The sequence below is a fragment of the Streptomyces sp. NPDC043878 genome (assembly GCF_056435735.1).
In genome coordinates this window covers 5,800-62,910 of record NZ_JBWKDW010000011.1, presented here as the reverse complement: position 1 = coordinate 62,910, position 57,111 = coordinate 5,800, and the positions used below count along the sequence as shown (strand labels likewise).

The 57,111-nt window shown below is 72.1% G+C and carries 45 protein-coding genes and 1 riboswitch (1 of these 46 only partly in view); of the genes, 20 read left to right on the top strand and 25 right to left on the bottom strand.

What is annotated here, in order from left to right; all coding sequences use genetic code 11:
* The 4 genes in view from AC07AZ_RS17060 to AC07AZ_RS17045 are tightly spaced (each overlapping or abutting the next) and all read left to right on the top strand, a layout consistent with a single transcriptional unit that may run on beyond the window.
* A protein-coding gene (locus AC07AZ_RS17060) for a class I SAM-dependent methyltransferase (RefSeq protein WP_478848386.1) crosses the window boundary here: on the top strand, positions 1-84 show its 3' end. It extends 663 nt beyond the left edge of the window; the window shows 84 of its 747 coding nt (coding positions 664-747); its start codon lies beyond the left edge, outside the window; it ends in the stop codon at positions 82-84.
* Entirely contained in the window at positions 81-1,346 is a 1,266-nt protein-coding gene (locus AC07AZ_RS17055; RefSeq protein WP_478848384.1) for a preATP grasp domain-containing protein, read from the top strand. The genes AC07AZ_RS17060 and AC07AZ_RS17055 overlap by 4 nt, the downstream gene beginning before the upstream one ends.
* A complete protein-coding gene (locus tag AC07AZ_RS17050) occupies positions 1,347-1,910 on the top strand; it encodes an SET domain-containing protein-lysine N-methyltransferase (RefSeq protein WP_478848382.1) in 564 nt (187 codons plus the stop codon). It abuts the gene before it with no gap.
* Positions 1,900-3,750, top strand: coding sequence for a hypothetical protein (locus AC07AZ_RS17045; protein ID WP_478848380.1), 1,851 nt, complete (start codon positions 1,900-1,902; stop codon positions 3,748-3,750). The genes AC07AZ_RS17050 and AC07AZ_RS17045 overlap by 11 nt, the downstream gene beginning before the upstream one ends.
* Here AC07AZ_RS17045 and AC07AZ_RS17040 read toward each other — a convergent pair.
* Positions 3,734-4,501: an alpha/beta fold hydrolase gene (locus tag AC07AZ_RS17040; protein ID WP_478848378.1), complete on the bottom strand. Its 768-nt coding sequence runs from the start codon at positions 4,499-4,501 to the stop codon at positions 3,734-3,736. The genes AC07AZ_RS17045 and AC07AZ_RS17040 overlap by 17 nt on opposite strands.
* A gap of 114 nt (positions 4,502-4,615) precedes the next feature.
* Between AC07AZ_RS17040 and AC07AZ_RS17035 the strand changes: the two genes are divergently transcribed.
* A complete protein-coding gene (locus AC07AZ_RS17035) occupies positions 4,616-5,080 on the top strand; it encodes a hypothetical protein (protein WP_478848376.1) in 465 nt (154 codons plus the stop codon).
* Positions 5,081-5,094: 14 nt separating this feature from the next.
* On the opposite strand, the gene AC07AZ_RS17030 is transcribed toward AC07AZ_RS17035, so the two are convergent.
* The 4 genes from AC07AZ_RS17030 to AC07AZ_RS17015 form a co-directional block, all read right to left on the bottom strand.
* The gene (locus AC07AZ_RS17030; RefSeq protein WP_478848374.1) at positions 5,095-6,243 is read right to left on the bottom strand and encodes an HTTM domain-containing protein; all 1,149 of its coding nucleotides are present in this window, start codon (positions 6,241-6,243) and stop codon (positions 5,095-5,097) included.
* Complete coding sequence (locus AC07AZ_RS17025) at positions 6,233-6,874, bottom strand: DUF5819 family protein (RefSeq protein WP_478848372.1); 642 nt, start codon at positions 6,872-6,874, stop codon at positions 6,233-6,235. Before AC07AZ_RS17025 ends, AC07AZ_RS17030 begins: the two co-directional genes overlap by 11 nt.
* Before the next feature lie 218 nt (positions 6,875-7,092).
* The gene (locus AC07AZ_RS17020; RefSeq protein WP_478848370.1) at positions 7,093-8,523 is read right to left on the bottom strand and encodes an ice-binding family protein; all 1,431 of its coding nucleotides are present in this window, start codon (positions 8,521-8,523) and stop codon (positions 7,093-7,095) included.
* Between the two features lie 1,004 nt (positions 8,524-9,527).
* Complete coding sequence (locus AC07AZ_RS17015) at positions 9,528-10,400, bottom strand: helix-turn-helix domain-containing protein (RefSeq protein WP_478848368.1); 873 nt, start codon at positions 10,398-10,400, stop codon at positions 9,528-9,530.
* 298 nt (positions 10,401-10,698) lie between these two features.
* On the opposite strand from AC07AZ_RS17015, the gene nhaA reads away from it, so the two are divergent.
* The 3 genes from nhaA to AC07AZ_RS17000 all read left to right on the top strand — a co-directional run bounded on the left by nhaA (position 10,699) and on the right by AC07AZ_RS17000 (position 14,554).
* A complete protein-coding gene (gene nhaA, locus AC07AZ_RS17010; protein ID WP_478848366.1) occupies positions 10,699-12,582 on the top strand; it encodes a Na+/H+ antiporter NhaA in 1,884 nt (627 codons plus the stop codon).
* A gap of 135 nt (positions 12,583-12,717) precedes the next feature.
* Positions 12,718-13,479: a class I SAM-dependent methyltransferase gene (locus AC07AZ_RS17005; RefSeq protein WP_478848364.1), complete on the top strand. Its 762-nt coding sequence runs from the start codon at positions 12,718-12,720 to the stop codon at positions 13,477-13,479.
* A gap of 229 nt (positions 13,480-13,708) precedes the next feature.
* Positions 13,709-14,554 (top strand): LLM class flavin-dependent oxidoreductase, encoded by an 846-nt coding sequence (locus AC07AZ_RS17000; RefSeq protein ID WP_478848362.1) that lies wholly within the window; start codon positions 13,709-13,711, stop codon positions 14,552-14,554.
* 46 nt (positions 14,555-14,600) lie between these two features.
* Here AC07AZ_RS17000 and AC07AZ_RS16995 read toward each other — a convergent pair whose 3' ends face one another.
* Positions 14,601-15,191, bottom strand: a complete 591-nt coding sequence (locus tag AC07AZ_RS16995; RefSeq protein ID WP_478848360.1) for a TetR/AcrR family transcriptional regulator — start codon at positions 15,189-15,191, stop codon at positions 14,601-14,603.
* A gap of 152 nt (positions 15,192-15,343) precedes the next feature.
* On the opposite strand from AC07AZ_RS16995, the gene AC07AZ_RS16990 reads away from it, so the two are divergent.
* The 4 genes from AC07AZ_RS16990 to AC07AZ_RS16975 all read left to right on the top strand — a co-directional run bounded on the left by AC07AZ_RS16990 (position 15,344) and on the right by AC07AZ_RS16975 (position 20,365).
* A complete protein-coding gene (locus AC07AZ_RS16990; RefSeq protein WP_478848358.1) occupies positions 15,344-16,363 on the top strand; it encodes an aldo/keto reductase in 1,020 nt (339 codons plus the stop codon).
* A gap of 120 nt (positions 16,364-16,483) precedes the next feature.
* Positions 16,484-17,359, top strand: a complete 876-nt coding sequence (locus tag AC07AZ_RS16985) for an LLM class flavin-dependent oxidoreductase (RefSeq protein ID WP_478848356.1) — start codon at positions 16,484-16,486, stop codon at positions 17,357-17,359.
* 82 nt (positions 17,360-17,441) lie between these two features.
* A complete protein-coding gene (locus AC07AZ_RS16980; protein WP_478848354.1) occupies positions 17,442-17,990 on the top strand; it encodes an N-acetyltransferase family protein in 549 nt (182 codons plus the stop codon).
* Between the two features lie 182 nt (positions 17,991-18,172).
* The gene (locus AC07AZ_RS16975; RefSeq protein ID WP_478848352.1) at positions 18,173-20,365 is read left to right on the top strand and encodes an MMPL family transporter; all 2,193 of its coding nucleotides are present in this window, start codon (positions 18,173-18,175) and stop codon (positions 20,363-20,365) included.
* A 184-nt stretch (positions 20,366-20,549) separates the two neighbouring features.
* On the opposite strand, the gene AC07AZ_RS16970 is transcribed toward AC07AZ_RS16975, so the two are convergent.
* Both AC07AZ_RS16970 and AC07AZ_RS16965 read right to left on the bottom strand, forming a co-directional pair.
* Positions 20,550-20,780 carry a hypervirulence associated TUDOR domain-containing protein gene (locus tag AC07AZ_RS16970; RefSeq protein WP_478848350.1) on the bottom strand — a complete coding sequence of 77 codons (231 nt, stop codon included), beginning with the start codon at positions 20,778-20,780 and terminating at the stop codon, positions 20,550-20,552.
* 122 nt (positions 20,781-20,902) lie between these two features.
* A complete protein-coding gene (locus AC07AZ_RS16965) occupies positions 20,903-21,826 on the bottom strand; it encodes an SDR family oxidoreductase (RefSeq protein ID WP_478848348.1) in 924 nt (307 codons plus the stop codon).
* 84 nt (positions 21,827-21,910) lie between these two features.
* Between AC07AZ_RS16965 and AC07AZ_RS16960 the strand changes: the two genes are divergently transcribed.
* The gene (locus tag AC07AZ_RS16960; protein WP_478848346.1) at positions 21,911-22,516 is read left to right on the top strand and encodes a TetR/AcrR family transcriptional regulator; all 606 of its coding nucleotides are present in this window, start codon (positions 21,911-21,913) and stop codon (positions 22,514-22,516) included.
* Between the two features lie 108 nt (positions 22,517-22,624).
* Here AC07AZ_RS16960 and AC07AZ_RS16955 read toward each other — a convergent pair whose 3' ends face one another.
* On the bottom strand, positions 22,625-22,855 hold the full coding sequence (locus AC07AZ_RS16955; RefSeq protein WP_478848344.1) for a hypothetical protein: 231 nt from the start codon (positions 22,853-22,855) through the stop codon (positions 22,625-22,627).
* 562 nt (positions 22,856-23,417) lie between these two features.
* Between AC07AZ_RS16955 and AC07AZ_RS16950 the strand changes: the two genes are divergently transcribed.
* A complete protein-coding gene (locus tag AC07AZ_RS16950) occupies positions 23,418-26,012 on the top strand; it encodes a YfhO family protein (protein WP_478848692.1) in 2,595 nt (864 codons plus the stop codon).
* A 188-nt stretch (positions 26,013-26,200) separates the two neighbouring features.
* Here AC07AZ_RS16950 and AC07AZ_RS16945 read toward each other — a convergent pair whose 3' ends face one another.
* The 5 genes from AC07AZ_RS16945 to AC07AZ_RS16925 are packed head-to-tail and all read right to left on the bottom strand — an operon-like array spanning position 26,201 to position 33,704.
* Positions 26,201-28,852, bottom strand: coding sequence for a discoidin domain-containing protein (locus tag AC07AZ_RS16945; RefSeq protein ID WP_478848342.1), 2,652 nt, complete (start codon positions 28,850-28,852; stop codon positions 26,201-26,203).
* Entirely contained in the window at positions 28,849-30,591 is a 1,743-nt protein-coding gene (locus AC07AZ_RS16940; protein WP_478848340.1) for a DUF2264 domain-containing protein, read from the bottom strand. Before AC07AZ_RS16940 ends, AC07AZ_RS16945 begins: the two co-directional genes overlap by 4 nt.
* Entirely contained in the window at positions 30,591-31,457 is an 867-nt protein-coding gene (locus AC07AZ_RS16935; protein ID WP_478848338.1) for a carbohydrate ABC transporter permease, read from the bottom strand. Before AC07AZ_RS16935 ends, AC07AZ_RS16940 begins: the two co-directional genes overlap by 1 nt.
* A gap of 4 nt (positions 31,458-31,461) precedes the next feature.
* Positions 31,462-32,406, bottom strand: coding sequence for a carbohydrate ABC transporter permease (locus tag AC07AZ_RS16930; RefSeq protein ID WP_478848336.1), 945 nt, complete (start codon positions 32,404-32,406; stop codon positions 31,462-31,464).
* Complete coding sequence (locus AC07AZ_RS16925; RefSeq protein WP_478848334.1) at positions 32,403-33,704, bottom strand: ABC transporter substrate-binding protein; 1,302 nt, start codon at positions 33,702-33,704, stop codon at positions 32,403-32,405. The genes AC07AZ_RS16930 and AC07AZ_RS16925 overlap by 4 nt, the downstream gene beginning before the upstream one ends.
* A 99-nt stretch (positions 33,705-33,803) precedes the next feature.
* Between AC07AZ_RS16925 and AC07AZ_RS16920 the strand changes: the two genes are divergently transcribed.
* The gene (locus tag AC07AZ_RS16920; RefSeq protein WP_478848332.1) at positions 33,804-34,853 is read left to right on the top strand and encodes a LacI family DNA-binding transcriptional regulator; all 1,050 of its coding nucleotides are present in this window, start codon (positions 33,804-33,806) and stop codon (positions 34,851-34,853) included.
* Between the two features lie 283 nt (positions 34,854-35,136).
* Here the strand turns inward: AC07AZ_RS16920 and AC07AZ_RS16915 are convergent, their stop codons facing one another.
* Both AC07AZ_RS16915 and AC07AZ_RS16910 read right to left on the bottom strand, forming a co-directional pair.
* Positions 35,137-37,491, bottom strand: coding sequence for a glycosyl hydrolase family 95 catalytic domain-containing protein (locus tag AC07AZ_RS16915; RefSeq protein WP_478848330.1), 2,355 nt, complete (start codon positions 37,489-37,491; stop codon positions 35,137-35,139).
* 306 nt (positions 37,492-37,797) lie between these two features.
* Positions 37,798-38,763 carry a Rieske (2Fe-2S) protein gene (locus AC07AZ_RS16910; protein ID WP_478848328.1) on the bottom strand — a complete coding sequence of 322 codons (966 nt, stop codon included), beginning with the start codon at positions 38,761-38,763 and terminating at the stop codon, positions 37,798-37,800.
* 512 nt (positions 38,764-39,275) lie between these two features.
* Here AC07AZ_RS16910 and AC07AZ_RS16905 point away from each other — a divergent pair.
* A complete protein-coding gene (locus tag AC07AZ_RS16905; protein ID WP_478848326.1) occupies positions 39,276-40,118 on the top strand; it encodes a hypothetical protein in 843 nt (280 codons plus the stop codon).
* Positions 40,119-40,182: 64 nt separating this feature from the next.
* On the opposite strand, the gene AC07AZ_RS16900 is transcribed toward AC07AZ_RS16905, so the two are convergent.
* The 6 genes from AC07AZ_RS16900 to AC07AZ_RS16875 form a co-directional block, all read right to left on the bottom strand.
* Complete coding sequence (locus tag AC07AZ_RS16900; protein WP_478848324.1) at positions 40,183-42,393, bottom strand: bifunctional serine/threonine-protein kinase/ABC transporter substrate-binding protein; 2,211 nt, start codon at positions 42,391-42,393, stop codon at positions 40,183-40,185.
* 111 nt (positions 42,394-42,504) lie between these two features.
* A complete protein-coding gene (locus AC07AZ_RS16895) occupies positions 42,505-45,060 on the bottom strand; it encodes a bifunctional serine/threonine-protein kinase/ABC transporter substrate-binding protein (RefSeq protein ID WP_478848322.1) in 2,556 nt (851 codons plus the stop codon).
* Entirely contained in the window at positions 45,060-45,896 is an 837-nt protein-coding gene (locus AC07AZ_RS16890; protein ID WP_478848320.1) for a hypothetical protein, read from the bottom strand. Before AC07AZ_RS16890 ends, AC07AZ_RS16895 begins: the two co-directional genes overlap by 1 nt.
* A gap of 715 nt (positions 45,897-46,611) precedes the next feature.
* Positions 46,612-49,488, bottom strand: coding sequence for a helix-turn-helix transcriptional regulator (locus AC07AZ_RS16885; protein WP_478848318.1), 2,877 nt, complete (start codon positions 49,486-49,488; stop codon positions 46,612-46,614).
* A 519-nt stretch (positions 49,489-50,007) separates the two neighbouring features.
* Positions 50,008-50,286 carry an SHOCT domain-containing protein gene (locus AC07AZ_RS16880; protein ID WP_478848316.1) on the bottom strand — a complete coding sequence of 93 codons (279 nt, stop codon included), beginning with the start codon at positions 50,284-50,286 and terminating at the stop codon, positions 50,008-50,010.
* A 53-nt stretch (positions 50,287-50,339) separates the two neighbouring features.
* Complete coding sequence (locus AC07AZ_RS16875) at positions 50,340-50,792, bottom strand: DUF6325 family protein (protein ID WP_478848314.1); 453 nt, start codon at positions 50,790-50,792, stop codon at positions 50,340-50,342.
* Positions 50,793-51,000: 208 nt separating this feature from the next.
* Between AC07AZ_RS16875 and ku the strand changes: the two genes are divergently transcribed.
* The gene (gene ku, locus AC07AZ_RS16870) at positions 51,001-52,020 is read left to right on the top strand and encodes a non-homologous end joining protein Ku (RefSeq protein ID WP_478848312.1); all 1,020 of its coding nucleotides are present in this window, start codon (positions 51,001-51,003) and stop codon (positions 52,018-52,020) included.
* A gap of 261 nt (positions 52,021-52,281) precedes the next feature.
* Here ku and AC07AZ_RS16865 read toward each other — a convergent pair whose 3' ends face one another.
* Both AC07AZ_RS16865 and AC07AZ_RS16860 read right to left on the bottom strand, forming a co-directional pair.
* Positions 52,282-53,268 carry an AraC family transcriptional regulator gene (locus AC07AZ_RS16865; RefSeq protein WP_478848310.1) on the bottom strand — a complete coding sequence of 329 codons (987 nt, stop codon included), beginning with the start codon at positions 53,266-53,268 and terminating at the stop codon, positions 52,282-52,284.
* A gap of 137 nt (positions 53,269-53,405) precedes the next feature.
* Complete coding sequence (locus AC07AZ_RS16860) at positions 53,406-54,479, bottom strand: alkene reductase (protein WP_478848308.1); 1,074 nt, start codon at positions 54,477-54,479, stop codon at positions 53,406-53,408.
* Positions 54,480-54,597: 118 nt separating this feature from the next.
* On the opposite strand from AC07AZ_RS16860, the gene AC07AZ_RS16855 reads away from it, so the two are divergent.
* Positions 54,598-54,966: a MerR family transcriptional regulator gene (locus AC07AZ_RS16855; RefSeq protein WP_478848306.1), complete on the top strand. Its 369-nt coding sequence runs from the start codon at positions 54,598-54,600 to the stop codon at positions 54,964-54,966.
* Positions 54,967-55,062: 96 nt separating this feature from the next.
* Here AC07AZ_RS16855 and AC07AZ_RS16850 read toward each other — a convergent pair whose 3' ends face one another.
* The gene (locus AC07AZ_RS16850) at positions 55,063-55,668 is read right to left on the bottom strand and encodes a histidine phosphatase family protein (protein ID WP_478848304.1); all 606 of its coding nucleotides are present in this window, start codon (positions 55,666-55,668) and stop codon (positions 55,063-55,065) included.
* Between the two features lie 121 nt (positions 55,669-55,789).
* Positions 55,790-55,931: riboswitch (cobalamin riboswitch) on the top strand.
* Positions 55,932-55,966: 35 nt separating this feature from the next.
* Between AC07AZ_RS16850 and AC07AZ_RS16845 the strand changes: the two genes are divergently transcribed.
* Complete coding sequence (locus tag AC07AZ_RS16845) at positions 55,967-56,188, top strand: CbtB domain-containing protein (RefSeq protein ID WP_356035503.1); 222 nt, start codon at positions 55,967-55,969, stop codon at positions 56,186-56,188.
* 25 nt (positions 56,189-56,213) lie between these two features.
* Positions 56,214-56,978, top strand: coding sequence for a CbtA family protein (locus tag AC07AZ_RS16840; protein ID WP_478848301.1), 765 nt, complete (start codon positions 56,214-56,216; stop codon positions 56,976-56,978).
* Positions 56,979-57,111 lie beyond the last annotated feature (133 nt).

Here is a 57,111-nt window from a genome sequence, read left to right as displayed (position 1 = left end):
GAGGGCACCGACGTGTGCTGGGCACTCGCGGGGCACATGGTGATCGCCGCGACCGGCAGGCATCGGGACGGGGGCGCCCGATGACGCCGCCGCCCGGCCGGACCCTTCTCGCCAACGTCGTCAACGACGTCATGATCGACGCCGCACCACCCGCCTACGCACGGGCGATGGCTGCCGTCACCCCACGCAAGCTGTGGCTGGCGTGCCCTGGCGACTGCGTCGTGGCCCTGGCGCCCTGCGCGCCGCACTTCCGCGACTACGTCGCCCGCACCCTCGGCGTCGACGCCGGCCGGGTGGACGTCGTCGCTCCGGACACGATCCGCGGCGTCCACGCCCTCGACGTCGTCGCGGAACTCGGCGCGACCGCCCGGGTCACCGCGTCTCCGGTCCTCGCGCCCTTCGTCGCGGACGCACGAACGACCCGCTTCGCCCGCGCCACCGGCATGCGTCTGGAGCCGTACGACACCGTCCCGAACGACGTGACGCTGGCGGCCGTGCGCCGCGTCAACACCAAGCACGGCTTCCGGCAGATCGCCGCCGGTCTCGGCCTGCCCATCGCCGACGGCGGCCACGCGGACAGCCCGCGGGCGCTGGTGGCCGCCCTCACAGGCTTCCTCGACGGCCACCGGGCCGCGATCGTCAAGGTCGACCGCTCGTCCAACGGCCACGGCACCTTCATCGTGCGCGCCGACGGGGACCGGACGCCGGTGGAGCAGCAGGTACGGCGGCAGGTCACGGCTCACGGGACACCGCGCTGCGGTTGGACGTACGAGGAGTTCCTGCCGTTCACCGGGATGCCCAGCGTGGAGATGAGCGTCGGGGAGAGCGGGGTCGCCGAGTTCTACAGCTGCGACCAGCGCAGTGTGGACAACGCCTGGAGGGGCATGAGCACACCGGCCGTCCCCGGCCCGCTGCTGGGCACGCTGACCGAGGCCGCCCGGCGGATCGGCGGATGGCTGCACGCCCGCGGCTACCGAGGCGTCTTCGACGTCGACTGCGGTGTCTTCGACGGCGGTTACGTCGTCACCGAGGCCAACGTCCGCAGGACCGGGGGAACCTACCTCGAAGAACTCGCCCGCCGCCTGCGGCCATCACCCGCACCGGACCACCGCCCGACGCACTGGCGCGCAGACGTCCGGCGCGGCACCCGGAGCCTGGACTTCGCCGGCGCGGTCGCCGCCCTCGAACGGACCGGCCTCGCCGACCCGGCCGCCGACGCCAGGGCCGTGCTCCCGGTGGACACCCTCCAGACGGACGGCAAGTGGCGCTACCTCGTCCTGGGCACCGACGCCCAATCCGTCGCCGACGCCGAGCGAGAGCTCACCGGACTGCTGGAGCTGGTCTGAGTGCTCCACTCCGCCCTGCACCCCGGTTTCAGCACGATCGACGGCGCCGGCGTCTTCGCACTGCGCGACATCCCCAGGGGCACCGCCCTGTGGTGGCCCTGCCCCAAGTGCCCGGTCCTCTCCTTCGGCCGGCAACGGGAGACACCTGCCCCCGTGACCGAATGGCTCGCGGAGTACGGCTACCGGCGGGCCGACGGCAGCCTCATCGCGCCCTGCCGCGGCGCGTACCTGCTCAACCACTCCTGCGAGGCATCGGTGCTCGACCTGGACCTCGCGGTGGGCATCGCCGTGCGGGACCTCCGGCGCGGTGAGGAAGTGACATGCGACTACCGGACGTTCCGGTACGACGACGCGTGGAGCTTCCCGTGCCGCTGCGCCGCCGACTGCTGCGTCGGCACGGTGGAATCCGGCGCCGAAGCGCCCTCGGCCGAAGTGAGCCGGACCTGGAGTGCCCGGATACGGCCGGCCCTGGATGCGGCGGCGCTGGTCCCGCAGGAGACGACGGTACGGGCCGGCGACGTCAACGGCCGCCCGCGGACGGCGGGGAGGACACGTGTGCGCTGACTCCTCCTTCCGCGCGGCCGGCTGCCCCGGCACGTCGGCACGCCCCGGCACGTCAGCCCGCGACCTCCTCGCCCGCGCGCGGCTGGGAGTGCTCGCCGACCGGCCGGCCTATGTGACGCTGATCGGGCTGCTCACGCTGGGCGGGCGGGTGCCGTACGGCGACGCCGTCGAGAGCCTCACCGTCATGGAACGCTCCGTCCTGGAGCAGATCATCGGCGACGAGGCCCTGCGGTTGCACCCACCGGCCGCGGACGAGTACGCCCGCCCCGACGACCCGTACCGGCGGGAACTGCTCGTCACCTACTCGTCGCAGGGCCGGCTCTCGCTGCTCGACCTGCGCGAGGAGTCCCCGGGCAGCGGCGACGTGATCGCCCGACTGCCGGTGCGCGCGCCCGTGTGGGAGCGCGCGGAGGAGGCGTACGTCGCCTGGCGCATCGCCGAGGACCACCAGCAGGCGCAACTGGACACCGTCCTGCACCGCTGGGAGGCGGCGGGCAGCCTCCCAGCCCGGGTGCGTCAGGCCGCCGACTGGACCGACCACGTCGAAACCGTGCTGGTGTATGTCGGGCGGCAGGTCTTCTCCCGCTCCGACGCCGGCACCAGCACTCTGCTCCGCGACCGCCCGCTGGGTGCCCTCGCCGACCGGCCGCTGTCGGGCTGGAGCCCCGAGGAACGACTGTTCGTCATGGCCGTGCACGTACTGTTCGCCACCGGCCGCTCGATCCGCTTCGAGGAGTTCAACGGCCGCCGGCTCAGCGCGACCGCGCTGCGGGCCTGGCTGGTGTCCACCTGGTGCGGATACGCCCACGCCCTGGGCCGGGAGATCCCCGCGGACCTGCCCGCACGGGCCTTCCTGGCGCTGGCGGGAGAAGTCGGCGACCTCGCCGCGGCGGTCGACGGCTCCGACTGGATACGTTTCCGCCGCGTCATCGGGGCGACCTTCGCCAAACGGGAGGTGGTCGTCGCGCTGCCCCGCCGCGAGCGTCGCCACGACGTGGCACCGCCGGCGCTCGCCGCGCTCGCCGAACGCCTGACGGACGCGGTAGGTCCCGGCCCGCACGGCGGCCCGCTGCCGGGGGAGGAGCTGGTCACGCGGACCGTCGACGCTGTCATGGCCGGCCCGCCCGGAGGGCGCGTCCGGCTGCTGGAGGAGCTGCTGGCCACCCTCGTGCACAGCGCCGTCCGCGACCTTGACGCCGACTACGGGATGACCAGCGCCGTGCGGGACCTGCGGCGGCTGGGCGGAGCGGTGGCCGACCACACCACAGGGCCGCTCGCCCTGCGTAAGCCGGACTTCTTCTGCTGCGTGCTGCCCCACCCCCAACGGCTGCACGCGATGCCGGACGTGGATCTGCGCCGGCTGCTGTGGCGGGTGGCCCAGCGCATGCAGTACAACCGCTGGCACTTCGTACCGGGCAACTTCGACCGTGCCGAAGTGCCCCCAAAGCGCCACTACTTCTTCCCGCCCACCCTCCCCGACCTGGCGGAGTCGGCCGACCTGTGGCACGGCGGCCATGTCGCGGCCGGCGTCCGCCACTCGCTGCGGGCCCCCGCGGCGCACCTGTGGCAGGGGCCGCTGACAGTGGGGGGCAACGGCTACCGCGGCAGCCACGACCTGCGCGTGGTCCGGATGAGGGGCGAACCGTTCCTCCGTGCCGACCTGTGGCGGGCGGTCCGCTACAGCGCCCTGATAGACGCCTTCTGGCGGGCGATCGCCGCCGGCGCGGCCCGGGAGCCCGCTGCCCCGTATCCGGTGATCACCGCGTTCGACCGTCGGTGGTACGAGGAAGACGCGTGGAAGGCCGTCACCGCCGCGCCGTACGTCAGGAGCCGGCGGTGAACGCGCGCCGCAGCAGCGCGTCCACCGCCGCCGGGTCCTCCAGGGGGGCCAGGTGCCCCACGCCGGGCAGCACGGTGTGCCGGGCGTGCGGAATGCGAGCCGCCAGGACTCCGGCGATCTCGTGGAAGTCCGCCAGGTCCAGGGCGCCGACGGCGACGTCGACCGGCGTACGGATCTCCGCCAGGCGCGTGAGCGCATCGCTGTCCGCGGGTACGCGCGTGTCCCGGTTGCGCCAGTGCCACCCGGAATAGCGGGCGACCATCGCCCGTACCAGCCGCCACGCCTCCGGACGGGCGCGGACCGGGTCGAACAATCCGTGCCGGAGCCACATCGTCTTCGCGGCTGCCGGACTCAGCCCGGCCAGGCCCGCGTCCCAGTCGAAACCGAACGGGAAACCGCCGACGTCACTGCCGATCAGTACCAGCGATCGCGGCGCGTCCGGCCGGGCCAGCACGTGGTTCAGCGCGATCCGGCCGCCCATCGACAAGCCGACCACGTGGGGGCGGACGATCCCGAGATGGTGGAGCAGGTGGCGCAGGTCGTCGTGGTGGCTGTACGGGCCGGCCGGTGCTGACGAGCGGCCGAACCCACGGCAGTCGTAGGTGACGACCCTGAAGTCATACCGAAGCGTCCGCACTTGGTGACGCCACATGCGGTGGTCGAGCGTGAACCCGTGGATCAGCACCACGGGAGGGCCCGAGCCGACACTCTCGTAGTGGATCGATCCCCTGTTGTAGCTGAAGAAGCCCATCCGCACGCCCCGCCCGACCGTGACCCGTCCCAGGCTACGGCCGGCGGTCGCCCGGCCCGGCGTCCTCGTCCGAACGCGCGCAACACACCCGTCGCGACTGGAGTTGGTTCCGCCATGAGCTGGGCACTCATCGCCACCACCGCCCTTGGCGCGGTGATCGCCGTCCTGTCGAACCTCGTCGCGGACCACGCGAGGTGGCGGCGGGACGAGCAGGCCAGACACCAGGAGGTCAAACGCCAGTTGTACGCCGAATACCTCGCCGCTCTCTCCCGCACCGACAACGCGCTACGCGACACCGCCCGGCGCCCCGACATGCCGGAGCAGGAAAGGGCCCGGACGGCCAGGGAGACGTTCCGCTCCAGCGGCTGCTACGAACTGCGCTACCAACTCGGCCTCACCGCACCCGAATCGGTCACGCGCGCCTCGACGGCCGCCTTCCACGAACTCCGTGACTTCCGCGACGCCATAGAGCACGGCACAGTCTTCGCGGAGGGCGCCTACCAGCAGCGCCGCGACCAGTGGTACACGGTCTTCCCGGTCCTGCGCGACCGCATGCGGCAGGACCTCACCCACGGCTGACGGCCCGCGGGCCGTCAGCCGGAAGCCGGGGGAGTGCGGTGGCGGCCGCCGTGGATGTCCAGACTCCTCGTGTCGCCCGGTCCGCCTTGCGCAGGTACGGATCCGGGGCCCGCCGCTCGTCCGGGCGTCGTGCGCCCGCCGTCCGTCCGCCGCACCGTGCGTCTGCGGAGGCGAGGCAGGAAGGTGTAGAAGCGGTCGGGAAGGAACACGGCGTCCGCGACGATCATCGCGCCGGAGAAGAGAGGCAGCCCCATCAGGACGGCGATGCCGACGTGCATGCCCAGCAGCATGGCGAGGACCGGGTACTTGAGCCTGCCGAAGAGCACGAACGGGAAGGCCACCTGCAGGAGCACGGTCAGGTAGCCGGCGACGGCGACCACCAGTGCGTGCTCGTCCACGAAGTGGGAGAGGAAGGGCCAGGGCCGGAAGAGGTCGAGGTTCAGGACGTAGTGGAGCGCGGTGCCGCCGCCCCAGAAAGCTCCCTGGACCTTGTACAGACCGGCTGAGCCGTAGAGGAAACAGACCTGTGCCGCGATCAGGAACATGCCGCAGTTGTGGACCACCGTGACCAACGTGGTTCGGGCATCGCGGAGTTGCCACGCGAAGGGGCTCTGGGCCGAGGCCGGCGCATCGGCCGCACGAACCGTCTTCAGCCGGTCCCTGCGCGCGTCCAGGGACCAGCGCCGGCCGCACGCGGTGAGGACGAGGTAGAGGGACATCAGCAGGACCAGGTTGTCGCCTCCGTCCGTCATGAAGATCGCCCGGCCGTGGAACGAGGTCACCACGACGGCGAAGAGGACCGACAGGACACGGGTACGCCAGCCCAGCATGAACAACGCGGCCGTGACCAGTGCCAGCACGTAGCAGAGTTCGAAGTAGGCGCGACTGTCGGACAGGACGAGAACGCTGAACCAGCCCGTCTGCTCGAAGAGCTGGCGTGACAGGGCGGGCGTCCATGGAGAGCCGGGACCCCAGATCTCGTCACGGTGCGGGAACTCCCGCAGCAGAAAGACCAGATAGAGCAGTCCGTAGCCGATGCGCAGCACCGACGCCCCGTACAGGGACAGCGGGCGGCCGGTCAACAGGTTCCACACGGTGGTGATCCGGTCGGCAGGCCACCGGACGATGCCGACGGACGCGGTCCCCTGCGTCTCACTTTCCATCGTGGGTCACCTTCCACCAGGGCAGGAGCCGGTTCTCTGTCGGTGTCGGCGGGCGTTTGCCGGCAGTGGGGCCGGGCACGGCGATCGGCCGTGTGACGACGCGGAGTTGAATGAAGTCGAAGCTGCGGCCCGGGCGGTCCCGGCGGGCGGCGACACGGTCCGCGGCGATGTTGCTCAGGTACTTCTGCATCATCAGGGCACGTTCGGTGTGCGACTCGTCGTCCGCTCCGTGCGAGTCGACGTAGCCGGCCCAGGCACGGCGCAACATGTTCTGTGCGGTGTGGCTCGGGAACGGCTGGTGTTCGACCGCCGAACGGTCCACGGCGGTCAGGTCGAACCAGGAACTCACCTGAGCTGATCCGTCGGAGCGGGTGTGCGCGGTTCGCGCCAGAATCTGCCGGTTGACGGATTCGGGGTCCGGAGCGAAAAGCCGCCAGTTCTGTTCGAAGAAGGGGTACACCCATGCGTTGATCAGTGGGGTGTAGCGTCTGGAGACGGTGTTGGCCGGCGCCACGTGGAGGAACACCAGAAACACGTGGACGACACTCGTCGCCAGGCACAAAGCCACGGCGGTGTACAGCCCTGCATTCAGTACGCGAGCGCTTCTGTGCAGCCCGCGGGGCTCGGCCATGGGGTCAGAACACTCTCGCGTGGCCGCACCGGAGACGGACTGCTGGATTTCCTCCACGTCCGCCGAGTCGATTCCGCTCGACACCGCCTACCTGTCTTTCTCTGTGAACTGCTCGCGCCTGGATTTCTCGCCGTCTGCCACCGACGGCGCGCGGCGGACTCGATGAGAATCCCGCCGCGCGCCGTCATTTGGTGAGCGGACCGACCGCGGTGTGCCGTCTAGCCCTCGTGGCTCTCGGAGTGGTCCTCGCCCTGGTAGCCCTCGGGCGCCCCCTCGTAGCCGTAGTTCTCGTCCGACTGCTTGCCGTGCTCCTCCTGGCTGTGGTCGGGCTTGCCGTGCTCCTCCTGGCTGTAGTCGGGCTTGCCGTGCTCGTCCTGGCCGTGGTCGGGCTTGCCGTGGTCAGGCTTGCCGGGATGCATGTAGTCCTCCATGTCCAGCTTGCCGCCGTGGTGCGGCTTGCCGGGCTTGCCCTCGTGGTCCGGTCCGCCCGGCGCATGGTCGTGCCCGCCGGTGCCCGGTCCGCCCGGCGCATGGTCGTGTTCGCCGTTGCCCTGTCCGCCGGGGGTGTTCCCGGCGGTGTTGCCCGCGGTGTTCCCGGACGTGTTGCCGGCGACGTTGCCCGAGGTGCCGCCGGTCCCGACGATCGGTCCGCCCAGGAGGCCACCCGTGACGAGACCGCCGCTGACGAGGCCACCGCCAAGGAGCCCCCCGCCGGTGGTCGTTCCCGTGGTGGTCGTTCCCGCGGTGGTGCCGGTGGTCGTTCCCGCGGTGGTTCCGGTGGTCGTTCCCGTGGTGGTCGTTCCCGCGGTGGTTCCGGTGGTCGTTCCCGTGGTGGTCGTTCCCGCGGTGGTTCCGGTCGTGGTGCCGGTGGTCGTTCCCGTGGTGGTCGTTCCACCAGTGGTGGAGGTCGCGCACCCGCCGAGGAAGATCCGGTTGTTGTCGAGCGTCACGATGCCGTTACGGGCCAGCGCCCGCCCCTCGATGTTCGTCCCTGTCGTGACGGTGATCGAGGTCAGAGCCATGATGGTGCCCACGAAGGTGGAGGTGGTGCCGAGGGTGGCGGAACTCCCGACCTGCCAGAACACGTTGCACGCCGAAGCCCCGTTCGTGAGGAGCACTCGGCTTGAGGTCGCCGTCGTCAGGGCTTCTGGGATCTGGAACACCCAGACGGCGTTCGGGTCCCCCCCGGCGTCCAGGGTCAGGTCACCGGTGAGACCGACACCGGAGACAGCGGTGTGGACGCCCGGAAGCAGTGTCTGTCCGTTGCCGATTGCCGCCGGAAGCGCGAAGTCCGTGGCCTGGCCGGCCGCGTTGTTGTAGGCCGTGACCAGGTCGGCCTTGGCCTGAAGCGCGACGGCGTCCGCGGCGTGCACGGCACCGAGTACCTGGCCGGGCGGGAATCCGGTGATGGACGGGTTCGGGTGCGTGCCGAGGTCGTGGCTGATCACCGAGGGGCCTGTGTTGGTGACTCCTTGACCCGCCAGAACGGAGAAACTCGCGGTCGTGGCCAACGGCACCGGAGTGGCGATGGCCAGCGCCTGAGTCGGCGTGAGGGCGACCAACACGACGGCAATGGTCGTGGCGAGGACGGAAGCCATCACGCCGGACAAAGTACGGCGGTCAGTCGCTTGAGGGATCTTCAGCTTCATCAAGAGGCCATTTTCTGTGGGGGTCGTGGCATTCCGGGCCCTACCGGGCACCCGGAAAGCCTTGTCGCTGACGCCGCATATTACGCAGAAATATCCTTGAGTCGGCGCAAACTGGGCATGGGAAATTCCCGCTCATTCAAACAGCGCACAGTGCTGCGTAAATAGTTAGATTCGCCATTCCGACTATGCGTCAGGTCCTCGAATGGGCATCGCGTGGGCGGTGTTCGTCAGCCGAGCCGCCGGGTGCGATTCTCGTGGGCGAGCCCGTCCGGGTGGGAAACCGCATGCGGCCGGGCCCGAGCGGAAACATGCGGGCTCGTCGCACCACGGGGCCCGGCGGCCGGCGAAGCCGCTGGTCCGACGGCCGACGAACCAGGCCGATCTCCGTCAGCCCCACGACAGGCAGGCGTCGCAAAAAACGAGTTTGACTGTTCCGCCGACGTCACGCCGAGCGAGGCGTGACGGATTGGCGAGCAGTCGCCGCTGAAGGCGGCGGGCGAGGCCCTTGCCGTCCGTGTGCGGTGTGAATCGGGATCCCTGTGATCGCGAAAACGTGACCGGACGCCGTGAGCTGTTCGACCCTCCGCGGAAGACACCTGTCGAAACCAAGCCACTACGCCCCCTCGCGGCGGACCGGGTATCCGCAGTCGGCTGAAGCGGTGCTTTCCGCGATCGGCAGGGTGAAGCCAGGTCGCCGGACGACGCCGGTCGGTCGTCACGGAAACGCCTCCCGACCCCGGTACCCCTCCCGGGGCCGCGTCCGGGAGACTCCAGGTACGGATCGGCCAGGTCCTCCTTGAGGGTCTCGGCCCTGGACCGACGCCGGCCACCTGGCTGCGCTCCAGATCCGTGACCGCGCAGTGGTGGACCGGCTGGAGAGCCCGCCCTCCGCCGGTCGGCTACGGCAGTGAGGAGCCGGTGGTCAGCGAGCGGAAGCGGCGCCCGGGGACCGGTCGCTGTGCTTCACCGGCGGCCCGGCAGGGACCAACTCCCGCGGCCGGCGCTCACGGCCGGATCGCCACGCCGGTGTACGACTTGGTGGCGTCGGTGATGAAGTCGCGGCTGCCGTCCGGAGGGAGGGCCTGGGCCTGGAGGTGGTCGTACATCACGCTGTAGTGCTGCACGTCGGACGGCTTCTCCAGGTAGAGATCGCTGGTGAACCGTTCCAGGTACACCACCCCCGCCTCGAGAGCGTCGGCGAACCGCAGGATGGAGAACTGTCCTGACAGCCCCGGGTGCGCGCCCGCCGCGTGGGGAAGGACCTGCACCGTGATGTGCGGCTCGGCACTGAGGGCGTTCAGGTGCTCCAGTTGTTCACGCATGACGTCCCGGCTGCCGACGACGCGGCGCAGAGCCGATTCGTCGAGGAGGACCCACAGGCGCAGCGGGCAGGCCGGGTCGTAGATCCGGTGCTGACGGCGTAGCCGCACCTTGAGGCGCGTGGCGGCCTGTTCGGCAGTGAGGTGAGGGATCGTTTCCTCGATGACAGCCTGCGCGTAGGCGGGGGTCTGCAGCAGATCGGGCACCACCATGGGGGCGTGGGTGTGCAGGGAAGCGGCGTCAGTCTCCAGGCCGATGTAGACGCTGTCGCAGAGGCCGCCGTAGGGGTGCCACCAGCCCGGCTGCCCGGATTCCCTGGCCATCTCCGTCAGAGAGTCGATGACCTCCTGGTCCGTCACGTCGTAGATCGCGCACAGGTCGCGCACATCACGGGGGCTGACGGCGCGGTTGCCGTTCTCCAGATGACTGATCTTGGGCTGGGAGACCATGAGCCGCTCAGCCACTTCGGTGCTCTTCAGCCCACTGGCCACGCGGAGCCGGCGAAGCTCGGCCCCGAGACGGCGTCTCCTGACAGTGGGATTGCTCTTCGCCGCCACGCGAGGTGTACCTCCGGATCCAAATTCTCTGTAGGCACGCAGGTTGCCATGGCACGAGGGCTGCTGATCACACGCAATGCCGCCGTGGTCGCCGGCAGTCGAAACGGACTCTTACGTTGGCAATTGCCGTGGGGGGATGCCGATGCCGGCCGTTGCTGGACAACCGGCGTGGCAGGCGGCGCGCCGCGGATGGGTGTAGAACCAGGTGGTCCACGTTCCGAGTGCCGCGGCATGACACGTCGCTGCCGCGCACCACGGCCTTTCGGCACTCGGCCCCCACGGGCGGGAGAATCACGGTATGAGCATGTCGCCAGCGGCCCCCAACCTGTCCGGTCGGACCGAGTGCGGCAACGAGTTGCGCACCCCCCTGCGCGACTTCCTCAGAACCGAGACCGGCAGCGCCCTCATCCTCCTGCTCGCCGCGATCACCGCCCTGGTCTGGGCGAACACCGGTCCCGGCACCTACGAGGAGTTCTGGCACACCCACCTGTCGGTGCACCTGGGCTCCGGCGGAGTCTCCCTCGACCTGCGGGAATGGGTGAACAGCGGGCTCATGTCGCTGTTCTTCCTCGTCGTCGGCCTCGAAGCCCGGCGTGAGTTCGACATGGGCGAGCTGCGCGAACGCAGCCGGGTCACCCTTCCGCTGCTCGCCGGCATCAGCGGAATGACCGTGCCCGTCGCCATCTACCTCGCCGTCAACGCCGGACACTCCTCCCTGCACGGATGGGGCGTGGCCATGTCGACCGACACCGCCTTCGCCCTGGGCATGCTGGCACTGCTCGGTGACCGCCTCCCCGGCGGACTGCGCATCTTCATCCTGACCGTGGCGGTGGTCGACGACTTCGTGGCCCTGGTCGTCATCGCCGTCGCCTACAGCGGCCACATCCAGTGGCCGGCCCTCCTGGCGGCGCTCGGACTGTTCGGCGTGATCCTCCTGATACGGGCCGCCGGAATCCGGCGCGGCGCGGTGTACGCGCTGCTGGCCACGGCGACCTGGGTGGCCCTGCTGAAGTCCGGCGTCGACCCGGTGGTCGTCGGCCTGGCCATGGGCCTGCTCACCTACGCCTACCCGGCCAGCCGCAGCGACCTGGAACGCGCGAGCGGTCTGTTCCGCCTCTTCCGCGAACAGCCCACCCCGGAACTCGAACGTGAGGTACGCCTCGGACTCGCCTCCACGCTCTCCCCGAACGAACGGCTGCAACGCCTCTTCCACCCGTGGACGAGTTTCGTCATCGTGCCGCTGTTCGCCCTCGCCAACGCCGGCATCACCATCAGCGCCGGCCGGCTCGCCGACGCCTTCGCCTCGCCCGTCACGCTGGGCATCCTCCTCGGCTACGTGCTGGGCAAGCCGCTGGGCGTCTTCGGCGTCTCCTGGCTGACCTCGCGGCTCAGCCACGGCCGCCTCCACCCACCGGTCGGCTGGGGTGCGACCCTCGCCGGCGGGTCCATCGCCGGCGTCGGCTTCACGGTCTCCCTCCTCATCGGCACCCTCGCCTTCTCCGGGCAACAGCTCGCCCAGGCCAAGGTGGGCATCCTGAGCGCGGTGCTGTGCTCGTTCGTCCTGACCTGGGTCGTCACCCGGGTCATCGGGTTCCTGCCGGCACGCTCACGCAGCCGCGCCCTGCTCGGAACGGGCGAGTGGATCATCGACCTGGCGGTGCCGGTCGACAACGACCGCGACCACATCCGCGGACCGCTCGACGCCCCCGTGACCGTCGTGGAGTACGGCGACTTCGAATGCCCCTACTGCGGGCTCGCGGAACCGGTCGTCCGCGAACTGCTCGCCGGCCACGGCGACGTCCGCTACGTGTGGCGGCACCTGCCCCTGGAGGACGTCCACCCGCACGCCCAACTCGCCGCCGAGGCAGCCGAAGCGGCAGCCGACCAGGGCGACTACTGGGACATGCACGACCTGTTGATCACCCACCAGGGCGACCTCAGGGCCGGCGACCTGATCCGTTACGCCGGTCGACTCGGCCTCGACACCGACCGGTTCCGCAAGGCCCTGCGCGAGCACACCGGCGCCCCGCGCGTCGCCGAGGACGTGGAGTCCGCCGACCTCAGCCAGGTGTCCGGAACACCGACGTTCTTCGTCAACGGGCGCCGCCACCACGGCGCGTACGACATCGCCAGCCTCTCCGCGGCCGTACGAGCCGCGAAGGAACGGGCCGCGCTCACCTGACCGCGCGCCCGCGGCCACGGCCCGCACCCACCACCCGCACCCACGGCCCGCCCGCGCGGCCCCGGCCCGCCAACAGGAGCGCGCCCGCCGGATATTCGCTGGACTTCTCACGGGCGCGCGCCGACCGTGGGAGGAATGCAGCAGGAGGACATCTGGAACACCGAGGTCGCACGGGACTACGACACACCCGGGACCGGCATGTTCGCACCCGAGGTGCTCGGGCCGACCGTGGACCGTCTCGCCGAGCTCGCGGGGACCGGGGCGGCGCTGGAGTTCGCCGTCGGTACCGGCCGGGTGGCCGTTCCGCTCGCGGCGCGGGGAGTGCCCGTCACCGGCGTCGAGCTGTCACGGCCGATGGTGGAGCGACTGCGCACCAAGGCGGACGAGACGACCATCCCGGTGATCATCGGAGACATGGCGACGACGACCGCCCCCGGCACGTACACGCTGGTCTACCTCGTCTTCAACACCATCTCCAACCTGCTCACCCAGGCCGAACAGGTCGCGTGCTTCCGCAACGCCGCCCGCCATCTCGCGCCCGGTGGTCGTTTCGTCGTCGAACTGTGGGTGCCCGAGCTGCGCAGACTGCCGCCGGGGCAGACGGCCACCGTCTGGCGGTCCGATCCCGGCTACATCGGCCTGGACACCTACGACGTCCTGAACCAGCGGGTCGTCTCGCACCACTTCCGGTTCGGCGACACCGGACAGACACGGCTCTCGCGCAGTCCCCACCGCTACATATGGCCCGCCGAACTCGACCTCATGGGCCGGCTGGCGGGATTCGAGCTGGAGAGCCGGCACGCGGACTGGTCCGGGGCGGCGTTCACCGCCGACTCGGGGTCCCATGTCTCCGTGTACCGCCTTGCGACGGTGACGGACGACGCCGACCGCGCCTGAGCGCACAACGGGCGCGCCGGCGCGGCCCGTTGTCGCAGCGGGGCGAGCCCGCGGGGCGTCCTCGCCGGGGATATCCGGTTGTCCCGGCGGAGCGATCCGCCCTATGGTGAGGTCACTTCGACGAGACGCTCCCCGGAAGTACGCCGCAGGGCGGGAGCGTCCCACCTCACCGAGGTGCCGGAGGGGCGGCAGGTGTCCTTGTCGACCCTTCCGTCCGGAGGTCTCTCCCATGAACGTCGGTATCGGTCTGCCCATCGGCGACCCGACCACCCTGCTCACCTGGGCCCAGCGCGCCGACGCCGGGCCCTTCAGCACGCTCGGCCTGCTCGACCGGTTGGTCTACGACAACCCGGAACCCCTCGTCGCGCTGGCCGTACTGGCCGGTGCGACCTCCCGCGTCCGTGTCCAGACCGAGGTGCTGCTCGCCCCGCTGCGCGACACCGCCCTGCTCGCCAAGCAGGCCGCCACCCTGGACCGGATGACCGGCGGCCGTCTGGTGCTCGGCCTGGGCATCGGCGGGCGCGACGACGACCACCAGGTCACGGCCGTCGACAGGCGTACGCGAGGCCGTCGCCTCGACGAGCAGATGGCGGTGCTGCGCCGCCTGTGGTCCGGAGCGCCGTACGGCGGCGGGGCCGGCCCGATCGGCCCCGCCCCCGCCCGGCCCGGAGGTCCCGACGTCCTGTTCGGCGGCTTCAAGCCCGCCGCACTGGAGCGCGTCGCGCGCTGGGGGGACGGCTTCCTCTCCGCCGCGGCACCGTCCTGGGCGGGCGGCCTGTTCGACACGGTCCGCGGGTTCTGGAAGGAGTACGGCCGTGACGGCGAGCCGCGTCTCGTCGCGCAGGTCAACGTCGCGCTCGGCCCGCGGCAGGTGATCGACGACGCCCGCTCCCGGACGCACGCGTACTACGCCTTCACCGGCATGGCCGAGCGGATGGTCGACGGAACACTCACCACACCCGCCGAGATCCGCGCCGCGATCACGGCCTTCGGCGACCTCGGCGCGGACGAGGTCATGCTCTACTGCTACGGCCTCGACCCGCACCAGGTCGACCGCCTGACGGACGTGCTGTGACCGTCTGAGACGGTGACCGCCGCTGTTCGGCGACGGACGGCGGGGGTCACCGCGGGCGGCGCAGCCCCGCGATGAGGAGTTCGACCAGTCGGCGCGCGTCGTAGCGGGGGTCGCTGTCCGCGCCGATGCACAGGTTCCCGACGCCGCGCATGAGTTCGAGGGCCTTGAGGTCGGCGCGGATCTCGCCGGACTCGGCCGCCGCGTCGAGGAGGCGGGTGCAGACGGGCACCAGGCGGTCGAGGAAGTAGGCGTGCAGCGTCTCGAATCCGGCGTTGTCGGACTGGAGGACGGCGGCCAGTCCGTGCTTGGTGACCAGGAAGTCGACGAAGAGGTTGATCCACTGCCCGAGTGCGGTGTAGGGGGTCGGGCTGCTCGCCAGCAGGGCGGGACCCGCCTCGGCGCAGGCTTCGACCTGGTGCCGGTAGACGGCGACGATGAGATCCGCCCGGGTGGGGAAGTGGCGGTAGATGGTGCCCGTCCCGACGCCCGCCTTGGCCGCGATGTCGCGTACCGGCGCCTCCACGCCCGCCGTCACGAAGACCGCGGCGGCCGCGTCCAGCAGTGACTCCTTGTTGCGCTGGGCGTCCTTCCGCTGGGACCGGGCCGTGGGCCCCGCGCCCTCGTCGCTGTCGCTCACCGTTCCGCTCCTTCCGCCACCGGGTTGATAAACGGAACACGGTTCCGTATTGTTAACGGAACGAGGTTCCGTTTGTCCATGATGTCAGAACGGAAGCCCGACAACCAAGCCACGCACTTCCCATGATTCACCCTTGCTGGAGGAACACGGTCATGCAGTACCGCACCTTGGGCCGCACCGGTGTGCAGGTCAGCTCCCTCGCGCTCGGCGCGATGAACTTCGGCGCGATCGGGCGCACCACCCAGGACGAGGCCACCGCCATCGTCGACGCCGCTCTGGAGGGCGGCGTCAACCTCATCGACACCGCCGACGTGTACAGCGCCGGCGAGTCGGAGGAGATGGTCGGCAAGGCCATCGCCGGCCGCCGCGACGACATCGTGCTGGCCACCAAGGCCACCATGCCCATGGGGGAGGAGCGCAACCACCGGGGCAGCTCGCGCCGCTGGCTGGTCACCGAACTGGACAACAGCCTCCGCCGACTCGGCGTCGACCACGTCGATCTCTACCAGATCCACCGCTGGGACCCCACCACCAGCGACGAGGAAACCCTGTCGGCCCTGACCGACCTCCAACGCGCCGGAAAGATCCGCTACTTCGGCTCCTCGACCTTCCCCGCGTACCGCATCGTCCAGGCACAGTGGGCCGCCCGCGAGCACCACCTGAGCCGCTACGTCACCGAACAGCCCAGCTACTCGATCCTGCAGCGCGGAATCGAGACCCACGCCCTGCCCGTCACCGAGGAGTACGGACTCGGCGTACTGGCCTGGAGCCCCCTGGCCTCCGGCTGGCTGTCGGGCGCGATCCGCGCGGGCCGGGACATCACCACCAGCCGCTCGGCGTTCATGCCCCAGCGCTTCGACACCGCCCTGCCCGCCAACCGGGCCCGGCTCGACGCCGTGGAGCAGCTCGCCGGGGTCGCCGACGAGGCCGGCCTGACGATGATCCAGCTCGCGCTCGGCTTCGTGACCGCGCACCCCGCCGTGACCAGCGCGCTCATCGGCCCCCGCACACTCGACCACCTCCACTCCCAGCTCACCGCCGCCGACACCGTGCTGTCCGCCGACGTACTCGACGCGATCGACGCGATCGTCGCCCCCGGCACCGACCTGGCGGCCGACGAGAAGTTCGACACTCCGCCCGCGCTGCTCGACCCGTCCCTGCGCCGCCGCTGACCGTCCCGGCCACGGCCACCACCTCCCCTCCCGGCGGTCCACCGCGACCACACGGGCCGCGCCTGCTCTCGGCTCGCGGCCGCGGTCGGCGCCGCCGGTGCCGAAAGGACCGACGACTCCATGCCCCACACCTCCCGGCCCCGATTCGGGATCATGACCGCGCCCATGCAGGTCGACTACCACGACATCCTGCGGGTCTGGCGCGAGGCGGACGACATTCCCGCCATCGAGCACGCGTGGCTGTTCGACCACCTGATGCCGATCGGAGGCGATCCGCACGGCCCGGTCCACGAGGGCTGGACGCTGCTCTCGGCGCTCGCCGCCCAGACCCGCCGGCTCCGGCTCGGCCTGCTGGTGACCAGCAACCGGTTCCGGCCGCCCGCGATGCTGGCCAAGATCGCCACCACCGTCGACATCGTCTCCGGCGGACGGCTCGACTTCGGCATCGGCGTCGGCTCACGCCCCAGCCCTCCGCAGGCCCGGCGGGAGTACCCGGCGCACGGACTGCCCTTCCACGACACCGCGCACGCCGTGGAGAGCCTCGCCGAAGCCTGCACGGTGATCCGGCGGCTGTGGACGGAGGACGAGCCGTTCGACTTCGACGGCGCCCACGTCCAGCTCACCGGGGCGTTCGGCAACCCCAAACCCGTCCAGCGCCCCCACCCGCCCATCCTCATCGGCGGACGCTCCTCCGCGACACTGCGCGTGGTCGCCGAACACGCTGACCTGTGGAACATCCCGGGCGGCGACATGGACGACGTCATCAGCCGCAGCGCACTCCTGGACCGCTACTGCGCCGACATCGGCCGCGACCCCGCCTCCCTCACCCGCTCGATCCACCTGGCCGTCTCCTACGACCGGCCCGACCTCACCCGGGACGCGATCGAGGCCGCGACCGACGCCGGCTTCGGCCACATCGTTCTCGGGCTGGCCTCGCCGTACCCGGTCGGCGTCGCCCGATGGGTCGCCGAGGAGCTGATCGGCGCGTCGACCTGAACACGCCGGCGGCAGCGGCGGGGAGCGTGGTGCGCCGAGGGCGGGCGGCCCGGCCGCGAGAGGCGGCTGCGACAATCCGATCATGGACACCGGGGGTACGGCGGACACCGTGAACGGGGCGCGAGCGGAGGCGGCGGGGTCCGCGCGGGGCAGGCCGGTGAAGGGCCCGGAATGGGTGCTGCGCGCCGCTGCGGCGACCGACGTCGAGGAGATCGCGGAGTTGCGGGCCACCGTCATGCGCGCCGATCTGGAACGACTCGGACGCTACGACGAACACCGGGTGCGGCAACGCCTGCGCGACTCCTTCTCCCCGCGGTACACGTCTGTCGTGCTGGTGGGTGGTCAACTCGCGGGGTGCGTCACCGTCCGGCCCGCCGGAGACCGGCAGTGGCTGGAGCACTTCTACCTGGCTCCGCACCACCAGGGCCGCGGACTCGGCTCCGCCGTACTGCGCGCCGTGCTGGAGCGGACCGACGCGCGGGGACTGACCGTCGGGCTGAACGTCCTGCGGGGCAGCGCTGCCCGCCGGCTCTACGAGCGTCACGGATTCGTCGTGGAGTCCCAGGACCCGGTCGACGTCTTCATGGTGCGCCGGCCGCCGCCCTGGGCCGGCCTGCCTGGAAAGACCTGAACCGGGAGGTCACGAAGGCGACACCGGTGGCGGCCCGGTGCGGCGAGCGAGTGGCGCGGTCACTACGATCGGAGCCCAAGACAACCATTCGACCGGCTCAATGGGAGGGCCGGTCGGGGTCGCCGATGCCGGGGTCCGCTCCCCGGGCTGTGGTGATCTTCCTGCCCAGGAGGACCCCCCGCATGTTTCGACGTATTGGGAACACCGTCGTCCGACATCCCGTCTGGACGATCGTGGCGTGGCTCATCGCGGCGGTGGCGATCGTCGCCACCGCCCCGAGCCTGCCCTCGAACAGCGACGAGAGCAGTTTCCTGCCCAAGAGCTACGAGTCCATCAAGGCGGCGGAACTCCAGGAGAGGGCGTTCCCCAGCGCCTTCACCCCGTCCGCGATCGCGCTGTACCAGCGCACCGACGGCGGCAGGCTCACCGCCGCCGACAAGAAGGACGTCGCCCGGATCACCACGGAGCTGGGCGAGAAGAACATCGACCAGGTGCAGAAGGTCGTCCCCGGCCAGCCGTCCGAGGACGGCAGGTACGCCCTCACCCTGGTCCAGATGGACAACAGGAACGCCGGTCAGCCCGAACAGGCGGACGCGGCCAAGGTGTTGCGGGAGGACGTCAAGCAGCTCGCCAGGGGCACGAACCTCGACGTCAAACTCGGCGGCTCCGCCGCGCAGGCCCTCGACCAACAGGACTCGTCCAAACGCGGTCAGGCACTGATCGGGATCGGCACCTTCCTGATCATCCTGGTGACCATGCTGATCATTTTCCGGGCGCCGATCTTGGCCGTACTGCCGCTGGTCCTGATCGGTGTGGTGGCCGCCATCGCCAACGGGCTGATCGCCTACGCCACCGAACTCTTCGACCTCCAGGCCAACAGCTCGGTCTCCTCGATCCTCATCGTCGTGCTGTTCGGCGTGGGCACGGACTACTTCCTCTTCCTGATGTTCCGCTACCGCGAACGTCTGCGGGCGGGGGACGAGTCGAAGCAGGCGATGATCAACGCGGTCGGCCGGGTCGGTGAGGCCATCGCCTCGGCGGCCGGAGCCGTCATCATCGCCTTCCTGGCCCTCATCCTGTCCACGCTGGGCTTCCTCAAGCAGATGGGCCCGGCCCTGGCCATCGCGGTCGGCGTCACCCTGGTGGCTGGTCTGACCCTGGTCCCGGCCGTGGTCTCGCTCATCGGACCGAAGGTGTTCTGGCCCTCCAGGACCTGGCAGCGCGAGCCGGAGAACGCCCGCTTCGCCGCCCTCGGCCGCGGAGTGCAGCGCCGCCCGGCCCTGACCACCGCGGTCTCCGGCCTGGTGCTGGTCGCGCTGTCCCTCGGCGTGTTCGGCTACAACGCCACCTTCGACCTGGCCTCGGGCTCCATGCCCAAGACCAAGGAGTCGATGGTCGTCCAGGACGACATGCAGAAGGCGTACTCGGCGGGCGCCGCCGCACCCACCGACGTCTACCTGTCGAGCACCGACGCCGGCCCGCTGGACAAGGCCGCCTTCGCCGCGTACGCGAAGAAGCTCGGCGCCGTCGACGGTGTGGCGAGCGCCCGCATGACGCAGGTGAACAAGGACGGCACCACCGCGGACTTCACCGTCACCCTCAAGTACGAGGCGTCCACGGACCAGGCGATCGACACCGTGGGCAGGGTGCGGGACGTGGCGCACTCCGACGCACCCAAGGGCACCGAGGCCCTCGTCGGCGGCATGTCCTCGATCTACAAGGACATCGACACGGCGGTCAACCACGACTATCGGACGGTCTTCCCCGTCGCCGCGATCCTGATCATGGTCATCCTGGGGCTCCTGCTGCGCAGCGTGGTCGCCCCCCTTTACCTGATGGCCTCGGTGGGGCTCGGCTTCGGCGCGACCCTCGGTGCCACCGTGTGGATCTTCCAGGACGGGCAGGGACACTCGGGCCTGATGTTCATGCTGCCCGTGATCATGTACCTGTTCGTGGTCGCCATCGGCACGGACTACAACATCCTCATGATCGCCCGGCTTCGCGAGGAGGCCCGCGAGGGCCGGAGTCCGCGTGAGGCTGCCGGTATGGCGTTGAGGCATGCCGGGCCCACCGTGGCCGCGGCGGGTTTCATCCTCGCGGCGACCTTCGCCACGATGATGCTGGCGGGCAACGCGCTGCTCACGGAGATGGGTTTCGCCGTCTCCTTCGGTATCGCCGTCGCCGCCTTCGTGATGGCGATGTTCTTCACGCCGAGCCTCACCGCGCTGATCGGCCACGCGGCGTGGTGGCCGGGGCACGCGGACCGGGCCCGGGAAGCACCGGCCGGCACGGAAGCCGAACCCGCCGGTGCCGGACCGGCCGCCGACGGGGACCGGGACGCACTCGCTCACGATCCCTCGGGACGGCGCGGCTAGCCGTGAGACCGCGGGTCTGCCCGCAGCCCTGTGCCGTCACCGTCCGACCGGGCGGTGACGGCACAGGCGTACCACGGCCGGGTTGCCGCAGGAGTGTCATGTCCCGCAATCGAGGGGGCGCGGCCCCCGGTTCAGCTGTCGAGGGGATCGTGACCCCGGTTTCCGGCGTCCGTTTCCACGGCGCCTACTTCTTCTTCCTCAGGGCCGGGGGCTTGTGGACCGCCGAGCGGCCGGGCGTGTCGCTGCGCACCTCGTACTGCGGGTCGTCGGGCGAGGCGTCCACCGTCCGTCCGGAGGACTCGGTCCTCTGGGTGATCTTCCTCTCCACGGTGCCCTCCGTCTGGCTGCCGTGGCTGCTCCAGGTCACCTTGTCGCCCGTGCGGAGGTTCTTCTTCCGGTCGCCGCTCCTGGCCATGGGGGTCCTCCTTCCGGCCGGCCCCCCTTTCTCCACCCGCTGAGTGCCCCCGCATCGCGCGGCCCGAACCGATCACTGTCCGGAATCGTCGGACATGCCGGTGGACGGGCGGGGTGGCGGGGTCAGGCCGTGGCGGTCGGGGCGCGGAAGTAGTGGCCCTCGTCGAGGTCCGCGAGGAGGCCGGGGTGGGTGGGCTCCCAGTCCAGCAGTTTGCGGGTGAGGGTGTTCGACGCGGAGAAGTCGAGGCCGATGAAGGCGCCCAGCCAGCCGAAGTGCTCCTGTGCGGCCTCGGGGGCCACGGAGGTCACCGGCACGCCGAGGTGGCGGCCGATCACTCCGGCGACGTCGCGGATCGCGACCCCTTCCTCCGCGGTGCCGTGCAGGACGGACCCGGGCGGGGCCTTCTCGACCGCGAGGCGGAACAGTCGTGCCGCGTCGAGACGGTGTACGGCGGGCCAGCGGCCGGTGTCCTCGCCGATGTGGCCGGAGGCGCCCTTGGCGCGGGCCACGGAGACGAGCATGGCCATGAAGCCGTTGTCCCCCTCGCCGTGGCAGGTCGGTGAGAGCCGCACCACGGAGGAGCGCACGCCGCGCGTGGCGAGGTCGAGCGTCGCCAGGGAGGTCGCCGCGCGGGTCGACATCGGTGAGCCGTCGATCGACGGCATGTCCTCCTCGGTGGCCACCCGCCCCGGCGCGAGACCGGCCAGGCCGGAGGCGAGGACGAAGGGCCGGTCGCTGCCGGCGAGGGCGTCGCCGAAGGTGTCCACAGCGCGGCGATCGGCGTCGGCCGCACCCTGGAAGTCGCCGCTGAAGGCGATGTCGTGCTTGAAGGCGAGGTGGATCACCCCGTCCGAAGCGGCGGCCGCGTCCCGCAGGACGCCGAGGTCGTCGACGGTGCCGCGGACCACCTCGGCCCCGGCCGCGGTGAGCGCGGCGGCGGAGGTGCCGGAACGGGCGAGTCCGACCACCTGGTGCCCCGCGTCGAGGAGCTCGGGTACGACGGCGGAGCCGAGCCAGCCGGACGCGCCGGTCACGAAGATACGCATGGGAGGTCCCCAACTGTTGATGTCAGTAACTGTCATCGACGGTATCACCTGATGTCAGTGACTGTCATCACGTAGGATGCGCGCATGGGTAGATGGGAGCCGAACGCGCGCGGGCGCCTGGCCGAGGCGGCGCTGCAGCTCTACGGTGAGCGCGGGTTCGAGCAGACCACCGTGGCGGAGATCGCCAGACGGGCCGGGCTCACGGAACGGACCTTCTTCCGGCACTACGCCGACAAGCGTGAAGTCCTTTTCGGCTCCGGCGAGTTGGAGGAGCGGTTCGTGCAGGCGGTCGCCGGGGCCCCGGAGTCCGCGTCGCCGATCGACGCGATGGCGGTGGGCCTCGACGCGGTCTGCGAGATGTTCGCCGACCGGCACGCGCACGCGCGGAAGCGACAGGCCGTGATCACGGCGAACGCGGAACTCCGGGAGCGCGAGCTGATCAAGCTCGCCTCCGTCTCGGCCGCGCTCGCCGACGCCCTGCGCCGGCGCGGTGTCGCCGAACCGGCCGCGAGCCTGACCGCGGAGGCCGGAGTCGCCGTCTTCAAGGTCGGCTTCGAGCGCTGGATCGGCGCGGCCGAGGAACGCCCCATGGTGCAGGTGGTACGGGAGTCGCTGGCCGAGTTCAAGGCCGTCACGGCGGGCCGCCAGGGGGCGCCCGCCGGCGGAGGCTCACGCGGAGGCGACGCCTGAGCGTGGCGACTCGGCGGGCCCCGGCCGAAGGAGGCCGCGATGTTGCCGTGGCGGGGGCGAACCTCACGGCAGCGGGCAGCGGGTATCGGTCGGCGGTCTTCGGTCGCGTCAGCAGTACGGGGCCTGGTTGGTCAGGGAGGCAGCCACCAGGTCCGTGACCTGGACGGTCAGTGCCGCGCCGGAGCCGCGGACCCGCGGTGCGAACGGACCGGGGTCACCGAAGGGCAGCATCACCGCCGCCGGTTCGTGCTCCAGCGCTCGCGCGAGTACGCAGTCGTCGATCGCCGACGCCGAACACCCGACGCCCCACGCATTGCCGGCGCCTTCGTCGGCCGGCACGGGACAGTTGCCTGCCGGCTACTCCTGGTCGTCACCCCCGCCGCCCGGCAGTCCCAGGCCGCCGCCGCGGGAGACGGCCGCCGCCAGGGTGCCCCCGGCCGACCCGCCCATCTCTCGCCGTCCGGCATTCGGCGGACTGTCGGGGTCGACGGCGACGTCGGTGACGTCACCCGCTATTCATGTGTGTGACAGCTCTTCTTCATTCCGTATTTCCTCATCTCTCTTTTTCTCCTCGCAGTTCCGCACGCAATGCCCGCCCAGTGGCACTTAATTGCGACTTCGCTTTCCCCAGTCGCACAACCATGCGGCGGGGTTCCCCGTCTAATTCGGCGAATTGACGGTGGATGTGGGGGGCTGCTGTGCCTGGTGGGTTCGATCCGCGCTGTGACGCGTCTCGGTACCGTGCGCGTACCGGGGGTATCGCGTGACATCCGGGGGCGGGCAGGGGCGGGGGAGCGCGACGGCCGGCACTGGCGGGCGGATCCCGGCCCTCCGCCCGGAGCGGCCCGCCGGTCGGCCGTCCGGCCGGAACGACCACCCGGACGACCAGCGCGCACCGCTGCTGACGCGGCTGCTGCATCCGTCCAGGGCGCGGCGGGCCGCCGGGCTTCTCGCGGCGGCCCTCACCGTCACGGTGCTGTGCGCGGCCAGTACCGTCGCCCGCAGTTATCCCTTCGGGCCGCGCACCCGCAGTGTCAACGACCTGGGCAACCAGTACCTCCCTTTCCACGCCCACCTGTGGGATCTGCTGCACGGACGCGCCGACGGCGGTCTCCTGGTCAACTGGCAGTCGGGATTCGGCGCCAGTTTCCTGCCGGATTTCGGCACCTATCTCAGCAGTCCGTTCGCCCTGCTCGTGGGCGTGTTCCCGCGGGACGAGATCGACCTCGCCCTCTATGTGATCACGCTGCTGAAGTCCGCCTGCGCGGGCGCGGTGATGGCCTCGCTGCTGCTCTCCGTGCGGCCGGGCCGCTGGTGGGCGGCGGGACTGCTGGGGGCCTCGTACGCCCTGTGCGGGTGGAGTGTGGCGGACGCGGCATACAACCCGATGTGGCTCGACGGGCTGATCGCGCTGCCGCTGCTGTGCCTGGTCGGCGAGTGGACGCTCCGTGACCGGCGCCGCGTCCTGAGCGTGCTGGTGGTGGCCCTGGCCTGGATCGCGAACTTCTACACCGCGTACATGGCCACCCTCGCCGCCTGTCTGGTGCTGGCGCTGCGGCTGCTCCTGGCGGACCTGTCACGCCGTCGGAGGCTCGCGGCGGCGGGCCGGGCCGGCGTGCGGTTCGGCCTCGGGGTGGGGCTGGCGGCGCCGCTCGTGACGGTGGTCTACTTCGGCACCCGGCACGCCTCGCCGGGCCGGTTCACCCACTTCGCCCCGGTGTCGGGGGAGGACGTGCTGGCCCGGCTGCTGCCGGCGACGTACAGCTTCGGATCGCCCGCCGTGTTCGCGGGCACCACGGCCCTGCTGCTCGCTCTCGCACTGCCGTTCCACCGGGCGGCGCCGCGCGGGGTCCGGGCCGGCTGGACGCTGCTGCTGGTCGCGGTGACCGTGTCGATGCAGTGGGAGCCGACCCATCTGGCCTGGCACGCCTTCACCACCCCGCAGGGCAGCTCCTACCGCGAGGCGTTCGTCGTGTGCGCGCTGCTGGTCATCGCCGCCTGGCACACGCTGTCGTACGGCCCTCCGGACCTGCGCGCACTGGGTGCGGCGGGCGCGCTGCTGGTCCTGCTCGCCGCCGTCGCCAGTCGCAGCGGCCTGGTGCGGTGGTTCGTCTGGCCGGTGCTGCTGGCCGGCGCCCTGGCCGCGCTGGCCGGCCTGGTCCTGCTGCGCGCGGCCGGCCGGCGGGCGGACGGCAGCCCGCGCCGGACGCTGCTCGTGGCAGGGGCGGCGACGCTGCTCGTCGCCGCCCAGTGCGGCGAGGCGACCGCCACCTCGGCCGTGGCCGCCCGGCTGCGGCTGGTGAGCATGGACGACTACGCGCCCTGGGGCACGCGCCAGGAGAGTCAGCGGGCGGCTGTCTCGGACGCCGACGGGTGGCCCCGGTACCGCACCGACCCGGGCCGGGAGCAGACCGTCGGCAACGACCCGATGATGGTCGGCGGCCAGGGCGCCCAGTACTACAGCAGTCACACCTCCGCCGTCCTCAGCAGCACGCTGACCGCGCTGGGAGGCGGCTGGACCTCGGGCGGCCGCAGCCCGCAGAGCCTGGACAACGCGGTCACGGACGTCGTCTTCTCGGTCGGGGCCCGGGTGCACTCCCCGCCCGACCCGCACCAGAACTGGTTCCCCCAGGACGGCAGCGGGGTGACGGTCTCCCGCCGGCAGGTCCCGCCCCTGGTCACGGTACGGCCCTCCGGCGCCGCGGAGCACGCGGGCTTCGGCGCGTCGCCGTACCGCAACCAGGAACTGCTGCTGGGCAGCCGGGTCTACACCGTGCCCCGCCTCACGGTGCGCACCGGCGACGGGAAGCCGGCGGGCCGTGCGGGGAAGTGGGGTCCGGGACGGCGTCTGGACGCGCTGCCCGCCGGGGCCGACCGCGTGCCGACGATCACCGCGCGCTGCCGGGCCGGCAGCGAGGTCTATCTATGGGCTCCGCACTTCGCGGGGACCGCACGGCTCGGCGGCTCCGCCGCGCACGGCCTGACCGGGCGGTTCCGCTCCGACCCCCTCACCAAGATCGCCGCCATGCAGCGGCTCGGCACCGTGGCGGACACCGGGCGTCTGCGGGTCGAACTGTTCCCGAATGTTCCCAGCGTCGTTCCCGAAGGTGCGGTCGGCTGCCTGGACACCGCCCGCCTTCGGGGCGTCGCCGCACGGCTGGCGAAGACCGGTGCCACCGACGTGAGTGTCTCGGACGGTACGGTCCGCGCGCACCTCCCGGCCGGCAGCACGGGTGTCGCGGTCCTCGCGGCACCCCGTATCGCCGGCTGGCGCTGCGCCACGGGGGACGCCTCCGCCGTACCCGCCGGAAGCTTCCACGGACTCGTCGCCGTGCCCCTCGACGGCTCCGCCACCAGCCTCACCTGCACGTTCCGTCCGCCGGGGTTGCGTCTCGGGTCGGCCGTCGGGGCCGTCTCCCTGCTCGGCCTGGCCCTGTCGGCAGCCGCCCCCGCGATCCGCCGCCGACGGCTGCGACCGCCGCGGCTGGTCGACTGACCAGGAGGTGTGCCTTCTGAACCGATCCGGTCCGGTGCGGTGGAAAGGCCGTGGGCGGGAGGCTGGAGACGCTGCGCGAGGGGCCGGAGATCTCGCCCTGGAGCCGCTCGGGAAACGCGGACACGACGTCGACCGCCGGGACCGGGCGGCGGGTTGCCGGTCCGCCGCCCGGTCCGTGAGGGGCGCCGTCAGGGGCGGAGTGTCAGCCAGTCGAGCGCGGCGACCGGGCCACCGCCCCTCGCCACCACATAGAGGTCGTGCGTGCCGGTGACCTCGCGCCGCAGGGTCACCGGCTGTTCCTGCCAGCCGCCGGTGCCCGTGACGGGTACGACCGCCGCCACCGGGCCGTCCGGTGCGTCGAGGCGTACCTGGAGCGAGCAGCCGTCGGCGCAGGCGGGCGCGAGGCGCACGGTGAGGTGCCGGCCGCGGACGCTCGCCGTACGGAAGCCCAGCCGGTCACCGGAGCCCAGGACGCCGGTGGCCGCCGTGCCGCGTTCCGTTCCCCGCACCGAGGTGGCCTGTTCCGCCTGGAGCGTCGAGGCGGTGTCGGGCCCGTCGCCGTAGAGGCGGATGTCGTTGACGACCCAGGGGGCCGGTCCGCTCGCGGTCAGGGTGAGGCGCAGGTAGCGGGCCGTGGTCTGGCGGGGGAGGACCGCGTCCTGGGTGAAGGAGCGGCCGGAGACGCGGGCGAGCGGGTCACCGAAGTGCGTGCCGTCGCCGCTTACGGACAGCGTCCAGCCGTACGGCTGTCCGCTGGTGTCGCGGCCCGCGTCGAGGGAGAGCCGGCGGAAGGACTTGCTCTCGCCGAGGTCGACGGTCAGCGACTGCCCCGCGGCCTGAGGGGCGGCGCCCGTCCAGCGGGTGTCGATGTCGCCGTCGACGGTGGCGGAGGCGTCCGTGCCGTCGCCGGCGGTGGCTGTCCAGTTCCCGTGGCGCACCCGCTGCTGGCAGCCGGGCAGGTCGCAGCCGGTCGACCAGACGGGCGCCCCGTACTCGTAGGCGCCCTGGTCGGGTGCCGTGCCCAGGGCGTCGGTGGTGATGCCGTCGATCGTCTCGCCCGCGTCGATGGCGGGTGAGCCGGGGGTCAGCCACAGCTCGCCGTTGACGGCGTCCGTGTAACCGGGCCTGTCGGTGATCAGGTTGGAGCGGACGACCGGCAGCGGATCGCCGGCCTTCGTCGCGGTGACCGGCTTGGGTCCGACGATGTTGCTGAAGTACGAGCCGGACGCGTCCGTCGCGCCGCCGAGGGCGGTCGAGGCGACGTTGATGCCCACGCCGTAGCTGGAGTTGTGGTCCTCGTTGGCGATGCTGGGGCCGGTGTGGCCGTTGAAGTACACGCCCCGACTGCCGGTGTTCCAGGCGACGTTGTGATGCAGCCGGAAGTGATGGGAGTAGTTGTCGACGTAGTAGCCGTTCTGGCCGTCGGCGTCGTGCGCGGTGTTGTGGTCGAGGGAGGTGCCGGAACCGTTCAAGCTGCAGCAGACGTAGAAGGGTGAACCGTCGCGGGAGGTGCGCATCGCCTCGGAGAGGTCGTTGTAGGCGATGCGGTTGTCGTGGAACTCGGTGCCGTTGAGCTGCCAGGCGGTGTCGATGGCGGCCCGTCCGGTGCGCCGGATCGTGTTGTGGGTGACCGTGTGGCCGTTGCCGTTGATCTCGATGCCGGGGGTGTAGCTGCCCATCCAGCCGACGTCGTGGATGTAGTTGTCGGTGACGGTGTTGCCCGTGCCGCGGACCAGGACGCCGTCACCTGCGGACCGCGTGATCTCGCTGTGCTCCAAGGTGTTGCCGGTGCCGAGGATCTGCACGCCGGAGTCGAGGATGCGGGAGGCGACGATGTTGCCCTCGAACGGGTCGACCGCGAGATCGCTGTCCGGCGGCATGGGCAGGGTGGAGAACTCGGAGACATACGTGGCGCGCAGCCCGTCGACGACGACTCCCGTACTGGACTTGCCCGTTCGCAGGGAGGTGCCCCACAGGTCCAGGCCGCGCACGGTGACGTGGGAGCTGTTGCTCAGGTCGACGCCCCAGAGCCGGTGCTTGGCGGTCACCGTGTGTCCGGCGAGGCCGCCTTTCGGGGGGACGAGGTACAGGCGGTGCGCGGTCTTGTCGTAGTACCACTCTCCAGGCTGGTCGAGGGCCGCCTTCGAGCCGACGAGGTAGTAGTTGCGGTAGGTCTGGTTGCCCATGCACAGGGGTGGGCAGCGGTAGTTGCCGCCCTTGAAGTCCAGCTTGCCGGGTGCTGTGGCGGTGACCGTGCCGGTCTGCTGGGCCCAGGGGTTGGAGCCCGCCCACAGGTGGACGGTGGCGCCGGTCCAGTCGGCGTCGGGCAGGTCGGTGTCGTCGATGTGCTGGTCGGTGGAGGTGGCGTCGGCCTCGGCCCAGGTGGCGTTCAGCGGATCGGCGCCGGAGTTGGGCCAACGCCCCTCGGCCGCACGCGTGTTGTCGAGGAACAGCGCGTTGAAGTCCGGGTCGAGCGGCAGCCGGGTGTCGGTGGCCACCAGTCCGCCGCCGGCGTTCTTCCAGCCGGTCACCGGCTGGGTCCCGTCGACGGTCACCGCGCCGTCGCCGTACGCGGCGAGGGTGATCCGGGCGCTCTCGGTGCCCGAGGGCGGGGTGAGTTGTTCACGGTAGGTGCCGTGGTGGATCAGGCAGGTGTCACCGGGCCGGACCCGGTCCAGGCACGCGCCGATCGTGCGCAGCGGATGGTCCTGCGAGCCGGACGCGTGATCGCTGCCCTTGGTGGTCACGTGGTAGGTCTGGCCGGGGGTCGCCGCGTGCGCCTGGACCGGTAGGGCCAGGAGCGCGGTCACGGCCAGCACGGACAGGTGTCTGAGTCTCATGTCCCGTCTCCAGTGGTCGGATGTGCGGTGGTCGGAGGATGTCGCCAGGCGACCTCGGCCTCGGGTCCGGCCGGGGCGCCGAGCACGGCGCAGCGCAACCAGTGCTCGCCGGGCGGGAGTCGACCGACCAGCACGGGCATCGCGGTGCGGCGCGCGAGGACGTTCGTGCCGGGCAGGCAGTCGACGACCTCGCCCTGCCGGCGGCCGTCGAGATCCTGCAGTCCGGTGAGTCCCGCGGCGGCCGACACCCGGGCCCGCCCGGGCCCGGCGCCGCGATCGGTGCCCGCGTCCCGGTCGACGGCGAATCCGCCCTCGGCGCCGTGCAGGGTGCGGCCGGTGCGGACGCGGTGGGTGCGTACGTGCCAGGGCGGGGCGGCGGTCAGCCACGTGGTGATCTCCACGTCGGGCCACGGGTGCCAGGTACTGAGGACCGTGTCCGCGGTGACGTAGGACGCGGCCGGCTCCTCACGCACCCGGTAGTGCGCCCCGCCGTCGTCGCTCAGCGCCAGCATCGAGTCGTGGGCGCCCTGTCGGAGGCCGAGGCTGCCACTGGGCAGACTGAAGCCGAAGCGGGTCGAGTAGGCGAACTTGGCGTACTTCTCCGCCCCGTGCCGTACCCACGGGTGGTGTTGGCGGCCGGCGAGCAGGGTGACGTCGCCCGAGGCGCGCATCAGTACCGCGCCTGCGTGCGGTTGGGCACTGACGGCTGGCAGCACGGCCGGCGGCTCCTCCGCCGCCGTCCAGAACGCGTGCCCCGCCGGCAGGGCCAGCGGCAGGAACGCCTTCAGTGACCAGTACGGCGAACCCGGCGCGTTGTACTGCTCGGCCAGCGCCGGCTGCGGATAGCCGTAGCCGATGGACAGCAGGCCGTCTGGTCCGGTCACCGGCCGCCCGCGCCACCAGCGCAGGTGCCGCAGCAGGTAGCCCTTGACGACGCCCCACGGCAGGGCGTCGACACCCGCGTACGGCAACGCGCCCCAGAAGGCGGCCTGCGCCCAGCGGTAGGTGAGGCTGCGGCCGTAGGGGACGGCGGCGCCGTCGTCGGCGAACCAGTGCCGGAAGTCGAGGGCGAAACGGGCGGCCCGTTCCCTGAAGCGGTCGCCGCCGGTGAGGGTGTCGTGCAGCAGCCCGTAGTAGTGCATCGCCCAGGGCACGTAGTAGTCGCGCCGTTCGGTGGGGCCGTCCGCGTACCAGCCGTCGCCGAGCCAGAAGGCCTCCAGGCGGTCGAGGCGTGCGGTGGTCAGCGAGTGGTCGTAGGACACCCCGACCCGGTCGAGGCCGAGGCCGACGAGCACCGGGAAGAAGTGCCAGTTGTTGTCGGAGACCTCGCGGTGCAGTGCGCTGGTCAACCACCGGGCCAGCCGGTCGCGTTCGGGGCCGCTGAGCGGGTCCCACCACTTCTCGGGGGCGAGCGCGAGCGCGAAGCCGACGGCGGCCATCTCGACGATGCGCTGGTCGTGGTCGGCCGGCTCACCCCAGTACTCGGGATGGGCGGGATCACTGCCGTGTGCCAGTCCCCGGGCCCACAACTCGGCGTGCGGTACGGCCTGGTCGCCCGCCGCGAGGGGGGCCAGGCCCCACAGGGGGCGGGCGAACGCCTCCAGTTCGGCGGCCGTGTCGTCATGGATCGCGGTGTTCACGCCGAGCCTGACCCGTGCCCGGCCCGCGCTGAAGCGGGGCACGACGGGCGCCACCAAGTCCCGGACGTGATCAGCGAGTTCGGTGCGTATGTCGGCCATCAGCCCTTCTCCGCCCCGGCCAGCAGCCCGGTGCGCAGGAAGCGCTGCGCGAGCACGAATCCGATCAGCAGCGGCGCGCAGGCCACCAGCCCCGCCAGGGCCGCCTCCGGCTGGTGGATGTCGAGGTCGGCGAAACCGCTGGAGTTGTTGACCGCGCCCGTCGACTGGAGCAGGGACATGAGGCCGAGCTGGAGGGTGAAGGTGCGGTCGTCGGAGAGCATCACGAACGGCAGGAAGAAGTCGGTCCAGCAGCGCGTGAAGCCGAAGAAGGCGATCAGCGCGATGGCGGGCCGGGCCAGGGGCACCGCGACCGACCGGAACAGCCGCAGTTCGCTCGCCCCGTCGACCCGTCCGGCGTCCAGCAGGCTGTCGGGCAGGTTCGCCCGGAAGTGCAGGAAGGCCAGGTAGACGCCGAACGGGTAGAAGGACAGGGGCAGGATGACCGACCAGACGGTGCCGGTGAGGTCCAGCGCCGACATCTCCAGGTACAGCGGGAGCACCAGTGCGGCGGGAGGCAGGATCATCGTCACCACCGACAGGGTGAGCAGCACACGGCGGCCGGCGAAGTCGTGTTTGGCGAGCACATAGCCCGCGGGCACACACAGCAGCAGGGCGAGGGCCACGCTGCCCGCCGCGTAGATGATCGAGTTGCCGATCCACAGGGTGATCTCGCCGTCGTTGTACGACGTCAGGTGCGACCAGGCGTCGCCGACGTTCCCCAGCGAGCCGAAACCGAGCGGCGAGCCGGTCATCAGGTCGTCGGCGGTGCGGGTGGGCGCCAGCAGCAGCCAGAGCAGGGGCAGTCCGAAGAAGGCGGCCGCGCCGCACAGGAACAGGGCGCGGGTACCGCGTGACAGAACGGTCATCGTCTCACCGGGAGTCGGAGGAGTCGGTGGCGTACATGTGCGTACGGGTGATCACGATCCAGGCGGCCAGTACACCGACCGCGAGCATGGCCAGGGACAGTGCGGCGGCCTTGCCGAAGTCACCGTCCTGGGTGGCGTAGACGTAGGCGAGCTGGTTGACCGACCAGGTGGGGCTGATCTGGCCGGGGGCGCCGGTGGACAGCACGGTCGGCTCGACGAACACCTGGCTGCCGGAGGCGAAACTGGAGATCAGCACGAACGCGACGTAGGTGCGGACCATCGGCAGCTTGACGTGCCACATGGTGCGCCACGCCGAGGCGCCGTCGACCTGCGCCGCCTCCAGGACGTCCCGCGGGAGCGCGTTGAGCGCCCCGTACAGGACCACGATCCAGCCGCCCGCGTGCACCGCGACGCCCATCACGGTGAGGACGGCGAGGAGGCTGCCGCCGGACAGGGCGTCCGTGGCGCTCCCGACGTCCATCAGCTTGAGCAGGGGCGAGAAGGGGCTGCTGTCCGGGCTGACCATGAACAGCCACAGCAGGGCCGCGGCCGAGCCGGTGACCGCGCCGGGCAGGTAGTAGACGAGTTGCAGGGCGCTCGTGGTGCGACCGGGGCGGGCGTGCAGGGTGAAGGTGAGGGACAGGACGGTCAGCAGCAGGATCGGCAGCCACAGCAGCAGATACGTCGTCACGTGGGCGGCCGCGTCGCCGAGCCGGTAGTCGCGGAACACGGCCGCCCAGTCCTGCCCGCCGGAGAAGGAGCCGTCGTGGACGAAGGAGGTCCACAGGGCGTACCCGGCGGGCGCCAGTCCGAAGACCGCGAGGAACAACGTGTAGGGGCCGACGAGGATCCAGACCGCCGCTCCACGGCCGGGGCGGCGCCGGCGGCGGGGTGCCGCCGGCACCGCGGCGGGGGCCGCGGGGCGACGGGGTGCGGTGAGCGTCTTCATTCGGCCGTGTATCCGCTGGTCCTGGCCGCCGCTTCCAGTTTGTCCTGCCAACTCCGCAGGGCGGTACGGGCGTTGCCGCCGGTGTCGAAGGCCTTGACGAGCGTGTCGTTGAAGCTGCTCTGCCAGTCGGCCTCGTAGCGGACCGCGCCGAAGCCGGGGCGCAGCGCGTTCGCCGCCGCGGAGAGGGCGGGCATCGGGTCGGAGGCGTAGTACGGGTCCTTCGACTTGGCCTCGCCCCACTTCTTCGCCGCTGCCGCGAAGGCCGGGTAAGTGGGCTGCCTGGCCTGGAGGTTCACGTCGGTGGTCATCCAGCGCACCAGGTCCGCCGCGTCCTTGGTGCGTTCGCCGGCGTGCGCGGAGACGAGGAGGGCACCGCCGCCGACCTGTCCGGCGTACGGCTTGCTCTCGCCGGGCCAGGTCGGCATGGGGGCGGCCGCGATCCTGCCCTTGGGCACCTTGAAGGCGGGGCCGAACATGAAGTCGCCGAACCAGGCGGGGGCCGGCAGCATGAGGATCTTCTCGCTCTTGCCGAACTTGGAGAAGGCGGGGTCGATGGGCACCACCGTGGTGACGGCCCTCTCCCGGGCGAGGGGCTGCAGCAGGTCGGCGACCCGGGTGCACTCGGGACGGGTCAGGTCGATGTGGACCTTGGTGAGGCTGAGGGTGTCGCGGGTGGGGCAGCCGCTGCTGCCGAAGTAGATACCGGCGCCGTACTTGCCGTTGACGGCCCCGGCAATGGTGCCGGGGTGCTCCTTCGCCGCCCTGAGGCCGGTCCGCTGGTACGCGGCCCAGGTGGTGGGGACGGAGTAGCCGTACCGCCGCATGAGGGTCGTGTCATACCACAGGACGGTGGGGGAGATGTCGTTGCGCAGGCAGTACGTCCTGCCGCCGAAGGTGCAGGTGTCGAGGGAGCCCGGGGTGAAGCCGTCGCGGACGGACTTCGGCACCAGGGTGTCGAGCGGGGCCGCGTAGCCGAACTTCCGGCCGGCGAGCGTGGCCGCCTCGGCGGGGTTGGCGAGGAAGACGACGTCGGGCCAGCCGCCGCCGGTCCGGTTGGCGAGGGAGATCTTGGTGGGTACGTAGCCCGCGTCCGGCGGGATCGTCACGATCCGCATCCTCAGGTCGGGGTGGGCCTTCTTGTACTGCTGGGCCGCGGGCATGCGGGTGTTGTCCACCCAGACCAGTAACTCCCCTCTGCCGCCGCCCGAACCGTCGCCGGCGTGGCCACCGGTTCCTCCGCATCCGCAGAGCACCAGAGCCACGGCCGCGGCCAGGGAAGCCGCGCGCCATCTCTTCATGGGGGACCACCTTTTCACCGGGGAGCTGTACTCCGGGAACGGGGATTGCGATAAGTTTCGCAAAACGCGATCGCCCCGGAAACGTAGGAGATTCATCCGATGACGTCAACGGTTGGGACAAGATCCGACCCGGGAAGGCGGCGCACGCTGGCCGAAATCGCCCAACAGGCGGGCGTATCGGTGTCCACGGTCTCCAAAGTGCTGCACAACAGATCCGATGTATCGGCGGAGACGCGGGCCAAGGTCCAGCGGCTGCTCGAACAGCACGGCTACCTGGCGAAACACCGCCCGTCGGCCACCGCGGCCCCGCCCGGCGGACTGATCGACTTCGTCATCAACGAACTCGACAGCCCCTGGGCGGTGGAACTCATCCGGGGCGCGGAGGACGTGCTGCACGACGCCGGCATGGGCATGGTCGTCTCCTCCACGCACGGCCGCACCAGACGCGCCCGGCAGTGGCTGGACTCCCTGGCCACCCGCCCCACCCGCGGAGCGATCCTCGTGGTGCCCGAACTGACACCCGGACAGCACGAGGAGCTGGGCCGGCTCGGCATCCCGTACGCGCTGGTCACACCGATCGACGAGCCCGCGCCCGGCACGCCCTGGGTGGGCGCGACCAACTGGCCCGGCGGACTGGCCGCGACCCGCCACCTCGTCGAGCTGGGCCACCGCCGCATCGCGATCATCAGTGGTCCGGAGCGCCGGCTCACCTCACGGGCACGGGTCGACGGCTACCGCTCGGCACTGACCGAGGCCGGCCTGCCCTTCGACCCGGAACTCGTGCGCTACGGCGACTTCACCCACGGCCTCGCGCACCAACACGCCCTGCAGCTCCTCGCGTTGCCCGACCGTCCGACGGCGATCTTCGCGGGCAGCGACCACCAGGCCCTCGGCACCTACCGGGCCGCCGCCGAACTGGGCCTGCGCATCCCGTCCGACGTCAGCGTGGTCGGCTTCGACGACCTGCCCTTCGCCGACTGGGTCACCCCGCGTCTCACGACGATCCGCACCCCTCTGGCCGACATGACCGCACTCGCCGCCCGGATGGTGCTGCGCCTGCTGTCCGGCGAACAGCCGGAGACGACCCGCGTGGAGGTGGCGACGGAACTGGTGATCAGGGAGAGCACCGCACGACCGGTGCCGTCCTGACCAGGGCGGCACCGCTGAAGCTCCGAGCCCGAGCTCTGAGCCCGAGCTCCGAGCCCGAGCTCCGAGCCCCGAGCTCTCAGCCCGAGGCTCCGAGGCGACGACGGTCCGGCCGTGCCAGGCGGGGTCGTCCACCCGGACCGTGCGGACGCCGGCGGGTCGTCACCCGGACCGTGCGGACGCCGGCGGGGACCGACGCGGCGGCCACGTCGGGGAGTACGGCGATGCCCTCCCACGCTCCTCGCCGGCGCGGTCCGACCCCCGTCCCAACAGGCCGCCGCCCGGGTCAGGCCGGCAGACCCCAGGGCGTCCAGGACCCCAGGGACGGCACGTCCCTCGGGCCCTGGGCGGCCGAGCCCTCGCGTGGGGTGATCAGCGCGGTGTGGCCCCGGGGGAGCCGTATCTCGACGCGGCCGGGAGCCGTCTCCTTCCACGGCAGGGGCCGTCCGCGCCGGTCGCGCACCCGGATCTCACCCGGTATGCCGTGCTGGAGCGTCAGCGGAGCGCCCGCCTCGCTGTGCACCCGGACCCACCGCGTCGTACCGCCCGAGCGGTCCGCGTCGACGAGGAACGCGCCCTGCGTGCGCAGGGACGCGAAGGAGGCGTCGGGCCAGCGCGAGGACACCGAGGGGAAGACCTTCAAAACGCCGTCGTGGCCCTGGACCGCCATGTCGAGCAGGGACTGGGCGGCGCACAGCGGGCTCTCCAGCGCGAAGTTGCGGCCCTCGCGGTACATGGTGTTGGGCGTCATCGCGCAGTCCGCGACGACGTTGAGATCGGTGAAGAAGGTCAGGTGGTCGAGGGCCTTCTCGGGCTGGTCCATCACCGAGTACATGGACGAGGCCGTCGCGTGGCTGTAGCCGTGCCAGGCGTCCCGCATCGAGACCCAGTGCTCGACACTGCGCCGCATCACGTCACGGTCCGCCGGCCGGTCCCAGACGCGCTCGCGCAGGGGGTACAGCCACAGCAGGTGCGAAGGGTGGCGGTGCGAGTCGGCGAGCGGCACGTCCTGGCCGATCATCACGCCCGCAGCGGGGTCCTCGGCGTACGGCGTGAGGCGCTCGGCGATGTCCCGCCAGCCGCCGGCGCGCGGGTCGTCCACACGCAGCAACCGCGCGGAGTCGAGAAGCGTGCGTGCGCCCCAGCGGATCAGGGAGAGGTCGTAGGTGCAGTCGGCCGCGTCGGCGTACTCGGGGGAGCGGGTGGTGAGCAGATGCAGCCTGCCGTCTGAGCCCTCGTGCAGGAAGTGGCCGTAGAAGTTGATCGCCTTGGCGAGGACGGGGAACACCACGTCCCGCAGGACGGAGAGGTCCATGGTGTGGCGGTAGGCCTGCCAGACGTTGTGCAGCGCCCAGGTGAGGTTGCCGAAGTTGTCGGAGACGTGATCGCTGCCGGGTGCGCCGACGTCGTAGAGGTCGCCGGCGCGCAACTGCCAGTCGGAGGGGTGGCCGAGGGCGTAGCTCCCGCCGTCGCGGTAGGCGACCGGGACGGACGTCGGCAGGTTCTTCTCGAAACGCGCGAACGTGCTGGTGACGGAGTCGAGTTCGAGGTGGTTGGAGCCGAGGACCGGGGCCATGCCGATCTGCACGTTGAGGTTCCACCACACGGCGGTCCAGTTGTTGCCGACCTCGGGGTACCAGGGCCCCCACTCGGAGATGGTCGGGCCGCCGGAGCGCGTCGCGGACGCCAGCTTGTACAGCTGGATCAGGTAGAAGGCCTGAAGTCGCTTGTCCGGTACCGACAGGAAGCTGCGCCGGTGGTAGCGGTGCCACCAGTCGCGGTGGCGGGCGACCAGGGTGTCGAGGCCGGTGGTGAGGGTGCGGTCGACGGCCCGGCGGGCGTCGCGGGTCGTCGCGTCCAGGTCGCCGGGATGGCGGTAGACCAGGTGGGCGGCCAGCAACCTGCCCGTGCCCCGGCGCAGTTCGCGCCAGGCCGTGGTCCAGCCGCCCCCGGCGAGCAGGGGCTGCGCGACATGGCCCTCGCCGGACGTCGAGGAGGTTTCGGGGTCGGGGTTGGGGGTGTACTCGGGGGGTTTCCCCGAGGTGCGGGTGGTCGCCGCGGGCAGCCAGGTGAACGTCCAGGCGGCGCCCTCCTCGCCGGGGCTCGGCCTGGTGGAGACGAGCAGTGCGCCGCTGTCGTTGTGGACCAGCGCCCTGAACGCGAGGCTCCCCCGCGTGGTCGTGACGGTGCCGCGCAGTTCGGCGTCGTACAGGTCCAGCGTCCAGTCGACGGAGGTGATGTCCCCGGCGAGCGTGAGCGTGAAGTACCCGATGGGCAGCCGCGAGTAGCCGATGCCGCCGCGCCACTGCCCGCGCTGGTCCTGCACCTGGCTGTGACTCAGCATCAGCTTCAGCGAGTTGGCCTGCCCGCCTGCGTACAGCTGCGCGCCGAGGAACCCGTTGGCGAGGAAGGGACCGTCCTGCCAGCCTGTCGGGAGCCGGCGCCAGACCGGGGAGGCGGCTCGGACCGTCCTCTCGTACGGGTCCCGGTCCCCGCGCGCGTCAACCGGCCCGGGCGTGGGGAACGCGCCGGCTGCCCTCTCCGGGCGGGCCCAGGCGGTGGCGGACGAGGCCGACCACAGCGCGGCGGACCCCGTGGCCGCGGTGGTGCCCATGAAGCGTCTGCGGGACAGCTCGGTCACTTAAGGACCTCCGGTCGGTGGCACGCCGGTCGAACGGCGGCAGGTGAATGCCTGGCGGTGGTTCTCATACATGGCAGCTGTTCCGCTGCCTGAATGAGTGGCCCTCTGCATAGTGCTGGGGGCGACCACCGGACCGGAAGACCTCGTGCACCACAAAACGCGCCAGACATCCGATGAAAAGTGAAGGCGGGTCGAGGAGGTGTCGACTCTGTCGACGCTTATGTGCTTCCTTGCACTGTATCGGTGCGCGATGAAGGTGCTGTGACGGTTGACGGCGGGAAAGTCATCGGAGTGCTGGCGAATCGGTCAGGCCGTGTCGCGCTGCTCGTGTCGCTTGTCCGCTTCCGCTCCGGCCGGCCGCGTCTCCGCTTCCTGGTCATCTGCCTGGCCGTCCTCGCCCGTCTGCCGGCGCAGGCGCACCTCGATGTGGCCGTCGGTGATCCGGGTGTCGAAGGCCGGCTGCGGCGCGGTGGCAGGACCGTGTACGTTCCACCCGTCCGAGAGCCGGAACACACTGCCGTGCCAGGGGCAGCGCACACATCCGTCGCTGACCGTGCCCTCCGACAGCGGCCCCGCGAGATGACTGCACCGGTCGGCGAGGGCGTGAACGGACCCCCCCGGTTCACGGAGGACGAGCACCGGCACGTCGTCCACGCTGCGTCGGACGGGCCTGCCGACCGGGAACCCGTCGACCGGGCCGACCCGGTGCCACCCCTCGCCGACGAGGTGCGGCACCTCTTCGGCGTGGTTGGCACCCGACGCCTGGCGGTACGCCATGTGACCGCCCAGCGCGCCGCCCACACCCACGGCCGACAGGCCGGCGAGGGTCAAAGCCTTGCCGACGCCCTCCCGGCCCCGCAGGCGTGCCACGAGCGAGCCGGCGAGGAGGTACACCGCCGCCGTGTTCGCGACGGCGTGCACGACGCCGACCCGCTGCTGCTCGCGGTGCAGCTCGGCCCAGTCGGCCCAGCCCGACGCGGCGGCCGGAGCGGCGGCCGCCAGGCCCACGCCGATCAGCACCCGCGCTGTCCGCCGTCCCGTTCCGGGCAGCAGGTCGCACACGGACGCCGACAGCCAGGTGCCGACCGGCACCTGCACCAGCACCGGATGCACGGGATGGCCGAGCCATCGTCCGTGCAGGACGTCCCGGCCGCGGCCCAGAGGCACGGACCGCACCGCTCGCTGAAGGACGTCGATCAGCCGGTCGGCGCCGTCGAACCGCTCCAGGCGGTCCAGCGCCGACAGCACCCGTCCAGGACCCTGCTGTGTCATCGCGTCTCCCGGCGTATCTCGTGGGCCTCACTCGTACCAGCCGAGTAGCCCCGCCCCTGCGGCGAAAACCCCGCAGGTCCACGTGGTGAGCTGCCGGGCGCCACAGCGCGCCCGTGGCGCGGACCCGAGCCTCGCGACACGTTCCGCCCAGGGTGGGGAAGACCGACGCGGAAACCGTCCCCCGACGGCCCGCACCGCACCGGCCCCGGACGAGACAGCCGACGACCCCGAGACCAGCCGACGACCCCGAGACCAGCCGACGACCCCGAGACCAGCCGACGGGGCCTGCGACGGGTCCGCGATCCACCACCGGCGCTCCACGCCCGGCGGACACGATCAGGAGAAGCGAATGTTCCGACAACACCCAAAGGCTCCAGTTCGCAGGTCGGGGGCCGGTTACGTAGTTCCACGGATGCCCGCGCATGCTCCGGGATGACATGCTGCGAGCCGTCAACGCGGCCCGGCCGGGGGGAACTTCGGCCGGTCCGTCTCGTACTACGTGGGGAACTCCTATGCGCCTACGCGCCGTGTCCGCCCTCGCTTCCGGCGCCGCCGTTCTCGCCGCGCTCGCCCTTCCCACCGCCGCCCAGGCGCAGCCTCAGCCCGGCGCGACGGCCGGACTGCGTGCCCTCACCGTGCGGCCGAACACGGTGATCGGCAACGCCAAGTTCAGCAACGCCGTCATCAACGGCGGGAAGAGCGTCGTCATCGGGGCGACCGCCAAGAAGAGCTTCAAGGTGACGTACGACGTCTACGACGAGAACGGTGTGGTCCTCTCCCAGGTCTTCCTGTGGCAGGGCACCGACAGCTCCGACGTCGACACCATCACCGGCGCTCTGGAGGCGGACGACGTGGCCGACTGCACGGAGTCGACCACCAGGACCGGCTTCTACAGCTGCAAGGCCACCTTCACCGTGGACCCGAGGCACGACCTGGCCGGGAACGGCGTCGCCGGCACCTGGAAGCTGCTTCTGGGCGTCTACGACCTGTACGCCAACGTCAGCACCGACGACGACGTCACCAGGACGCTGATCAAGCGCGCGTCGAAGCTGACCGCCGACGCCTCGCCGGAACCGGTGAAGAAGGGCAGAACCATCACGGTCAGGGGCAAGCTGACCCGGGCCAACTGGGACACCGGCACCTACCAGGGCTACAAGGGCCAGTCGGCGCAACTGCAGTTCCGCAAGAAGGGCAGCAGCGTCTACAGCACCCTCAGGAGCGCCACGAGCGGCACCGGCGGCGCTCTGACGGCCACCACCGTGGCCAAGGACGACGGGTACTACCGCTTCGTGTACGCGGGGACCAAGGCCACCGACGCGGCCAAGGCCACCGGGGACTTCGTCGACGTCAGGTGATCGGTGGGATGCGCCGTGTGCCGCCTGGCCCGCCTTCACCGCGGACCAGGCGGCGCCGCCGGGCTCAGGCGGTGGCGGCCCGGTACTGGCCGAGGTATCCGAAGCGGTCACCGGCCGCCCGGAACAGGTACAGCCCGTCCGTGGAGTAACCGGCGCTCGACGCCGTCCAGTTCAGCCGCTTGGTGATGCCCCGGTAGTCGGTGTCGCGCAACCGGTCCACGAGCGCGCCCCGGTCGGTGCGCAGGGAGCCCAGCGTCGTCATCGCGCGGGCGACGAAGAGTGTCGCGTCGTAGGACTCGGCGGCGTACCAGGGCGGGGCGGCCCCCTGGAACCGCGCGCGGTAGGCGGCGGCGAAGGACGTCGCGGCACTCACCCGGGCCGGATCGACGAAGGCGGTGGAGAAGACCCAGCCCCCGGCGGCGTCCCCGGCCGAGGTGAGGAAACCCGGGCCCATGGCGCGCTGGGTGGCCAGTCGCGTCCCCCTGAAGCCGGCGGCCCGCAGGGCACGGGCGAACTTCGCCGCACGGGCGGCCCCGCCGGTGAACACCACCGAGTCCGCCCCCGACCGGGTCACCGTCCTGGCGAGGGCGACGAAAGCGTCGGCCGTGTCGTCCCCGGCGGCGAGGGTGCGCCGGCTGGTGGCCGGCCCGGAGCGCAGTGCCTCGCTGACGCGGGTGCAGATCTTCCAGCCGAAGTCGCCTTCCGCCGCGTCGTCGATCAGTACGGTCTCGTGTGCCCGGGCGGTGCGGGTCAGGTACGCCACGATCGGAGCCGGCAGGTAGGAGTCGGAGGGACGGGTGGCGGCGTACACCCGGTAGGTGGTCGTGGACACGGAGTCGAGTCCGACGGACACCGAGACCAGCGGAAGCAGCGCCTTCTGATACCGGTCGAGGACGGCGGTCGCGCACGCGTCGGTGGTGGGCCCGATCACCGCCCGGACCCGGTCGTCGGCCGCCAGTCGTCGCGCGATCGCGCGCGCCCGGGCTGTGCTGCCCGCGTCGTCGTGGACCTCCACCGCCAGCTCGAAGGCGCGGCCGGCACGGGAGTTGAAGTGGTCGACGGCGAGCCGCACGCCGTTCTCCTGAGCCCGGCCCGCCGTCCGGTCGCTCCCGCTCAGGTCGGCGTGGAGGGCGATGACGAGCCGCGGAACCGCCGTGCCGGACGCCTGGGGTGAGGCGTGCCCGGGGCGCTTCGCGGACCACCAGGCGGCCGTTCCCCCCGCGGCCACCACCCCGGCCCCCGAACCCAGCACCAGGAAGCGGCGCCGCGTGGAACCCGGAGCAGGCTCCTCCGGGCGCGGGACGCGAGGAACCGGCTTGCCGCCGGTCGCCGGCGCGGCAGCCGCGGAGACCGCGGAGATCTCCGTCGCCTCGACGGCGGGCAGCGCGAGGACGGCGGCCGAGCGGCGTGCGATCAGCCGGGTGAGCGTCTCCGGCGACCAGCTCCCGTCCACACCCGCGCCTGTGTCCTTCGCCCGGTCCAGGGTCCGCCGCACCTCGGTCACACCGGGGCGGGCGGCGGGATCCTTCTCCAGACAGTCCCGCACCAGGGGCAGCAACGCCGCCGGCACGCCGTCGAGGTACGGCTCGGCGCGAACCGTACGCATCAGCACCTCGGCCACCGCGCCCCCGCCGAAGGGGCGTTCGCCCGTCACCGCGTACACCAGGAGGCAGCCGAGGGAGAAGACGTCACTGGCCGGTCCGATCTCCCGGCCCCTTCCCTGGGCCTGCTCGGGGGAGAGGAACCCGGGGGAGCCGACCACCATCCCGCTGGCCGTGAGGGCCGTGTCCTCCGGCATCCGGGCGATCCCGAAGTCGATCATCCGCGGGCCGTCGACCGCCAGGAGCACGTTGCCGGGCTTGACGTCCCGGTGCACCAGACCCGCCCCGTGCACGGCGGCCAGTGCCTCGGCAAGCCGGGCTCCGAGGAACCCGACCGAGGCGGGCGGCAGGGGCCCGCACTCCTCGACCGCCTCCGCCAGCGAGGGGCCCGGCACGAACTCCGTGACCAGCCACGGTGATTCCGCGTCCGGGTCCGCGTCGAGCAGCGGCACCACCCACGGGCTGGAGACGCGTCCCGCGGTCTCCACCTCACGGCGGAAACGCGCGCGGAAGCCGGTCTCGTCCGCGTAGCCGCCACGGATCACCTTGACCGCGGCGAGTGAACCACCGGTGGAGCGGGCCAGATACACCACACCCATGCCGCCCGCGCCCAGCCGGCGCAGCAGCCGGTACCCCGCGATCCGCGCCGGGTCGGAGCCGCGCAACGGTTCCATCAAGGTTCCACCATCGCTCGGTCAGTGGTGATCAACGTCCGGTCGGCGCCGCACCGTGCCCGCCGTGGTGCCCCGCCGTGGTGCCACCGTCGATGTCTCGGCGGCGTCCGTTCAGGCGGACACCTGGAAGGGCGCCGGGCCCTGGTAGTGGAACCGGCCGCCGGTCACCTTCCACAGGAAGACCCCGCCGCCGTCGATGACCAGGGCGCCGGTCTCCTTGTCGAACGCGAAGTTCTTCGTGATGCCCTTGTACGTCGCCGAGCGCAGGGCGGTCGTGAGCGCCTGGCGGGCGACGTGCGCGGTGGACAGGGTCTTCAGGGTCGCCGTCACCAGGTTCGCGACGTCGTAGGCCTCGACCGAGTACCGCTCGGGTTCCGCGCCGAAACGCTTCCGGTGGGCGGCCGCGAACGCCGCGGCCCGGGGAGCCGCGGCGGCGTCCATGACGGGCGCGACGATCACCCAGCCCTCGGCCGCGTCCCGGGCGGCGGACAGGAACCGGTCGTCGAGCACCGCCTGGGCGGCGGTCCGCGCTCCGGGGAAGCCGCGTGCCTTGAGTGCCCTGGCCAGCAGTGCGGCCCGGTCGTGGTGGCCGGCGAAGACCACGGAGTCCGCGCCGCCGTCGCGAAGCGCGTCGAGGGTCGGTCCGAAGTCCGTCCGCAGCGCGCTGACCACCTTGGGCACGGCGGGCTGCCGGTTCTTGCGCAGGACCTGGCTGAGCGTGCTGCTGATCTCCCAGGCGTAGGCGTCGGCGGCCCGGTCGTCGATGATCCCGACCGTGCGGGACCTGGCAGTGCCGCGCAGATAGGCGTCGAGGTAGAACGGCAGGATCGTGTCCTTCGCGCGGGCGTGCAGGACGGTCCTGCTGCCCATCACCGTCAGCACGGTGGCTCCGGGCGACACCGGAATGACGGGCAGCAGCGCCGCGTCGTACGTCGCCAGCGCGGCCTGCGTGGTGGCGTCCGTGGTGGGACCGATGACAGCGAGGACGGAACGGTCGGCGACCAACCGCTTCGCCGCCGCCGGCGATCTGGTTGGGTCGCCGCCATCGTCCACGGTCTTCACGGCGAGGCTGAAGGGCCTGTCCGCACGGGAGTTGAACTCGGCGACGGCGAGCCGCAGTCCCCTCTCCTGGGCCCGGCCGACCGCCTTCTGGTCGCCCGTCAGGTCGGCGTGCAGTCCGAGGGTGTGCACGGGCCGGGCGGCAGTCGAGACCGAGGCGGAGCTCCCGCCCCCGCTCCCGCCGGCACCGGAGAGGGCCGCCCACGCGGCCAGACCGCCGCCGGCCGTCACGGCCACCGCGCCACCGGCCATCAGCAGGAGACGACGTCTGCCGAGTGTGCGGCTCCGCGGGACGGCGGGCTCCGCGGCGGATGCGGATGCGGGCGCGGGTGTGGACGCGTCGCCCGGCCCGGCGAGGCCGCCGACCGGGGAGTCGACCTCGGTGTCCTCGATGCCGGGCAGCGCCAGTCCGGCGGCCGAACGCTCGGCGATCAGCCGGATCAACGGCTCGGGCAACCAGGCGTACGCGTCAGCGGTGTCCCCGGGGATCCGCCCCTCGGGCCCTTGGCCGGCCGCGTCCTCGGACCTCGGGCGGGGCACGTCGTCCCCGTCCGGGGTGTCAGCGGGCGTCCGGAGGGCCTCCCGGGGGTCGGGCGGTACGCCGTTCGGCCCGGGGCGCAGGGGGGTGGTGGCCGGGTCGGCCTTCGGCGCGCCGTCCCGCGGGGTGCCGTCCTGATCCGGCTCCGAGCCGGTTCCTCCCGCGCTTTCCTGACCGGAGGCAACGGTGGCGGACGTGGATGCACCGGCCGCCTCGCGGGAGGCACGGGAGGCACGGGAGGCGGCCGGGTCGCCGGAGCCAGGTGCCGGCGCCAGCGACAACGACTCCGCCAGCGCCCCGGCCGCGGGCCGTAGCCGAGGGTCCTTCTCCAGGCAGCCGCCCACCACCTCGGCGAGCGCGCGCGGAACGCCCTCCAGGTCGGGTTCGTCGTGCACAGCCCGGAACAGCAGTGCGTCGAGCGGGCCCGTGCCGAACGGAGGGCGGCCGCTGGCGGCGTAGGCCAGCACGCAGCCCAGTGAGAAGATGTCCCCGGCCGGGCCCAACTCCCGCCCGCCCTGTGCCTGTTCGGGAGACAGGAAGCCGGGGGTGCCGACCACCACGCCGGTCGACGTGAGCGCGGTGTCCCGCGGATCGCGGGTGACACCGAAGTCGATCAGCCGGGGTCCGTCGAGCGCCAGGAGCACGTTGCCCGGCTTGACGTCCCGGTGCACGAGCCCTGCGGCGTGCAGGTCCCCGAGCGCCTGGGCGAGCCGGGCTCCCAGGATCCGGACGGTCCGCGCGGGCAGCGGCCCGTGCGTGGTGACGGCCTCACCGAGCGAGGGCCCGGGCACGAAGTCGGTGGCCAGCCAGGGGGCCGTCGCCTCCGGGTCGGCGTCCACGAGGGAGGCCACCCACGGGCTGGTCATCCGGCGGGCGGTGTCCGCCTCCCGCCTGAACCGCTCGCGGAAGCCGGCGTCCTCGGCGTACTCCTCCCGGATCACCTTCAGCGCGACGAGCGACCCGCCGGCCGAACGGGCCAGGTACACCACGCCCATGCCACCCGCCCCGAGGCGCCCGAGCAGCCGGTAGTCCGCCAGTCTGGCCGGGTCGGACGTGCGCAGCGGGTCCATCACTTCTCCTTCAACTGCTGCTGGACGCGGGTCAGCATCTGGGCCAGGGCCGTGGTGCCCAGTCGGTCGAGTTCCGGCTGGGTCCACCCCTTCGCGCCCGTCACGGAGACGGCCGCGACGACCGTGCCGATGCGGGCGACCATCCACCGGTACGGCTGGGGGCCGCCGGACGCGCCGGTGTACGTGCCGGCTTCGAGGACGGAGTCGTCGGCGTACTGCTGCTCGCGGGCGCCGAAGGGGGTGCCGAGTGACATCAGTCCCGTGATCCGCTCGTCGGTCCGCAACTGCTGTCGCGCGCAGCGCAGGACGTTCTCCAGGGTGGTGCCCAACTGGTCGTCGGCACCGATGACGGAGGAGTGCGTGGTGACCGCGGCCGTGACGTCCACGGTGCCCTTGCCGCCGTCGGCGGGCAGTCGGCTGTACCGGGACGTGCTGGCCAGGACCCCGTGCGGGAGTTTCTCCCGTTCCCAGCGGCAGTCGCCGTCCAGCACGGGCCAGGTGCCCGACGGGCTCGCGGCCGGATCCTGGGCGGTGAAGCCGCGGCCCCAGTCCGCGGGGGCGAGCACGACGGAGTCGGCGAGTCTCCGCCCGTCGCCGGCCGTTTTGGGCACGAGGGCGGCGTCGGGGGTGAAGGCGGCAGCGGTGCCCGAGCCGCCCGAGGGGGCGCCCGTTCTCTCCGGTGAGGCACTGGCGGAGGGCGAACCGCTCTGCCGGGAGCCCCCGTAGTGCGTCGCCTCGGCCGGGTGACGGGCACCGCCCGCACAGCCGGCCAGCAGACCTCCTGCCACCAGGAAGGACACACAACTGCCCACCACACCTCCGGTGTTGCTCTTCACCCGGTCCCCTCAGAGCCGCTCGTGTCGTCCGGCTCCCGAACCTAGACGGCCGCGAGGGAAGCGGCCTCGGTGGAAACACGTAACCGGGCACGCATTCCCGCGCCGTGGCGGTACGGGCTACGTGGTTTCACGGATGTCTCCGGGCCGATGCCACGGCAGGTTGGGGACATCCGCCCGGGCGGCGCGCTGCGCGCGTGCCCGGGCCCCGCGGACCACGAGGGGGTGTTCTGTGCGGCCGGTGACCGGCGGGCGTTCCTCGCGTGCCGTCCGTCCACGCGCGCACGCCCCGCTGAACGGGGTCCTCCGGCCCGCGTCCTTCCCGGGCACGCCCCGCGCCCCGCGCCCGGGGACCGGCGCACGCTGCGGCCGCGATGGCACACGCGGGAGTGCTGTGCACGGTGTGGCTCACCGCGGTCACCGTCACCGTCGTCGCGACGCCGGTCCCGCCACCGCACTCCGCCCAGACCTGCGGATCACCGTGATCCGCGGGCGCCACCGGTCGCCTGGGTGCGGGGCCCCCATGCCGTACGGCCTGACGCTCGACGCGAGCCGCACCCTCCTCCGCACGCCCACGCCGACTCTCCGGCCGCGGTCGGCGCCGGCACGACAAGCACCGCGTCACCGCGGCCGAGCCCGCGAACCGCTGATGTCAGCCCTGCCAGGCACTCGGCCGGCCAGGGTCGGCGGCGTGGGGCGATCGCCTCGTGCCGATCGCTCACGCCCCCGCGCCGAGCCCGATGCGGGTGATCAGACCGGCCAGCGCCGACCGGGACGGCAGCGACAGCTTGCGGTACACCGACGACAGATGCGTCTCGACGGTACGGCGGCTCAGGTGCAGCCGGCCGGCGATGTCCTGGTTGCTCAGGCCCTGCGCCAGCAGGCCCGCCACCTCCAGCTCACGGGTCGTCAGTTCCGCCAACTCGGGTGGCACCGAGGGGGTTTGATCCATCACCTGGGGGCGGACCAGCTCCGCGAGGTCCACCAGCAGGCGGGCGCCGCCGCCCTCGGCGATCCGGTGGGCGCGGTGCCACAGGGCGGCGGCGCGCGGACCCTGCCCGGCGCGCCGCACGAGGGGTGCCACGCGCAGCAGGGAGTACGCCTCCCACAGGGTCTGGCCGCAGCGGGCGTACTCCTCGGCGGCCGCGTCGAGGAGACGGACGGCCTTGCCGGTGTCGCCGCGCTGCTCGGCCAGCGAGGCCTCGGCTCGCAGGGCGGCCGCCCGCTGACCGCCGAGGCCGAGCCGCCTGGCCTCGCGCGCAGCCTGCGCGGCCCAGCGTCCCGCCTGGTCCAGGTCTCCGGCGGCGAGCGCGGCGCCCACCAGGGTGTCCAGCTGGCCGGGACGGATCGACGGTTGCAGCAACGGGAGTTCACGTCCCCCGCCGGCCGTCACGATGGCTTCCTGGGCGCGGTGCGGGTCGCCGCTCACGTACGTCGCGTGCCCGAGCATGCACCAGGCCAGGGCGGACCACCAGCCCGTACTTCCGCTGGTCGCCGCGACGGCCTCCTCGCCGGTTCGCAGGGCGCTGTCGTCCCCGAAGGGCCGGGCCAGCAGCAGCACCAGCGTCTTGATGGCGAGGGTGAAGGCCAGAAGGTCACGGCTGCCCGCGGCCCGCGCGAGGGACTCCGCCTCCTCGGCGGCCGCCAGCGCGGACGGCAGTCGGCAGGTGCTGAGATGGACGAACGCCTTGCTGGTCAGCAGATGCGGCAGGACGTGCAGCCGGCCCCCGCGGCGGGCGATGTCCAGGCCCCTGGTGAAGTGCCGTTCGGCTTCGGTGTAGCGCTCCAGCAGGGCTTCCGCCCAGGCCAGCCAGCCCAGCGACTCGCACAGGTCGGTGAGACCGGGGTCGGTCAGCGCGTCCACCAGCCGGGCCGCGTCGTCGGCGAACGCGGCGGCCGCATCCGTCTCGCCTTCGTACGCCTCGCCGAGGGCCGCCAGCGCCAGGGCCGCCGCCTCACCCGCCGGGTCGTCGTCGGCGCGGGCGATGGTTACGGCCTCCGCGACCTCCGCACGGACCTCGGGATAGGACGCGGTCAACAGGGCGGACATGCCGAGGGCGAGCCGCAGCGACACCACCTGCCCGGGGTGCGGGCTCGGATGCCGGGACAGCTCCCGGCGCAGCAGAGCGGTGGCCTCGGGGGAGTGCCCGAGGTGCCGCTCCATGACGGCGCACTGGGCGACGGCCTGCGTACGCAGGTCGGGATGGTCCTTGCCCGACGCCTCGATCAGGGCGTGCAGCAGGTCCCGGCTCTCGCGGAGGCTCCCGCTGACACCGAGGGCCCGGGCACGCGCCAGGACGAGTTCGCCGCGCCGCCGCACGTACTCGGACGTGGTCGGCATGTGCCCGAGGACGACGCCCAGCAGATGGGCGGCGGTGGCCGGCGCCGTCGACGCGCACTGCTCGGCCGCCTCACCCAGCACGGCCGCGGCCTTCGCGTCCCAGCCGGTCATCGACCGCTCGATGTGGTGGGCCCGCTCGGTGGCGGGAGCACCACTCGCGGCCAACGCCCGCGCGACCCGGCGATGGAGCTCGGCACGCCGTCCGGGCGCCGTGTTCTCGTGGACGAGGGCGCGTACGAGCGGATGGCGCAGCACCCACCGGCCGCCCGGCCCGGTGCGCAGCACGTCCCGCGCCACCAGCGCGCGCGTCTGCTCCTCCACGTCCCCGACCGACAGCCCGGTCGCCGCACCCAGCATGACGGGCGTGGCATGGTCGCCGAGCACTGCCACCGCCTCGGCGATCCGGCGCTGGGGTTCCGTCAGCGTGGTCAGCTCGTCCAGCAGCAGCGCGGCGAGCCCGCTGGGCACACCGACCGCATCCGTCGTGCCGGCGTGCGCCGTGATGCTCGGCACGGGCGCCCCGCCCCGATAGGCGTGCACCAGCGCGAGCAGATAGAGGGGGTTGCCCTCGCTGGCGGCGAACAGCCGTCTCGCCTGGTCCTCGGGGACGTCGGCGGCCAGCGTGCGGATCGACTCGCCCTCCGGCAGCGGCCCCAGGTCGAGGTGCAGTACGACGCCGCTGTCGGCGCCGCGCGCCAGCGCCGCGGTCAGCGGCGTCGGGGTCTGCCGGGCCCGCCGTGCCACGACCAGCAGGACCCGGCCGCGCGCCGGGTGCCGGATGAGGTGGTCCAGGAGTTCCCGTGACGCGGGATCCGCCCAGTGGAGGTCGTCGATGGCGAGCACCAGGCCGCGCTCGCCCAGGCGCGCGAAGAACGCGGCGATCGCACGGTGCAGTCCGAAGCGGGCGGCGGCTCCCGCCCCGGAGGCGTCGTCCGGCGCGTGCCGGACATCGTGCAGCACCGACTCCGCCTCGCCGAGCACCGGGTCCGCCGCCGGGGAGCGGGGATCGGCATCGGCGAGCGCGTCGGTGAAAGCCTGCAGGGGAACGTGCTGTTCGTACTCCGTGGCCCGCCCGCGCAGCACCGTGAAACCGGCCCGGCGGGCGCGGGCACACACCTCGCCGACCAACCGGCTCTTCCCTATACCGGGTTCACCGGCGATGTCGACGACCGACGGCACCCCGGGTCCTCCGAGGTCGGCGAGCAGGGTGTCCAGCCGCACGAGTTCCGCCGCTCTGCCCACCAGTTCCGTCACGCCCGCGCCCCCACCTGCGACTTGCCCGCTTTGATCGACCTCTGTCCCCCGTCAACCCTAAGGTCCCTCCACCCCGGGACGACGCGCGGGCACCGCTGCCGGGTTCCTGCTTGACCCGCACACCGTGTCAGGCGCCGACCAGGGGTGGTGACCGCCGTCGCGGACCGGGCTCGGTGGACCTGCCGGTTCGGGGGCGGCGGTACGCGTGGCCGCTGCGGGTCGGGCACGCCCGGTGGTCGCCACGCTCACGGCCAGACGCCGTACCGGGCCGGCCAGGCGAGTACGTGGGGGCGGGACGACCGGACAGGTCGGCCGCCCGTGAAGCGGATGTCGTCGGCCACCTCGCGACGTACGCCTCTTGCGGTACGCAGGTCCCCGCCTCCTCGGCGGTGGTGAACTCGGCTTTCACCAGGACCAGTCCGCGCAGCGGGGACGCGAAGACGTCGATGCCCGGGGGAGGCACATTGAAGCGGCAGCGCGGCGCGGCGCGCGCCGTTCGTCACTACTACGCGCCCTTCGTCACGCGTAGAGGATGCGGTGCTTCTGTTCCTCGAACTCGGCCTCGGTCAGGACGCCCTGTGCCTTGAGTTCGCCGAGCTGCTTCAACTGCTCGATCTTGTCGCCCATGTCGGGGGCGGCCGGTGCGGCCGGTGCCGTCGGCTGCGGCGCGGGCTCGTCGTAGCCTCCCGACTGAGCCGCCCATCGCCCCTGCTGGCGGCGTGACACACGGTTCGAGACGGCGGTCGCGGTGCCGGCGACGACGGCGGTACGCGCGACGCCGCGGAGTAGACCTGGCATGGTGCTGTTTCCCTTCTGCCGCGCAGAGGACGGGAAGTCGTGTCCGGGCGCTCTCAGCGAGCGGCTTCGGCCGCGTCGAGGGCCTCGAGAGTGTCGAGTACGGCGGGCACGGGGATCCGCCCGGAGGCGACCATCCTGGCGCCGCCGCGGCGCAGGGCGGTGGCGAACGGGGCGGCCCACAGGTTCTCGTAGACGAGGATGCCGGCGGAGCTGCCGGGCTGCAGCGCGGTGCCGGCCTCGGCGATGTCGTCCTGGTCGAGCAGGCCGGAGGACGCGCCCTCGAAGACCGCCAGGTCGAGCTCGCCGTCCCCGGTGAGGTCGGCGATCTCCATGCCGCTCACGGAACCGTCTTCCTCTTTCCTGACGAACAGCAGGTCGAGGATCCTGATCAGACCTCGGTCCACGAGATCCACCAGCAGGGGGAAGCCCTCGCCGGTCATCCGGTTACCGGGGAACTCGACGACGAGATAGTCGATCGGGCCCACTTCCTGGATTTCGTCGCTCACGGTGTCACCTCTGGTGTTCGCGGCTCCCCTGGGCACCCCCGTAGGGCAATTCCACCACCGGAGCCCGGGGGCCGCACCTGGTGGGCGCGGACGCGGACCACTCGGCGAGGGTCACGCCAGGCGGCCGACGCGGACGGCGCAAGTGGCGTGCGGGATCGCTGTGGCGCTCATAGTCTGGTGCTGCTCGGGGCTACCGCGGAGGTCTGCCATGCCCCGAACCGTCTGGTCCGGCGCCATCAGCTTCGGCCTGGTCACGGTGCCCATCCACGTGCAGTCGGCACGGGAGGACCACTCGATCCGGTTCCACCAGTACCACCTGGCCGACATGGGCCGGGTCCGCACCCGGAAGGTGTGCGAGGTGGAGGACCGTGAGCTGTCGAACGCGGAGATCGGCAAGGGGTACGAGTACTCCAAGGACCTGGTCATCCCGATCAGCGACGAGGACCTGAGCAACCTGCCACTGCCGACGGCGAAGGCGATCGAGATCGAGGCGTTCGTGCCGCTGAGGTCCATCGACCCGCTCCGGATCGGGGAGGGCTACTACCTCGCGCCGGACGGGCAGGTCGCCGCGAAGCCGTACAAGCTGCTGCGCCAGGCGCTGGCGCGCTCCTCGAAGGTCGCCATCGCCAAGTACGCATGGTCGGGCCGCGAGCGGCTGGGACTGCTGCGGGTGCGCGAGGACGCGATCGTGCTGCACGCGATGCGCTGGCCGGACGAGATCCGCGACCCCGCCGAGCTGCTGCCGCCGCCGGTGGAGCTGAGCGAGGAGGAGATCGACGGCGCCCTCGCGCTGATGGACAGCATGAGCCGTGAGGACCTGGACGGGCCGGAGTTCCAGGACGCGTACACCGAGGCCGTCGCGAAGATCATCGAGGCGAAGCGGGAGGACCGTGAACTGCCCGCGGTCGCGGAGCCGGAGAAGCCGGGCCAGGTCCTGGACCTCATGGCCGCCCTCACGCAGTCCGTGGAGAAGGCCAGGTCCTCCCGCGGCGAGGGCGAGCCCGCCGGGGGCAGGCACGCCGAGGTGCACGAGCTGCCCAGGAAGAAGTCGACGGCGAAGAAGGCGACCGAGAAGAAGACGACGGCGGCCGGGAAGACGGCGGCGGCCAAGAAGCCGGCGGCGGCGAAGAAGACCACCGCGGCGAAGAAGACGGCGGCGGCGAAGAAGCAGCCGGCGAAGAAGGCCACCGCGAAGAAGTCCCCGGGGCGCCGACCGCGCAGCGCGTGAGCGACCCGGCTCCGGTGTAGACGCAACGTCAAGGAACTGTGCACCGACTGTCAACGACAGCCGGACAGCGATCGGGCATTCTCGATCTTGCGTACACGGGGGGCGGCTTCGGCCGCGCGACTGCTCCCCTCCGCCCTGGTGGAGGGGGGTCGGGGGAGGGACGGACGTCCTCACCAGGCCATGGACACCGAGGCCCGGTGAGGACGCTGTCTGCCCGCACGTCCGGCGGCGACGCGGCTGGGACCGCGGGCGGACCGGTCTCTACTCCCGCTCGGACAACGCCTCGCCGCGGTACTCCCTGGGCGAGAGCCCGTACGCGGTGCGGAAGGCGCGGGTGAAGTCGGAGGCGTGGCCGAAGCCCCAGCGGGCCGCCACGGTGTGGATGGGCGTGGCGCGCAGCGAGGGGTCGGCCAGGTCGCGGCGGGCGCCCTCCAGGCGCTGACCGCGGATGCAGGCCGCGACCGTCTCGCCGCGCGACTCCTGCTGGAAGATGCGGTGCAGGTAGCTGACGGAGATGTGATGGGCCGCGGCGATCATGGGCGGCGACAGCTCCGGATCGTGCAGATGGCGCCGGATGAACGTCCGTACGCCTTCCACCGTGGCCACCCGGCGTGTCTCCTGGGGCAGGGCGGTCTCCGCGTCCAGCAGCCGGCCGAACCAGGCGGACAGCAGGTCGAGGACGACCGTGCCCAGGCGGGGCGCGTCGGCGGGGGTGAGGGTGTCGGCCTGCCGGTCCAGGCCGATGAGGAAGTCCGTCAGCAGCGCGCCGACGCCGTCCCGCCCCGGCAGCCCGCGGCCCAGCAACTCCCGTACCCGGTGCGGCGGCAGAGGAAGCAGCGCCTTGGGGAAGTCGACCGCCACGCCCTTGACCGGACGGCGTTCACGGGAGTCCGTCGAGCGCAGGTCGTACGGCTGTGAGCTCTCGGCCAGGTGCAGGTCACGCGGGCCGAACGTGTCGGTCCGCCCGGCGTGGTCGAGAGCCAGCCGGCCTTCGAGCAGGAGCGTCAGGTGATACGTCTCGGGGTCGGACTGGCGCACCATGCGTGTGTTCCGCCGGTAACGCGACGGCAGGAACGAGGCCGACCACACGGCTACCGGCCCCAGCTCCATCAGCCGGTACTCGGCCCAGAAGTCGGCGGCGTGCGCGCTGGCGATGTCGCTGGAGCGGGTCCGGCCTATCAGCTCCCACCAGTAGTCGAAACGGTTCTCCGCAGGTACGTCCGCAGTTCGGAACACCGTTCCGATCATTCCGTCCAGCCCCGATTCACGCGCCGACAGTCCCCTCGGCATCCTGCCACGCGGAGATCATCCGGAGTCCGCCGGGTGCGTCACGCCGCCCCGCCCGGCCGCCGGGGGAACAGGGGCGATCCCCGGCGGCTCGACGATCAGGCGGCGTACTGGTGGGCGGGGTAGGTCAGATACCCCGCGTCGCCGCCCTGGTAGTACGTGGCCTCGTCGGCCGGCGCGATCGGCGCTCCGGTGCGCAGCCGCTCGACCAGGTCCGGGTTGGCGATGAAGGCACGGCCGAAGCTGATCAGATCCGCGCCCAGGGTGAGCCAGTGGTCGGCGGCGGCACGGTCGGCCTGCTTCGGTCCCATGGGAAGCGCCGGGTTGACGATCAGGGTGCCCGGCCAGGCGTGGCGCAGCCCGACCAGGACCTCCTCCTCGGTGGTCGCCTCGAGATGGACGTAGGCGAGGTCGAGGCGGGCCAGTTCGGACAGCAGGGCCGCGTACAGCTCGGGTACGTCGGTCTCCTCGACGCCCCAGAACGTGCCGCCGGGGGAGAGCCTGATCCCGGTGCGGGCCGCGCCCACGGCGTCCACGGTGGCGGCCACCGCCTCGACGGCGAACCGGATCCGGTGGGTCACGGAGCCGCCGTAGAGGTCGGTGCGCAGGTTCGCGTTGGACGACAGGAACTGCGAGATCAGATAGCCGTTCGCGCCGTGCAGTTCGACCCCGTCGAAGCCGGCGTCGACCGCGCGGCGGGCGGCCTCGGCGTACGAGCGGGCCTGCTCGGGCACCTCGGAGGTCTCCAGCGCGCGGGGGACGGGCGCCGGCTGCGGCCCGGTCGGGGTGAACACCTCGCCCACGGCGGCGACGGCGGACGGCCCGACGGGGCGGACGCCGGTGGTGGACGGGTGCGAGACGCGGCCACCGTGCATGACCTGCGCGAAGACCCGCCCGCCGTTGGTGTGGACGGCGTCGGTGACCGGGCGCCAGGACGCGACCTGCTCGTCGGTGTGCAGGCCCGGGGTGCCCGGGTTGGACTGCCCGACGACGTTCGGCTGGACCCCTTCGGTGATGATCAGTCCGGCGGTGGCCCGCTGGGCGTAGTAGACGGCCATGGACGCGGTGGCGAGCCCCCCGGCCGCGGCCCGGACGCGGGTCATCGGCGCCATCACGACCCGGTTGGGCAGCTTCAGGTCTCCGAGGCGGTGGCCATCGAACAGCGACGTCATGCCGGAACTCCTTGGTACTGGTCGGTGCAGCCCTCCTGGTGGGGGCCCGACACGTACGCTAGAACCTGACATTGATGTGAGAGGCAAGCCCGTGTGGGCCGCGTCACAAGGAGGACATGTGCGGATCGGGGAGCTCGCGGCGCGGACCGGTGTCAGCGTCCGGTCGCTGCGCTACTACGAGGAGCAGGGGCTGCTCACGTCGGACCGCAGCGTCGGAGGCCAGCGGCACTACACGGACAGCGAGGTCGAGCGGGTGGCCTTCATCCAGCGGCTCTACGCCGCCGGCCTGTCCAGTCGCACCATCGCCGAACTGCTGCCGTGCGTCGACTCGCCCAGCGACGAGACCTCCGACGCCGCGATCGAGCGGATGGCCGAGGAACGTGACCGGCTCACGGCGCACATCGAGGACCTGCTGCGCACCCGTGACTCCCTCGACGCCGTGATGGCCGCGGCCCGGGCCCACCGCGACGCCCGCTCGGCGGCCTGAGCGCAACCGCTCGCCGACCGGGCTCGGCCGGAACGGCAGGCGCCCGGACCGCTTCGCGGCGGCGTTCGTCGCCGCCACGGGCTCGGCTCCAGGCGGCTACAGCGCGTCCGCCCGCCCGACCTCTCCGGCCTCCACCCCGCCCAGGGGGTCCCCGATCCGCACGTTCCACCGTCCCGAACGTCCGCTGACGGTGACCGCCGCCAACGGTGGTACGTCGATCCGCCAGAACGCCGGCTCGGGCGCCCCCAGGACCCGCACCACAACCGCTCGTACGATCTCGGGCTCCACCACGGCGACGGTGCGGCCCGCGGCCTCCGCGGCGGACTCCAGCCACGCCGTCACACGGTCGCACAAGTCCCGCACCGACTCCCCGCCGTGCGGGGCCGAGGACGGGTCGGTCATCCAGCTCATGAGCGCTTCCGGCTCCTGCGCCCCGACCTCGTCGAGGGTGCGACCCTGCCAGCGGCCCACGCGGAGCCCGGCCAGTTCCGGCACGGGAGAGGCGTCGAGACCGAGAGCCGACGCCGTCTGCCCGCAGCGCACCGTGGGGGAGGCCAGCGCGCGGTCGGGCAGGCGGAAGGTGCCCTCGGCCGAGCGGGCACGCGCCACCCCGGCCTCGTCGAGCGGGCAGCCGTCTTCGAAACGCGCCTGGCGCAGCGACCGGCTGACGGCGGGTGAGATCAACGTCACTCGGCTTGTCATGTGCCTGCTCTCATGGTCAACGAAGCGGTAACCGCAGGGAATCGCGGGCCCCGGAACGCGGCCGACGCGCCCCTGGTGGCCCCACGCGCCCTTGGCCGCACCCCCCGCGACGCGGTACGTTCTCGACGATATCGACGACGGTACTGCGGAAGCCGGTGGGAATCCGGCACGGTCGCGCCACTGTGAGTCCGGTACCGGCCGCCCCGACACGGGGTGGCGGACGCCCGGCGAGTCAGACCCGTGGCCGTCGTCCTGTGCACCACCGAGACGGGACGCGAGTTCCCCAGGAGGTCCTGCCATGGCGCAGTCCACCGTCCAGCCCAGCGCTGCCCCCACCACTCTCCCCGCCAAACTGCCGATCGGCGCGATCGCACCCTGGGCGGTCTTCTTCGGCGTCCTCATGCTGGTGCTCCTCTACTTCGTCGGCGCCGAGCAGGGCGCCACCTCCGTGGTGAGCGGTGAGAACGTCCACGAGTGGGTGCACGACGCCCGCCACCTCCTCGGCTTCCCCTGCCACTGACGGCCGGGCCGGAGCGCATCAGCCCATGAACTCGGCAACCGTCAGACAGCTCCTGGTCCGCGGCATGCTGGCGGGCCTCGCCGCCGGCCTGCTCGCCCTCGTCGTCGCCTACTTCCTGGGCGAGCCCCGCGTGGACTCGGCCATCGCCTACGAGGAGGCGCACTCCCACGAACACGGCATGGAGGCGGTCAGCCGCACCATGCAGTCCACCGGCGGCCTGAGCACCGGAGTACTGCTCTACGGCGTCGCGTTCGGCGGTATCGCCGCCCTCGCGTACTGCTTCGCGCTCGGCCGGATCGGCCGCTTCGGGCCGCGCGCGAGCGCGCTGCTCCTGGCTGCCGCGGGGCTCCTCGCGGTCTACGTCGTGCCGTTCCTCAAGTACCCGGCCAACCCGCCGTCCGTCGGCGATCCGGACACCATCGGGAAGCGCACCACGCTGTACTTCCTGATGATGCTGCTCGGCGTGCTGCTGGCCGTCGCCACCGTCATCCTGGGCAAACGGCTCGCACCACGACTCGGCAACTGGAACGCCACGCTGTCCGCGGCGGCGTTCTTCGTCCTCACCGTCGGACTCGCGTACGCGTTCCTGCCGGCGGTCAACGAAGTCCCGAACGACTTCTCGGCGACGCTGCTGTGGCAGTTCCGTCTCGCGGCCCTCGCCATCCAGCTGACCCTGTGGACCTCCTTCGGCCTGCTCTTCGGAGTACTCGCGGAACGAGTCCTGTCGCCCAGGGCAGCGGTCCCCGCGGCCGAGGGCGCGGGAACGCGAGCCGCTTCCGTACCGCACTGAGGCACGCTCCGCCGGCACGAGGCGGACACCGTGGTCCGGGTGGGGGGGGGTGTGGTTGGGGGGGGGACGGGGAGGGGGGGGGGGGGGGGGGGGGGGGGAGGGGTGGGGTGGGGGGGGGGTGTTCAGTTTCCCG

What these genes read in the sequence shown, in the direction of transcription:
- AC07AZ_RS16940 (WP_478848340.1), bottom strand. Translation starts at nt 30,591, where the DNA reads ATGGCCGACATACGCACCGAACTCGCTGATCACGTCCGGGACTTGGTG.
- AC07AZ_RS16865 (WP_478848310.1), bottom strand. Translation starts at nt 53,268, where the DNA reads ATGATCGGAACGGTGTTCCGAACTGCGGACGTACCTGCGGAGAACCGT.
- AC07AZ_RS16840 (WP_478848301.1), top strand. Translation starts at nt 56,214, where the DNA reads ATGAACTCGGCAACCGTCAGACAGCTCCTGGTCCGCGGCATGCTGGCG.
- AC07AZ_RS16880 (WP_478848316.1), bottom strand. Translation starts at nt 50,286, where the DNA reads ATGCCAGGTCTACTCCGCGGCGTCGCGCGTACCGCCGTCGTCGCCGGC.
- AC07AZ_RS16910 (WP_478848328.1), bottom strand. Translation starts at nt 38,763, where the DNA reads ATGACACAGCAGGGTCCTGGACGGGTGCTGTCGGCGCTGGACCGCCTG.
- AC07AZ_RS16895 (WP_478848322.1), bottom strand. Translation starts at nt 45,060, where the DNA reads ATGGACCCGCTGCGCACGTCCGACCCGGCCAGACTGGCGGACTACCGG.
- AC07AZ_RS16930 (WP_478848336.1), bottom strand. Translation starts at nt 32,406, where the DNA reads ATGAAGACGCTCACCGCACCCCGTCGCCCCGCGGCCCCCGCCGCGGTG.
- AC07AZ_RS16965 (WP_478848348.1), bottom strand. Translation starts at nt 21,826, where the DNA reads ATGCGTATCTTCGTGACCGGCGCGTCCGGCTGGCTCGGCTCCGCCGTC.
- AC07AZ_RS17040 (WP_478848378.1), bottom strand. Translation starts at nt 4,501, where the DNA reads ATGGGCTTCTTCAGCTACAACAGGGGATCGATCCACTACGAGAGTGTC.
- AC07AZ_RS16920 (WP_478848332.1), top strand. Translation starts at nt 33,804, where the DNA reads ATGACGTCAACGGTTGGGACAAGATCCGACCCGGGAAGGCGGCGCACG.
- AC07AZ_RS17020 (WP_478848370.1), bottom strand. Translation starts at nt 8,523, where the DNA reads ATGAAGCTGAAGATCCCTCAAGCGACTGACCGCCGTACTTTGTCCGGC.
- AC07AZ_RS17030 (WP_478848374.1), bottom strand. Translation starts at nt 6,243, where the DNA reads ATGGAAAGTGAGACGCAGGGGACCGCGTCCGTCGGCATCGTCCGGTGG.
- AC07AZ_RS16860 (WP_478848308.1), bottom strand. Translation starts at nt 54,479, where the DNA reads ATGACGTCGCTGTTCGATGGCCACCGCCTCGGAGACCTGAAGCTGCCC.
- AC07AZ_RS17025 (WP_478848372.1), bottom strand. Translation starts at nt 6,874, where the DNA reads ATGGCCGAGCCCCGCGGGCTGCACAGAAGCGCTCGCGTACTGAATGCA.
- AC07AZ_RS16970 (WP_478848350.1), bottom strand. Translation starts at nt 20,780, where the DNA reads ATGGCCAGGAGCGGCGACCGGAAGAAGAACCTCCGCACGGGCGACAAG.
- AC07AZ_RS16985 (WP_478848356.1), top strand. Translation starts at nt 16,484, where the DNA reads ATGCCCCACACCTCCCGGCCCCGATTCGGGATCATGACCGCGCCCATG.
- AC07AZ_RS16900 (WP_478848324.1), bottom strand. Translation starts at nt 42,393, where the DNA reads ATGGAACCGTTGCGCGGCTCCGACCCGGCGCGGATCGCGGGGTACCGG.
- nhaA (WP_478848366.1), top strand. Translation starts at nt 10,699, where the DNA reads ATGAGCATGTCGCCAGCGGCCCCCAACCTGTCCGGTCGGACCGAGTGC.
- AC07AZ_RS16990 (WP_478848358.1), top strand. Translation starts at nt 15,344, where the DNA reads ATGCAGTACCGCACCTTGGGCCGCACCGGTGTGCAGGTCAGCTCCCTC.
- AC07AZ_RS17000 (WP_478848362.1), top strand. Translation starts at nt 13,709, where the DNA reads ATGAACGTCGGTATCGGTCTGCCCATCGGCGACCCGACCACCCTGCTC.
- AC07AZ_RS17035 (WP_478848376.1), top strand. Translation starts at nt 4,616, where the DNA reads ATGAGCTGGGCACTCATCGCCACCACCGCCCTTGGCGCGGTGATCGCC.
- AC07AZ_RS16945 (WP_478848342.1), bottom strand. Translation starts at nt 28,852, where the DNA reads ATGAGACTCAGACACCTGTCCGTGCTGGCCGTGACCGCGCTCCTGGCC.
- AC07AZ_RS17005 (WP_478848364.1), top strand. Translation starts at nt 12,718, where the DNA reads ATGCAGCAGGAGGACATCTGGAACACCGAGGTCGCACGGGACTACGAC.
- AC07AZ_RS16845 (WP_356035503.1), top strand. Translation starts at nt 55,967, where the DNA reads ATGGCGCAGTCCACCGTCCAGCCCAGCGCTGCCCCCACCACTCTCCCC.
- AC07AZ_RS16980 (WP_478848354.1), top strand. Translation starts at nt 17,442, where the DNA reads ATGGACACCGGGGGTACGGCGGACACCGTGAACGGGGCGCGAGCGGAG.
- AC07AZ_RS16925 (WP_478848334.1), bottom strand. Translation starts at nt 33,704, where the DNA reads ATGAAGAGATGGCGCGCGGCTTCCCTGGCCGCGGCCGTGGCTCTGGTG.
- AC07AZ_RS16850 (WP_478848304.1), bottom strand. Translation starts at nt 55,668, where the DNA reads ATGACAAGCCGAGTGACGTTGATCTCACCCGCCGTCAGCCGGTCGCTG.
- ku (WP_478848312.1), top strand. Translation starts at nt 51,001, where the DNA reads ATGCCCCGAACCGTCTGGTCCGGCGCCATCAGCTTCGGCCTGGTCACG.
- AC07AZ_RS16935 (WP_478848338.1), bottom strand. Translation starts at nt 31,457, where the DNA reads ATGACCGTTCTGTCACGCGGTACCCGCGCCCTGTTCCTGTGCGGCGCG.
- AC07AZ_RS16960 (WP_478848346.1), top strand. Translation starts at nt 21,911, where the DNA reads ATGGGTAGATGGGAGCCGAACGCGCGCGGGCGCCTGGCCGAGGCGGCG.
- AC07AZ_RS16905 (WP_478848326.1), top strand. Translation starts at nt 39,276, where the DNA reads ATGCGCCTACGCGCCGTGTCCGCCCTCGCTTCCGGCGCCGCCGTTCTC.
- AC07AZ_RS17055 (WP_478848384.1), top strand. Translation starts at nt 81, where the DNA reads ATGACGCCGCCGCCCGGCCGGACCCTTCTCGCCAACGTCGTCAACGAC.
- AC07AZ_RS16975 (WP_478848352.1), top strand. Translation starts at nt 18,173, where the DNA reads ATGTTTCGACGTATTGGGAACACCGTCGTCCGACATCCCGTCTGGACG.